The organism is Prosthecobacter sp., from assembly GCF_049294395.1.
Lineage (GTDB): Bacteria > Verrucomicrobiota > Verrucomicrobiia > Verrucomicrobiales > Verrucomicrobiaceae > Prosthecobacter.
Genome location: NZ_JBAQCR010000032.1, coordinates 1 through 41,305, shown reverse-complemented (window position 1 = coordinate 41,305; position 41,305 = coordinate 1). Strand labels below are relative to the sequence as shown.

Below are 41,305 nucleotides of genomic sequence, written 5' to 3'. Positions count from 1 at the left end.
AGCCTACACCTGGCTGCTTTCCAAGATCGCCGATGAACTCGGCATCACCGTCATCGCCCCCAGCTTCGGCATGGGAAATTGGGAAAAGCGCGGAGGCTACGAGGCCATCACACGCGCTATCGCCGATGCCGGAAAGCATGCAGCCGTAGACCCCGATCAGATCCACCTCATGGGCCTCTCCAATGGCGGCAAAGGCTTGTGTCTGGCCGAATCCACCAAAGGGCCGAAGTTCCGCTCCCTGATTTTCCTCTCCGCCGTGCTCCACAATCGCATCAAGCCGGCGGACCTCGCCGCACGTCTGCAACCCCGCCGCGTCCTGGTCCTCTCAGGCGGCAGCAACGAGCGCGTGCCCTGGGAGTATGTCTCCGGTTATGCGGAAAAGCTGAAGGCAGGCGGACTTGAGGTCACCTCAGGCCGCTTTGACGGTGAAGATCATTTCCTGTTTTTCCACCAGCGAGCCGAGGTCATCAATGTCATAGCCGCGTGGATTGCCGCCGAATCGACGGCACGCATTCCGCCATCACGTTGAATTCCCTCTGCCTCAACGCGGCCTGCCCTTCTCAACCACCGCGATCTGAGCCGCTTCAATGAGTTTCTGAAGTTGGGGATCCCCCGGCTGCACCTGTGCGGCAGCTTGATAATGATCAAGAGCCCGGTGTGGCAGGCCGGTTTGAAAATACACCAGCCCCAATGCCTTGTGCGCCTGCGGATCATTGGGCATGGCTCGCAGGATGTCCCGGAAGACGGCCACAGCTTCATCATACCTTCCCACCCCGGCGAGGCTGAGGCCCAGGGTGAATGCCACCGGCGGCTTGGTGGTGGCGGTTTTGTCGATGTTGATGAGCTGCATCGTGGTGTCGAGCGCCTCCTTCGGGCGGTTGAGCCTGAGCAGCGAGTTGGAAAGATTGAGCAGTCCGTTTTGAAAGCGCGGCTCGACTTTCAGCGCCTCGCGGAAGCACTGCACCGCCTTTTCATTCTTCCCGGCGTCGGAATAGGCCGCGCCCAGATTTCCCCAGGTGCGGTACTTGCCCGGACTCTTCGCCACGGTGTCCTCCCAGAGGCTTTCCCGCGTCCGCCAGACATTGTTGCGAAAGCAGGTTTTCCATGAAAGCGCCCCGACACACAGGAGGGTGAACACCGGGATCCCCACCCGCAGCATCCGTGCGCGAAGGCCGCTGCTGCTGCTGCGCAGCCAGTCCAGCAAGCATGCCACCAGAATAAAAATGCCAATCGATGGCAGGTAGGAACGATGCTCCGCCACGAAGTCCGGCAGGGGTGTCAGCGCCGAAGACACGGAGATCGTGATGAAAAACCATCCCACACAGGCAAAAACCAAAACAAACCGCACATCCCCCCGGAACCGGCGGAACAAGCCCCATGCTGTCAGCACCATCCCGCTCAGCACGGCCAGGGCCAGCAGCACCGGCCCCTGCAAGAGCGAGCCATAGAGCGGCCACTCAGGATCGAGATTCATCCCCTTGGGCCAGAACATCTGCCGCAGGTAATGGGTCATGACCGTCAGTTCGGTCACAAAGTAGTGCCAGTGACTCACCGGTTCATCCCGTGAATTGACGATGTTCATGGCGGCATCGAAACTAAAGCCGCCGTGCTGCGCCGCCGCCGTCATGAAAACCAGCACTGGAATGAGCGGCATGCATAGCAGCAGCGGAAGCCCCCTGAATGCAGCCGCCCGCAGCCGCGTGCCGAGCACCCGCCAGTCCAGCAGCACGGCCAGCAAAGGGATCATGAAGGCATCCTCCTTCGTCTGCATGGCCAGCAGCACCGCCACCACCGCGCCTCCACGTAGCAGCCACCTGCCCCACCGGGACTGCACCGAGCATGAGGCAAAATACAGACACAAACTCAGGAGCGAAAAAAGCACCACCAGCGAGGTAAAACGCTGAACGATGTACGTCACTGATTCCGTGGCCAGCGGATGGACCGCAAACAGCAGGGCCGCTGTCGCAGAAATAAACAGCACGGAACCTCGCTGCAAACTGGCGGCCAGCGTCGAACGACGGAGCAGCACCGTCACCAGCGCATAGAGCAGGATCGCATTCACTGCGTGAATCGCCACATTCGCCAGTCGGTACCAGTGCGGGTTGAATTCATCCAAACTGTAGTTCAGGCGAAAACTCGCATAGGCGACCGGGCGCATGACAGCATTGACGGCATAATCAGGGTCAGACCCAATTTTAAAGGGCCGTTTCACAAACTCGTTGAAGTCCTTCAAATGATCAAAGGTGTTTCCTCCACGAAAGAACGGATTGTCTATGAGATAGGTATGGTCGTCGAACGCCATGGGGAAATCGGCCGTCCAGACGTAAAGGCTGGCACATAGACCCATCAGCAAAGCCGCCATGGCTGCGTGGACCCAAAACCCGGAAGCAGGTGGTCTCTGCACTGGCTCTGAAAGACCTTTCTGAGATGCGACGTTGATCGCATCCAGAGATGCGGCGTTGATCACTTGAGTATTCGTGACGGCGCGAGTCACGGCTTTACCGCTGGGATGTTTGCTGCGTCTGTGTTTTGACATGGCTTTGATCAGGTGATTTTTAACTGATGAAAGTTTGCCCTGAACCGGCATTCACCAGCAAAAGACATGCCGTGTCGCGTTGACTGCCACGGAGGCTAAAGCAAATACCAAACCATAAGACCGCTCACGAAAGTTTGGTCATCCCCGAAACGAGCTGGCAGGCATTGAGAAACAATGTTAAAACCTCTCGCTGCGCCAGCATTGCAAAGGATTCAGCTTAGGAACGGCACAACCGCAAGGGGACAAGTGATGTCGGCCGCTCACACTCCATGGCGGAGCCCTGCGGGGCGTTTTCGAACGTCCGCTGTGGAATGACCAGCTCCCTCCGAGCATGCAGATGAACTCGCTCGCCCCCCCTTTTGTGCACCATCTTGAGAGTCAAGATTGGCACCTTATAATTAAACTCAACCCTAGGCTAACAGCCTACCTGAAACCAAAATTCGATACAATCTTCAGAGATTTTTTGAATTCTTTGACGAAAACCTTTATCTTGACTCAGGCTGGCGTAAAGCACAGCCCGGCCAACACACCTCCATTTCCTATCCATTGCGGAGAGGCAGTCGTACCTCAGCTTGGAATTTCGGGATTTAATCCAGCATGCTCGGTCTTGACTGGGTGCCAGTGAGCTCAGGCACCATGGTCGCGCACCCATTGTCCCGCACGCAAATACAGCTCGGCGGCACTGCGCAGCTGAAGCTTTTCTTTGATGCGCGCACGGTAAGTTTCGACCGTCGATTCACCCAGATTGAGGGTCTGGGCGATCTCGCGCGTGCTCTTGCCGCGGCCAAGCATTTGAAACACCTCCAGCTCGCGGTCCGCCAGCGTTTCCATCCCGGCCAGTTCCGAGTTGCTGCGCTTCTGCGTCATTCGCTCCAGCAGCTTGGCCGTCATCTGCCGGCTCGCATACACGTCCCCTTTCATGACACAGCGGATGGCCTCGATCACTTCCGTGGAGGCTTCGTTTTTGGTGATGTAGCCCTTGGCTCCGGCACGCAGGGCGCGCTCGGCGTACAGCTCCTCATCATGCATCGAAAGCACCAGCACATTGATGTCCAGCCCCTGCGCCTTGATGTCCTTGAGCAGTTCCAGGCCGCTGGAGCCATGCAGGGTGATGTCCACAATGGCGATGTCGGGCTTGGTCTCCAGGATCAGCCGCATGGCATCTCGAATGTTGTCTGCTTCACCGCAGATGGACATGCCCAGGTCACGGTCGATCAGCTGTCCCAGATGTTCGCGGAACATGGGATGGTCTTCGACAAGGAGCACCTTGCAGCTGTTCGCTGATTTCAATTCAGTTTTCTTCATGGTCATAGAGATGTTTGAGTTGTTTGAGATCTTTCAGCTGCACACGGCAGCACACCATGGTTCCACCTTGGCTTCGCGGCTCCACGGCCAGCACAGCCCGCAGCGCCTGCGCACGGTAGTGCATCGTCCGCAGCCCCATTCCATCGCTGCGCGCGCGTGAGGACTGGGGCATGCCTTTGCCATTGTCTTCCACCCGCAGTTCCAGCATTTCGTCCTCGAGCTTCATCGCCACCTGAATCTCCGTCGCACCACTGTGCTTGACCGCGTTCGCCACAGCTTCCTGGGCGATGCGGTAGAGATGCATCGAAACCTCCGGGGCATCCAGCGGCACATCCACGCAGTCGTTGACCACGATCGGAATGCCCGTGAGACGACTCATCATTTTCCCCAGATCCGCCAGCGCCGCCGCCAGCCCGCTGCGGTCCACATGCACCGGAAAGATGCCACGTGCGAGATTGCGCGCCTCCATCACCACCTGCTGCAGCGATCCCTCGATCAAGCTGGCGTCATGCGCAGCTTGAATGCCCTGCGCCTGCAGGTCCTCCGCCAGCACCCGCGCCGCACAGCCGATCGCCGCCAGCTGCTGGCAGATCCCGTCATGCAGATCCTGGCCGATGCGCTGCTGCTCATGTTCGCTCACACTGACGATGTCTTTTTCAAGCTGCCGCCGTTCCTCCAGCATCTGGATCCGCGCCTCGTCAGCCTCCTGTTTGTTGCGCAGCGCAGTCACGGCAAATACCACCACGCACAGATAGACCAGCCGGTTGACCAGAGCCCAGGCATAGCCCAGCTGGGTCTCATAAGGATTCGTGTTCATGTTTGCCAGCCACCACACCACGCCTGACAGCACCGCAATGAACAGCCCCGCCCTGGTTCCCGCCCACCACACCGCCAGAAAAATCGGGATGCCGTAAAAGACAAACAACGTCAATTCAAAACCGGTGATGTAGTCCAGCCAGCCGATGCCCAGCGTGACTATCATCATCACCGCAATCGTGAGCCAGACGGACTGGTTGCGCATCGCATTCGTGGTGCCGCCCCACCAGCGCGACAGCCTCGTCTCCATGACCGGCTCACACGCCGCTATGATGGTGCTGGCATTCATGGCTTCGTTTTCCATCCTTTCACCATATTCGTAAACTCACGATAATCACGAATGTAATCCTCCGCCTCATACGGGCGCGAAGCCAGCACCATCAGCACCGAATCCGCTGAATGCAGATGCTCCTGCGCCCACACCATGGGCGGCACCAGCACGCCAAAGGTGGGACGATTCAGGCAGAACTCCTCGCGGTTTTCTCCATCATCCACACTGAGGTGGCACTCGCCATGCACACAGACGAGGAACTGCTCGCACAAACGGTGGGCGTGCTCTCCGCGCGTGCTCAGCGAAGGGATGCCGTAGGTGAGAAAGATGCGCTGCGTGTCAAAGGGCAGGTCATGGCTGAATTCCAGCGCCGTGAGATTGCCCCGCACATGGTCCACCACATGGCGCATCTCAAACAGACGCACACCGCGCACGGAGCAGTTTTCAATGGTGGTTTCGTGGATCATGCGGACGGTGGTTTCACGTGGATTGTTAAAGTACGCACAAGGCTTTGCGGCTTGCCGGAAACGGTCAGAAACGCACGCCCGACATACTCGCCTATGATTCCTAGCATCAGCAACTGCGCACCACTGAAAACGGCCAGCGCCCCCATCAGCGACCCCCAGCCCAGCTGCCGCGGCCCCACAAAAACGGTTTCGAGCACCACAACCGCCAGAATTACCCCCCCCAGCGCACATAGCAGCACCCCCAGCACACTGGCGATGCGCAGCGGCATGACGCTGAAATCAAACAGCAGACTCAGCGCCAGCCGGATCAGCTTGCGCAGTGTGTAACCGCTCCGCCCCTCCTGACGCTCCACATGCTCCACCTCCAGCGTCGCGATGCGGTTGGTCGCGCCCAGGATCAATCCATCCACATAAGGATAAGGACCGCGATACGCCACGATCCTCCCCACCAGCTCATGACGCAGCGCCCGAAAGCTTGAGAGGTAAAGATCCTGCGGCTTGCCTAGCAGAAACGTGGCGCAGCAGTTCGCCAGCCAGCTGGCCACATTGCGTGCCCAGTGATGCTTCTTTTTCGCATAGCGCGAATAGACCACCTCGGCGCATGACTCGCGCAGGTGACGCACCAGTTTGACCGCTTCACTGGGGGGATTTTGCAGGTCATCATCCAGGTTCACCACGAAGTCCCCGCTGGCATGGCGGTAGCCTTCCAGCACGGCGGCATGCTCGCCAAAATTGCGCGCCAGCTCCACCACTCTCACGGCCGCAGGAAAATCCACCACCGCCTGCCGGGCCGCCATCGCGGTGCCATCCGTGCTGCCGTCGTCCACCAGCACCAGTTCCCAGGTTTCCGGCAGCGACAAGGCGCGGAAAGCGTCCAGCAACGGGCGCAGGCCCTCGCCTGTGTTGTAAAGCGGCACCACAAAGCTCAGTTCTGGAGCCGTCTCAGTTGATTCCATGCGGCAGCCCTCCGGTTGATCGTTTCGTTTTCCGCGCGACCGCAAAGACGGAGGAGCCAAACGGCACGCGCAGTTCCCGGCACAGTCCGGCGTCCAGTTTGCCCACGCCTGCCAGCAGCGAGTTCATCCAGCGCGGCGTGAGCTTCAGATCCGACTCACCCGCAGCCGCCGGCTCTTTTTTCAGGCGGCTCAGGTGCCTCCACGCCAGCAGCGGCAAAAACAGCCAGGCATTCCAGTAATGGATTGTTTCCACCGTAAAGCTCGCATGCTCCAGCAGCGCCCGCACTTGGCATGCACCATAGCGCCTGGCACCGCTGACCGCCACATCGTGGGATCCCCGCAGACCTTCAAACGCAGGCAGGTTCAGCACCAGCAGGCCACCCGGACGCAGCACACGGCCCATTTCCTCCAGTGCCCGCTTTTCGATCACCCCGGAATGATACAGCACATCCAGGCTGAGCACGGCATCAAAGGCTGCATCCGCATGCGGGAGCGCCTCCACCGAACCCAGCAGCACCGTGCTCAGACCTCGCTGCTGACAGTGCCGTACCGCCTCTTCCGCAGCATCCACGCCCGCCACATTCAGATCACAAATCCGTCCCTGTAAAAACCCCAGCATCCCCCCCGTGCCGCATCCGGCATCCAGCAGCCGGCCACGTGGCGGAAGTCGCCCTGCCAGGGCATGCAGCACCTGGCTGCGCAGCACCGCATACCACCAGTGGCGGTCCTCCACCGCCCGCATGAGATCGTACTCAGGTGCCCTCATGTTCAAACCTTTCCATGGCTTTCAAGACGGCGCCCACAGCATCCTCGGACAAGTAAGGATGCATGGGCAGTGACAGCACCGCAGCAGCAGCCCGGTCAGACTCCAGCAGTAGCTCGTTGGCACTGCCAAAAGCACGCTGCCGGTGCAGCGGCACGGGATAAAGCGCCGCCACAGGAATCCCGGCTCGTTGCAGGTGCAGCATCAGCGCATCCCGCCGTTCAGACCGCACCACGTACTGGTGGTAGGCATGCTCACACCCGCCCCGCACCATCGGTGCAGTCACCACACGGCTGCCCACCAGCCGGGCATCGTATTCCGCCGCCAGCCTTCTCCTTTGCAGAATGCTCTCATCCAAAGCACCCAGTTTCACCCGCAGCACCGCCGCCTGCAGTTCATCCAGCCGGCTGTTCACCCCGGCTTGCTCGCTGACGTAGCGCTCCTTCCAGCCGTACTGCCGGATCACGCGCAAACGCTCCGCCAGTTCGGTGTCATTCGTCGCCACCGCACCGGCATCTCCCAGAGCCGCAAGATTCTTCGTCGGGTAAAAGCTGAACGCCGCCACTTTGCCCAGCGTTCCGACCGGCCGCCCGTGCCACATCGCACCGTGCGCCTGCGCACAGTCCTCCAGCAGCTCAATGCCACGCTCATCCGCCACACGTTGCAGACTTTCCCAGTCGGCCGGATGTCCGTACAAATGCACCACCACCGCCGCCTTCACTCCACGCCCACGGGGTGAAGTGAGCAGCGCATCCAAAGCTTCAGGACAAAGCGTGAACGTGCCCGGCACAATGTCGACAAACTCAGGTGCCGCCCCGCTGCGCGCCACCCCCGACGCCACCGCTGAGGGGGCAAAGGATGGCACCGCCACCTTGCTCCCGGCTCCGATCCCCAGCGCTCGCAAAATCAGCTCAATCGCATCCGTCCCGCTTGCCACGCCCACGACCTGGCTGAGCCCCAAATAAGTCGCAAATTCAGTTTCAAACGCATCCACCTCGGCGCCCAAAATATAGCTTCCACTCGCACAAACACGCTGCATCGCCCGGGTCAGGGCCACCTCATGTCGGCGCTGATCTGCCTGCGGATACGGCAAGGACCAGTGGTTGATTGAACTTGGCATGCCCTCACCTTCATCCATGACAAATTTGTCGCAAATAACGCCACACATAGCGGTAAGCGCCACATGATGTAAAGCACTGATTTAGAGAAGCCCGCCCGCCTTCACGTCCAGTGAATCATCTGCGCCGCCCCGAACTCTGATTTAGCTCGGTGTCCTGACACTTGTTTTCCATCGCGACGAAATCAGCAACAAAAGCCGCCATTCACATGCTCAGCAGGAGCTTCCCCCCTTCTGCTAGACGTCTTAAATAGCAGCACGTGTGCACAAAATGCCGAGGGGCAACCGAGCCATCCCCCGCTCTCAAACAACCGCCGTTTCCTCATTCGGTCTGCCAGCTCCTCCTGTCATCAACACATGATGATAAGCCAGCACTTCTGATGAAAGATTTTGTGACCATTCCCTTTTGGCCGGAGCCTCTTTTTCAAGGCAGGTGAAGGGGATGATAAAACCCTCATTTTGGAACGCTGTTGCAGCGGCTTTGACATTTTTCTGCCTGACAGCCAGCCATGCTGTCGGCGCGACTTATCTGAGCACAGGCTCAGGTGCCTGGAACGCAAGCGGCACTTGGCAGAGCAATGCCAACCCCAAGACCGCCACCACGGACAGCGTGACGATCCAGTCAGGAAACACCGTCAACTATGCAGGATCCAATGTGGGAACAACCTTGTCCGCAGGCGGCAGCACAAACGACTTCAGCGTGGCCAACGGCAACATGGTCACCATCGACGGTGGCTATCTCACTCAGACCACCGGCGGCTGGGTCCGCATTGGCAACAAAAGCGCCGGCACCTTGGATATTAAAAGCGGCGGGGTTTACCTCAACGGCCCGCTGCAGGTCGGCACCGAAACAGCCGACGGCGCAGGCGTGATCAACGTTGGCGATGGCGTGGGCGCTGCTGGCACTGCGCTGCTGATTTTGAATACCTTGATCGATGGCACCACCGCCACCAGCACCAATGTGGAGGTCAATCTAGGCAACACCGCCGGCTCTTACGGCATCATCAACATTCAGTCAGACGGCCTCATGGAGGGAGACACGACCGGGCCCATCCGCATCGGCAGATATGGTGCCGCCACCGGGCCCACCACCCAGAGCGCCCTCAATGTGTATGCAGGTGGCCAGCTCAAAGTGCATGATGCCTTGGAGGTCGGTTCCCTTGCCGGCTCCATCGGACTGCTGAACCTGAGCGGCACAGGTGCCAAGGTGACGCGGGAGATCGGCCAGTTCACCGTGGGCTACACGGGCAAAGGTACGGTCATCGTGGAAAATGGCGCCACATTCGAGAGCCTCAACGGCACCAGAGCTGACATCTTCTTCGCAAGAAACGCGGGCAGCGAGGGCACGCTCATCATTCGTGACAACGGCACATTCATCCGCAACACCGGGGGCTCAGTAGGCGATTTTAATCTCGGCTATGTCGGCACCGGCACGATGACCGTGCAAAGTGGCGGCCAGTTTACCAACAACTCCAGCAACTTTGACTGGATCGGCACCAAGAACGGCAGCAACGGCTCCGCTTACATCAATACCGGCGGCGTTTACTACTCCAAGAGTGCCTCCGTCGTCGTGGGCAGCGAGGCAGGCGCAACGGGGCTCCTCCAGGTGAATGGTGGTCAGTTCACCATGGCAGGCGGCACCCTGCAGATCGGCCTCGTAGGAAAAGGAACCCTCCAGCAAATTTCAGGCACCACCAGTGTGGTCAAAATCGTCATGTCCGGCAAAGGCGGCGAGTCATACTTCGACATGCAGCTTGGCACCCTGTCCACCAGCAGCACCTTCTACATCGGTGGAGACACGACGGATACGGGCACAGGCACTGCCAAAGCCACTCAAAGCGGCGGCACCGTCAACGTCGGCGGCACGATGTCCGTCGGTGCATCCACCACTCACAAAGGCAGCTACGCCATGACGGGTGGCACGCTCAATTTCACCGCTGCCGCCGCCGATGTCACCGTGGGAGAACGCGGCAACGGCAGCATGGTCATCGGTGCGGGTTCCACCTTCAGCGTGCAGCAGACCACCGGACAGTTCTATGTGGGCCGCGAGAATGGCTCCACCGGATCGCTCATGGTGGACGGCACCATGACAAAGACCGGCACCACCGCCATCCGCGTGGGTCAGGGTAATGCAAGTGGCGTGAACAACACCACCGGCTCAGGCTTGATCGGTGGCACAGGAACCATCACCGCTGCCGCAGGCATCATCGTCGGCAACAACGGCACGATCACCGGCGGCACAACGACCAGCGTGGGTGCCTTGAACATTCAGGGAGATCTCAGCCTGATCTCCAGCGTAGGCTCCAGCACGCACAGCACTCTCTTCGTCAATTTCGACAGCTCCACCACCCTGCAGGCAGACCGCCTCACCATCACGGGCAATTTCAGTCTGGGAAATGCCACCATCGCCGGCACCTGGACCGCAGGCAGCGCCACGGGCGTGGACAGCCGCTATTGGATCGTGGTCAATTCAGGTGGCAACGCCATCCAGGGAGATGCCAGCTTTGCCAACATGACCCTGACTTCCACCAACGACTGGGCCGCGATTTACACGGGCATGGGCGCAGATGGTTTTGTGACCATCGACGGCCAGGACTTCGCCATGTTCTACAGTGCCAACTTCTCCACCGGCGCCCTCACAGGCGGGCACGACCTCATGCTCTCCGCCATGGCCCCGGAACCGTCTCGCGCCCTGCTCTCCCTGCTCGGCCTCTCTTCCCTGCTGCTCAAGCGCCGCCGCACGAGGCTTTTGTAGCCTTACTGGCTCATCACGTCGCCCGGGCACAAAGCTGATCCCCTCTCCCCATCGATAGTAGGGCAACGCCCAAGACGTACTTGGGGGAACCGTAGCGCAGCGAAGATAGACGAAGTCAAAGGTAAGGGTGAGGGGTCATATCACGCCTTCGAAGGACGCCCGTCGTCTCCTCACAGCAGCCCGCCCGCCTTCACATCCAGATACTTGTTCGCCAGCGCCACCGGCAGCATCTGCGCCGACTCATCCACCGTCAGCACCCGGCGCGCACGCAGCGACTCCAGCAGCTGCCGGCGCTCGCCAAAGTAATGCGTCAGCGCTCCGTATTGCAGTGCGTCATGCAGATGGTCGATGGAAGCCGCAGCACGCTGTTCCAGCTCCTGCTCACGCAAGGTCGCCGTCAGCACCAGATGCCGCTTCTGCATCGCACCGACAGCCGCCGCCAGCGTGGCTCCATCCTCGCTGCGCAAATTGGTCAGCATGATCACCAAAGCCCGTCGCTTCTGCAGCGTCATCACGCGCTCCGCCGCTTCGATGAAGTCGCTGGGCTCGCTGCTGGCCTCGTAATTATACAGATGGTTGAGCAGCTTCGGCATGCTGTGCGTACCCTTGACCGGCGGCAGCCAGCGCTGCACCCCGCCAAAGCCCACCACCCCCACTTCATCCCCCTGCCGCAGTGCAATGAAAGCAATGAGCAGCATCGCATTCAGGCAGTGGTCAAACTGGCTCAGTCCCCCGTCCAGCGCACGCATGCGCCGCCCACAATCCGGCACCAGCAGGATCGTCTGGTTGCGCGTCTCCTCGTAGTCACGGCTCACCAGCATGGAGCGGCGCGACGTCGCCTTCCAGTCGATGCGTGAAAGCACATCGCCATCTTGATAGTCGCGCAGCTGGTGGAAATCCAGCGAGGCACCCATGCGCTTCCGCTTGATGATGCCCATCTGCTCCACGCGGTTCGCCATCGCCAGCAGGGCAAAGCGCACCACCGGCTCATAGTTTGGATAGGCGCGCGTCTGGCTCTCGCCCGCGATGAAGTGCAGCCTCCGCCACAGGCCAAAGGCCGAATCCACCAGCACATGCGCCGCTGTGAACGCATGCTGCCCCCGGCGCACAAAGCGCGCCTCATACGAGATCGCCGCAAACTCACCCGATGGGATGCTCACACGATGCGGCAGCCCTTCCGCCTCCGCCGCCGTCGGAATGCCGTCAAACACCTCCAGCCTCAGCGTGCGCCGGGTCGCATGCGTCACCGTCAGCGTCACCGCAGATCCCACCCCCAGCGCAAAACGTCCCGGCAGCGAGCGCTGGCCGGTAATGCGCCCGCGCCGCGGCAGCGTGCAGGCATCCACCACCAGCGCCAGCAGCAGCAATCCGCCCCCGATCTGCCACAGCACGGTGAATCTCTCCCAAACACACGCCACCACCGCCAGGACGAACCAGGCGATGAGAAGTCGGAGCAGCAGAGCGGTGGGGCGCATGAAATCAGACGCGGGGCGCTTCGATGGTCTTGAGCAGCGAATTGAGCATGTCATCCACGCTCTGGCCGCTGATCGCGATTTCCGGTGCCAGTTGCACGCGATGCCTCAGCACCGGCAGCACCGCGCGTTTCACATCCGCCGGCGTGATGAAGCTGCGGCCTTCCAGCAGCGCGTACGATTTCGCAACACGCACGAGGCTGATCGCGCCGCGCGTTCCCGCACCGAGTGAAATGGCGCTGTGCTGGCGCGTGGCCCGCACGATTTTCACCGCATAGTCCACCACCTGCTCCACCGCCTGCACCGCAGCTGCTTCGTCTTGCGCGGCCAGAATGTCCTGCGGCGTGCACACCTGCGGCACCTCCGCCGTGGAGAGCCCCCCGCCCGACGCGCGCGATGAAACCGCCTTCACGATCCACGTCTCATTCGCCACATCCGGGTAGTCGATCAGCACCTTGAGCAGAAAGCGGTCGAGCTGCGCCTCCGGCAGCGGATACGTTCCTTCCTGTTCGATGGGATTCTGCGTCGCAAAGGTCATGAACGGCGGCGCCAGCGCGTGGCTCTCGCCATCAATCGTCACCTGCGTTTCCTGCATCACCTCCAGCAGCGATGACTGCGTCTTGGCCGGCGCACGGTTGATCTCATCCGCCAGCAGCAGATTGGCAAACACCGGACCGCGCCGCACCCGAAACGTGCTGCTGCTCATGTCAAACAGCGTGTGCCCGCAGACGTCAGAGGGCATCAGATCCGGCGTGAACTGAATGCGGCGGAAGGTACCGCCAAAGGTATGGGACAGCGCCAGCACCAGATGCGTTTTGCCCAGTCCCGGCTTCCCTTCCAGCAGCACGTGCCCCCCGGCCAGCAGGGCCGCCAGCACCTGATACAGCACCTCCTCCTGCCCCACAAACACCTGGCTCACCGCCGCATGGATCTTCCGAAAAATCTCCGTGCTCCTCGACATGGAAGGCGGCGCATAACCACCGGACGGCGGCGGCACGTATAGACTGGAGACGTCAGGTTCAGGAAGGATCGGATTCATGGAGGTATGGGTGATGGTTTATTTAAAGAGCACGGCGGATGGTCTGAAGATCGCGCATGAGAATCACAAATTGGTGGGCGCTGTTCGGCGGCGTCACGTCGAACGCATCGGTCACACGCTTGACCGGCAGCCCGCTGCGGCGGGAGATCTCCAGGGCGAGCGCGTCGTTCATCTGCCAGCTGCCGTCATCCAGTGATCGCAGCCGCTCTCGCACACGCTCCCACACCGCATCTCGTGCCGAATTCACCAGCAGCGCCACGCGCCGCATGCGCCAGAAAAACTCCCCCAGCGCACCAATGTGGCTGGCAAAATGGCGGGTCGAATCCAGCTCCACCTCCGCCAGCGGCCCAAAGCGCGGCATCTGCTGCCAGAGCCAGAAGCCCAGACATATCGCCAGCGTGACAACTGCCATCCAGCCATGCTGCCACAGCAGTCCAAAAAAACTACCCGTGGAGGCCGCGACAAACAGCACCTCCTTGGAGCCGTGCTCCCCGACGAGCGCGGACAGCCAGCGCGCGTGATCGTGGTCTCCGAGCCAGTGATTGCGGAATGGGCGTGCATGAGCCAGCAGCGTGACCATGCCCATCCCATGCCTCAAATGCAGCGCCAGCGCATCGTCCTTGGGCCCGGCGGAAAACTCACCCGGCAGAAGCCTGCGTTTAAGGTTCAGGCTCTGGTAGCCACCGAGATCAAGCTGGTAGGTCCTGCCATTCCATGAAACCTCCTGACGTGACACCTCATTCGCTTTTTCCTTCCAGGCCTTTTCCACTTCCCCATCCTTGGCGCTCTCCTGCTCGCCCGCCTTGCTTTTCAGCAGGTCCTTGACCTCCTCCATCGGGAAGCGCTTCTGCACCCCGACGCCAAGCTGCTCCATCACCGGATCTTTCTGCTCTTCCAACAGCATGGCGGAGATGAATTCGCCAAACTGCGTTTCAAAATCGTTGTACGGACGAGTGCCATCAAGGAAGTAAATGAGGTGCCCGCCGCTATAGGTCCAGCGCAGCAGCTGTTTCGCCCGCCCTTCCGGCAGCCCCCCTTCGCCGGAGACAAACATCACCGCATCATGCGGCGGCATTTTCCCCAGCGACTTCTCCGCACGGGCCTTGTGCCCCAGTTCATTGAGCAGGCGTTCCGCCGCCAGGAAAGGATTCACCCGCGCCTTGCCTTTGTAGCCCGTGACTCTCTCCACTTCCTCCCAATGACCGCCGCCGCCATCCCCGCAGGCACAGAGAGCCAACACGCCTGCCAGCATCAGCAATCCACGAATGAAATGCCTCATCACGCCGCGCCTCCTTTCTCCACAAACGGCCACCGGTCGCACAGCGCCCCCATTTCAGCGTCTGACACCGGCATCACCGCATAGGCCACCTGCACCCACGCGCCTGTCAGCTGGCGGAAGTAGTCGGCCTCCGTTTGATCTCCGGCCTGCAGCACCTGCACCAGGCAGTCCTCCTCCGTGTCACTGTCCGTGATCGGCACCCGGCGGCGGATCACCAGCCACGAGAGCGAGCCCCGATACAGCAGACTCAGCGCCTCCTTGAAGTCACCCGCAGCCCATGCCGCACGCGCTGCCGTCACGATGTCCTCCGGCAGGCTCTCGCGCGTGATGTTCATCCCCATGAGCACCTTCGGCGCCCGCACCGGCGCCTTGCTCGCACCACGTGAACTGAACAAATGGCGGTTCTTCACCAGATAAAGGATCAGCCAGCTCACCACCCCAATCACCAGCATCCAAAACAACAGCTGGAACAAGCCAGCGAAAAAATCCATCCCCTGTGCCTTGGCCCTGCCCTCAAGCCCGTCTTGGCTCGTTTCCTTGTTTTTATCCTTCACCCATTCCGGTGTTTTAAGCCTGTGAATTTCAAAGTCAGGATCTTGCAGCACCTCCCGTGCGACGATCGCCGGATCCTTCTCACCAGCCGCCTGCACACCAGACTGAGCACCACCAATCATCAGCACGGCCATGATCACTGCCGCAGTCGCGGAAGTCAGCCGCGCGGCCAGGCGGCGAAACGCCAACTCCACATCCCAGCCTTCAATGCGTGTGCGGCAGTTCAAATACAGCGCAAAACCCGCCCCCACATAGAAGGGCTCCAGCAGCGTGACGATGACCATGTGACAGACCGCCCCCCACCAGAGAAAAGCATCCGGAATCGTGCTCTCGAAATCAAAGGCTTGAAACAGCCCTTCCCAGTCCGGCTGCGCGGATTCCGGCAGCAGGCCATACGTCCCCCACATCAGCCCAAGCCAGGCAGCGAGTTCGATGTTGGAAAACGCCAGCGTCATCGAAAGCCCCGAGCTTCCCCCATCCATCGCCAGAGTCTTGATGCGCCTCTTCACCGCCGCACCACGCAGCCCCTCCAGCATCTGCGCCGGCAGCGCAAAGCTGCGGATCATGGACAGCCGCCGCCACAGCAGCGCAGGCAGAAAATTCGTGAGCCAAAGCCGCGGCCACTGCTTCCAGGTTTCAAGAAAGGTGGGCCGCTCGCCAAAGGCGGCACGGCTCAGAAAGAACAGCGGCACACGATCATACAGCGGCTTCAGCCACCACACGACCAGCGGAATCAGCGCAGGCGATTCACGCAGCAGCACCCCCACCAGCACCCACAGCGGCACTACCGTGCATACCCACAGAAGGAGGATGCGGCCAAAGTCACGCCTCACCATGGCGCAGCCCAGGTCCACAGCCTCCCACGGCTGGCGCGGCCGCAGCGTCACGGTGATGTCCTCAAGCTTCATCCGTCTGCCTCCTTCCGCTGAGCAGGAGAAACGCAGCCACCAGCAGCCAGCACATGCCTCCGGCGGTGAATTTAATCACGAGCGGCAGATCCATCGGCGACCAGAATCCTTCAATCACTGCCGCAATACTCGTCATCACCGCCGCACCCACCAGCAAAGGCAGCGCCTTGCGCCCTGCCAGCACCAGCGCCGTACGCCGCTCCATTCTGCCGGGGCGCAGCACCGACCAGCCCACGCGCATGCCGGCCATCGCCGAAATCACCGCGCCCGTCATCTCTGGCGCACCATGCGCGACCACCCATGAATACAGCGTCAGCGGATTGCCCGAATAATGCACATATCCAGCCGCCGCACCGAAGAAGAGCGAATTAAACAGCAGGACAAACAACGCACCCACACCACCCAAAATGCCACCTGCAAAGATCTTGAAGTCGATGCTGACATTGTTCCAAATGTAGTGACAAAACGCCGCAAAGCCTGAGCCGAAGCTTTCACGCACAAAATCAGACGGCTTGCTCGCCTCCCCATACATGCTTTCGATTTGCACCATGGTGTCCGGCCCCAGAAATGACATCGCCCATTCAGGATGTGACGGCGTGATGACGGCGATCAGCACCGCTGGCAGATAAAACAAAGCCGTGCACCACCAGAACAGCTTCCACTCCGCACGCACCGCCTGCGGAAACTCCACCACCAGCAGCCGCGCAAACGCCTCCCATCCCCCGGAGCTGTGGCGCTCCAGCACTCGGTAACTGCGGATCGCCAGCGCATTGAGGTGCTGCGTCAGGCGCTGCGGGCTCATGCGGTGCTGCGCCACGCTCAGATCATGGCACACCTGCCGGAAAGTGGCGGGCAGTTCCTCCACCGCATCCGAAGGGTGTGGCTTCTCCGCTTCTTTCAGCAGCGTCTCCAGCTTCTGCCAGCGCGGCTCGATCTGCTTTTCAAACTGGGCCGGTGTCATGCGCGAAACATGGCTGCTCCTTTCAGCGGTGGCGGACTGCCGCTTTTGTCTTCCGGAGCCTGCAGCCACAGCGCCATGCCGCACAGCCGGCGCAGTCCTTCCACTCCGGTCGCCTCGGTCAGCGGTTGCACCAGCGTGGCCAGTTCGATCCGGCGCTCATCCGCCCACAGCGGCGCACGCTCCAGAAACTGCAGCAGCGCCGCCTGCTCCTCCCGCGTCAGCACCTGCGATGGAGCACGCCTTTCCGCACGGATTTCCACATGCGGCGCGATTGACTGCGGCACCTCCGCATAGGTCACCACGGTGTTGGCCACCAGGTCACCCAGACGCTGAAACCGCTTCGTAAACAGCATGCACACGACACCCGTGAGATACAGCCCCGGCATGAAATCCACCACACGCAGGAAATTCCTCATCACCGCCTGCGCCACAGACACCGGCCCGCCGGTCACGCTCATCACCCGCAGTTTCATGGATCGCTGTCCCGGCGTCGCACCCTTTGCACCCGCCTCAAAAAACACGTTGTAAAACCACTCCATGAAAAACGCAAACAGCAGGGACAGTCCGCGTGTCATGTCCTCGCCAATCAGTCCTAGCAGCAGCCAGTGCGCACAGATCGCCATCACGATGTCGATGCCGATGCGGATGATGAGGTCGATCAAATAGGCCATGCTGCGCACCGCCGGCCCCGCCACGCGCAGTTGAATCTCCACGCCGTCCGCGAGTTCGACTGTTTGCAAGGTGTCCGCGCGTGCCTCTGCCATGAGCCATCAATGAAGCGGTTCCGTTTGGTTTTGACAACCCGCGAATTATTTTCGTAGAATTTGTAAACGCCGGGTATTGTTCCAGCGCTCATACTTCCACCTTTCGCCCGCCATGGAATCCCCCCTTTCAAATCCCTACTCCTCCCCAGTCGCCAATCTCTTTGGTTCCGCCACCAACAGCGCGGCAGAGGCTGTCTCCCCCAGCACGATCGCCCAGCTCGCTGGCACCAAGCCATGGGTGCGGTTCATGTCCGTGATCTTCTGGCTCGCAGGCCTGTTTCTGGTGCTCCTGAGCGGCTTCTACGCCTTGCTCGCCGCCTCCGGCACGTTCAACAACGATTTCAAAAGCAATCCTGCAATCGCGGGCAATCCCGTGTTCGCAAACAATCCCGCGTTCCTTGCTGGCATTCTGATTGGCACATCGGTCTACCTGGGTGTGTTTGCCTTCCTCACCATCTACCCCGCTCTGAAACTTTGGAAGTACGCCAACAGCATCGGCAAACTGATGGCCTCACGCTCCATTGCGGATCTCGATGCTGCTCTGACCGAGCAGCGCCGCTACTGGAAGTTTCACGGCATCATGACCCTCATTGGCATCTGCATGGTCCTCATCGGCATCATCGCCTTTTTCGCTTTGATCTTTACCGCCATCAGTTCCGGCATGAAATTCCCGCGCTGATCTCAGCCCATCAGCGCCACGGCGATCGGATCCACCAGCGGCTTGCCCACCCGCGTGAGCCGCACATGGCCTGCATCATAGCTCAGCAGCCCCTGCTCACGCAGCGTCTCGAGCATTTTGCGTGACTCGGCATGAACCAATTCAAGCGGCAGTCCACGCGCGGTGCGCAGCTCCAGGCCAAAGCGCTCCGTCCGGCGCTGTTCCGGCGTGAGTTCCTCCACATCCACCGCCGTTTCTTCACCAGCCAGCGTCATCGCCATGTAGCGCGGCGTGTCCTTCACATTGTTCCAGCGCCTCCCGCCCACCGTCGAAAACGCCCCGGGCCCGATGCCGAGATAATCCTCCCCCAGCCAGTAGGCCTCGTTGTGCACGGATCGATGCCCCGGCTTCGCGTAGTTTGAAATCTCGTAGTGCTCAAACCCGCCGCCCTCCAGCGTGTCGATCGCCAGATTGAAAAACTCCGCATCACGCCCTTCGTCCTCGCGGTACTCCCCTGCTTTGAGCCGGCGGAAAAAATCCGTGTCCTCCTCGTAGTTGAGGTTGTAGGCCGAAATGTGGTCCGGCTGCAGCGAGATCGAATGCTCCAGCGTCTTGCGCCAGGTTTCCACACTCTGCCCGGGAATCGAAAACATCAGATCCAGGTTCAAGCTCGGAAACCCCGCCTCTTTCAGCACCTGCCAGGTCGCTTCTGCATCCGCCCGGGCATGGTCTCGCCCCAGCGTTTTCAGCGTCTCATCGTCCCAGGCCTGAATCCCCAGGCTCACCCGCGTCACCTGCATCTCGCGCATGATCGCTGCTTTTGAGGCCGTCACCGTGCGCGGATTCGCCTCCATCGTGAATTCCACCACCTCGGACATGTCCACCCGCTCCTGCAGCCCGCGCAGCAGCCGCTCCAGATGCACATCACTCAGCATCGTCGGTGTGCCACCGCCGAAAAAAATCGTCTGCGGCCGCAGCGGCTGCTTTTCCGCCTCCCTCAGCAGCGCATCCACAAACGCCGTCATGTCCGTCCCGCCCGGCGTGTGCTTGTGAAAGCTGCAGTACGGGCAGATGCGGTGGCAGAAAGGAATATGGACGTAGAGATGCTTCACTGGCTGGAATCTAGATGCTGGGGACTGGATGCCAGATGCTAGCAGAGAAAGCTTGCTCCGACATCCAGCATCCAGCATCTAGGATCTAAAATCCAGCATCCAGAACCATGTCCGACGAAACACATCACGAACGCGAACTCGGCGGCCAGCTGCTGGCCGCAGTCTCCCGTTCGTTCTACCTCACGCTCAAAGCGCTGCCCAAGGAGCTGCGCGAGCCCATTTCCCTCGCCTACCTGCTCGCACGCACTGCAGACACCATCGCCGACACCGCCATCGTCAGCGCCTCCGTGCGGCTCGACTGCCTCGAACGCTATCGAGAACTGGTGCGCGGCACCGGCGAAGCCCAGGGCCTGGCAAGCACTCTCACCACCCAGTTCCGCACCAAGCAGAGCGACGCCGCCGAGCGCCGCCTCATGGAAAAATTCGCCGACGGCATCGCCTGGCTGCGCACCATGCAGCCCGCCCCCCTCGCCACCATCCAGAGCGTCCTGGAGCACATCATCGACGGCCAGATGCTCGACATCCGCCGCTTTCCCGCCGATGGCCGCCTGCGCAGCCTCGCCAGCGCCGAAGAGCTCGACCAGTACGCCTGGCTCGTTGCCGGATGCGTCGGCGAATTCTGGACCCAGCTCTGCGCCACCGAACTCCCCGGCTCGCTCGATCCCACCGTCACCACCGCCCAAATGCAGGAATGGGGCGCACGCATGGGCAAAGGCCTGCAGCTCATCAACATCCTCCGCGACATCGGCGAAGACACCCGCGACGGCCGCTGCTACCTCCCCTGCCAGCCCGAAGACATCCAAACCGAGTGGAGCCTCTGGCTGCAAACCTGCACCGAGCATCTCGAATGCGGCCTGCTCTACGTCCAGCACGTCACCCATGGCAAGCTCCGCTACGCCACCGCCCTGCCCCTGCTCCTCGGCATCCAAACCGTCGCCAAAATGCGCTCCTCCCCCTGGGACAAAGTCCAGCAAGGCATCAAAATCTCCCGCCTCGACGTCGCCAGCATCCTCGCCCAGGCCGCCATCGCCTGCCGCAGCGCCACCGCCATGGAAAAGCTCTACCGCAAGCTCGCGCAGGGTTGATCTGATTTAATTCGGGATGCAGCTGCAGGGCCAGCGGTCACTGCCGTGGTATGCCTGGTAGCTGGACGTCCTTGATGATCAGCTTTTTGTTGAGCGTGACTGTCAGGCGGTCGCCCTTCCTGACGATGTGGAACGTGCTCCTTTCTCCAATCGGTTTGTCAGCCTTCACCTTGGGAGTCACCCCGGCATGAACTTTGGCGTAAAGCTGTCCGTGTTGGAATAAACACGTTCCTGTCGCATGTCGCCAGCAAGCTATCTAGCCGTCTCGCTTCATCGAGGACGACGGCCTCGGAGGCGCGCCGATGGCAGTCCTCGGCTCCGGGCCTGAGCCCCCGCTTTACTGCGCCCCCAAGCCTATCCTTATAGTATTTAGAGGGGAATGAATTAAGGATTGAAATGGCTTGGTCTGTCCTGCTAGCCTCCATTATTCCGGTGAATTTCCCCCATCAAGCTCGCGTTGAAGCCCACTGCATCATGTTGAAATACATATTTTTACTAATCGCAGCCCTCTTGCCATGTGTTTTGCCGTTCCAAGCCATGGCTGCAGGGGTCTGGTCCACGTTGCCCACGGCCCCCTCCGGGGTCGGTTTGATGATGCTTCAGCCGGATGGAACCCTGCTGATTTTTGATGGCGGTGGCACCACGATTGCCAAACTCACGCCGAACGCCCAGGGAAGTTACACCGCAGGGACATGGACTTCCCTGAAGTCCATGTACAATTCCCGGCTTTATTTCTCCTCCCAGGTGCTCAAGGACGGCCGCATTTATGTGGCTGGCGGAGAGTATGGCACCGGCGGATCTGCAGCTGAGGTTTACGATCCACTCACCAACAAGTGGCTCCTGACCCCTTCCCCCGGGGTGCGTTTCAGTGATGCCAATTCCGCCATGATTCCTGACGGGCGAGTGCTGAATGCCGTCGTGTCGGTGTCCCGGACCACCAAAATTTACGATCCGGCCACGAACACCTTTACCGCCGGGCCGACCTGTCTCGGCAGCAACAATGAATCCGCCTGGGTTCGCCTGCCAGACGGGAGCGAACTGATGGTGGACATCAACTCCACCAACTCCGAACGCTACATCCCGGCCTCAAACACCTGGATTGCCGATGCGACGGTGCCTGTGTCGCTTTACGATCCCTATGGCTCGGAAACGGGAGGCGCCATGTTGTTGCCCAATGGCAAGGCCTTTTTCATCGGCTCGCTGGGACATTGTGCCATCTACACACCTTCCGGATCAACCGCGAATGGAACCTGGACGATCGCGGCAGACATCCCCGCCGCACAGGGCGCACCTGATGCGCCCTGCGCCATGCTGCCCAATGGCAAAGTGCTCGCGGCAGTGTCTCCGGTGCCGACTTCAGCTCAGCACTTCCCCTCGCCCACATCCTTTTATGAATACGATTATACGAACAATACGTGGACGGTCGTGCCCACCCCGGGCGGTTCACAAAACCATGCTTCTTATTATGGCACCATGCTCATGCTGCCGGACGGCACCTGCTTGTATTCAAATTTTAGCTCCACCATTTACTGCTACACCCCGGACGGCACACCGATCACGGCGGGCAAACCGGTGATCTCATCCGTCTCGCAAAATGCAGACGGCACCTTCCACATTGTCGGCACCCAGTTGAACGGCTGGTCCGAAGGCTCGAGCTATGGCGATGACAATCAGAATGCGACGAACTACCCCATCGTGCGTCTGACCTCTGGCTCGTCGGTGTACTACGCTCGCAGCTTCAACTGGAACAACAACGGCGTCGTGACCGGGGCGCTGCCAGTGACGACTGAGTTCACCGTGCCGAGTTCCGTGCCAAACGGCACTTACAATCTCGTGGTGGTCGCCAATGGCATCAGCTCAGACCCGGTTTCTTTCACCCTCAATCCCATTGCCATCACACTCCCTGCCAGCGTCACGGAAAATGGTGTGGCTGGTTCCGGCACCGTGACTCTCCCTACGGCCGCAGCCGCAGACACCGTTGTCTCCCTGAGCTCGGCCAACACTGCGAAGGTGACGGTTCCCGCTTCAGTCACGGTGCTGGCCGGACAGACATCAGCGACGTTTGACATCACTCCGGGCAACGATGCGGTCCTTTCCGGCAATCAAGCCATTGGCATCTCCGCCGTGGCTTCGGGGTATCAGTCAGGCTTTGCCAATTTGATTGTCATTGATGACGACACGGCCGTGATCTCAATCTCGCCCTCAGCCACCTTTGCTTCAACGGGCGGCACCGGCGGCCCCTTCACGCCCGCTTCAAACGTCTACACGATCTCCAACACCGGCAACACGAGCGTGACATGGTCGGGAGCCATCACTAAATCGTGGCTGACGCTGTCACCTACCAGCGGCACCATCCCGGGCGGAGGCAATGCCACCGTCACGCTGACGATCAACTCCGCTGCCAATTCGCTCGCCACAGGCAGCTACTCCGACACGATCACTTTCACCAACACCTTGACTGGAGACGGCTCCACCACCCGTGCCGTGTCGCTGTCAGTGGCTGGCACACCGGCCATGTCCGTGACATCAGGGGCTCTGGCCTCCACGGGTGGGGCGGGCGGCGCCTTTGCGCCTTCCAGCGCCCTCTTCACCATTCAGAATCCTGGCACTGCTTCCATGAGCTGGACGGCGGCAAAAACAGCCTCCTGGCTGACCCTTTCGTCCACGAGCGGCACGGTCGCTGCGGGATCAACGGCAAACGTCACCGCATCGATCAACACGACATCGGCCAATGCGCTCTCTGCCGGAGCTTACAGCGACACCATCACCTTCACCAATACCAGCAACGGCAACGGCAACACCACCCGCTCGGCTTCGCTGCTGGTGCAGGCCAAGGTCAGCTCGCAGGCGCTCTCCACCAATCCGGGCTGGAGCACCCAGGGCGAATGGACCTACGGCGTGCCGACGGGCAGCGGTGGGCCGCCCAATGGATTTGCAGATCCCACCGCTGGCAAAACCGGCAGCAATGTCTATGGCGTCAATCTGTCCGGCAATTACTCCACCACTCCGGGCGGCCCGTTTTATCTGACGACGACAGCCTTCAACTGCACCACGTCCACCCAGACCAAGTTGAAATTTCAACGCTGGTTGAACACGGACGTCCAGCCTCTGGCTTACGCAACGGTGGAGGTTTCCAACAACGGCTCCACGTGGACCCAGGTCTATGCCAATGACACGGGCGCGGTGACCGACTCCGCATGGCAGGCGGTGACCTATGACATCTCGGCAGTGGCAGATCATCAGGCCACGGTCTATGTGCGCTGGGGTTACCAGGTGGAGGCTGGCGCGCTCGCCTACTCCGGCTGGAACATTGATGACGTGGATATTTTGGGCAACGCCAATCGATTGGCGCCCACCGCGACCGCGCAGAGCAAGTCCCTCGCATTCGGAGCCACTCAAGCCATCACCCTGGCCGGCACGGACACCAACTCGCCCACCGGCGCGCCGCTCAGCTTCACGGTCTCCACCCCGCCTTCGCACGGCACGCTCTCCGGCATTCCCCCCAGCGTAAGTTACACCCCCGCGCTGGGCTACTCGGGCACGGACAATTTTGCCTTCACCGCCACCAACCTCTATGGCATCCCCAGTTCTCCTGCCACCGTCAGCCTGACGATTGCAGCCGGCGCTCCGGTGGCCACGCCGAAATCGGTCACCGTCGCTCCTGACACACCGACGGCGGTCACGCTGACGGGCACCGATCCCAACATCCCAGCTTTGCCTCTCACTTTCACGACCACCTCTTCTCCCGCTCACGGCACACTCTCCGGCACCGCACCCAATCTGACCTACACGCCTGCCGCCGGCTATACGGGCCCGGATTCATTCACCTTCACCGTGAACAATGGCACCGCCACCAGTCCTGCCGCGACGGTTTCCATCACCGTCGGCATCGTGAACATCGTCGAGACGCTCAGTTCCAAGGCGAACATGATTGGCACCAAACCCCTCTCCACACTCGTCCTCGGTGCCGATGGTGCGCTCTACGGCACCTGCCAGACCGGCGGCATCAACAACCAGGGGTCAGTGTTCAAAATCACCACCGCCGGCGTGGTCACCACCTTGGTGAATTTCTACGGTGTCAACGGTGCCGCACCGCAGGCGGGCCTCTGCCTCGGCAGCGATGGCAATTTCTACGGCACCACCACCGCTGGCGGAGCCAACAATCTGGGCACCATCTTCAAAATGACCCCGGCAGGCGTGCTCACCACCCTGGTCAGCCTCAGCTCGGCAAGTCCAAACATGGGCTCCGTGCCCAAAGCGCCGCTGGTGCAGGCTGCCGACGGCAATTTTTATGGTTCGACCACGGCTTCAGGAGCATCCTCCAATGGCACCCTGTTCCGTGTGACCCCCGCTGGCGTGCTCACCGTCCTCAACAACTTCACCGGTACGACGGGTGCGGTGCTCGGCTCCAACTGTCAGGCGGCGATGATTCAAGGCAGCGATGGCAATCTCTACGGCGTCACCGGCGGTGGCGGTGCGGGTGGCTTTGGAACCTTGTTCAAAATGACCACCAGCGGCACCTTCACCACCCTCGTTGCCTTTACTGGAACCACCGGTGTGGCGATTGGATCCACCCCGCTGGGTGCGCTGGTTCAGGGCTCGGACGGCACGCTCTATGGCACCACATCCACCAGCGGCGCGAATGCCAACGGCACCATCTTCAAATGCACCACCGCAGGCGTGCTGACCACGCTGCAAAGTTTCACCGGGGCCTCCGGCCTCGTGATCGGCGGCACCTGTGTTTCACCGCTCGTGTTCGCGGCCGATGGCGTGACGCTCTACGGCACCGCCTCGGCCGGAACGACGTATGGCTCGCTCTTCACCATCACCACGGCGGGTGTGTTTACCAACCTCAAGTCATTTGCCTCCACGGACGGGCCGTCAACTCCGATGGGCGGCATGACCTTCGTAAGCGCGGACGGCAGCTTCTACGGCACCCTTTCTGGCAACGCCGCCAACGTCGGAGCAACACGCGGAGGTGTGTTCAAGCTGATCCCAAACCCCGGCGTTTTCAGCATCCTGGCATCCTTCCAGTTGATGCCGCCCACCTATCGCAACCTCATCAAACACAGCGACAACAACCTCTACGCCACCACGACGCAGGGAGGCACCAATCAATACGGCAGCGTCGTCAAGTTCGTGACCCCGAGCACGCTGACCACACTGACCAGTTTCTCCGGCTCTTCAGGCGCCACCAATCCCAACACGCTCATTGTCGGCACCGACAACAATTTGTACGGCACCAATCCCACCGGCATCATCAGCACCAACGGTTCAGCGTTCAAGCTCACCACGGCCGGCTCGCTGACCACTCTGGCGACCTTCGGCGGAACCTCCGGCATTCAGGGCTCTGCCCCCAGTGCGCATCTCACTCCAGGCGGGGACGGCAACTACTACGGTGTCACCTCCGGTGGCGGCACCAACAGCTCTGGCGTCGTTTTCAAATTGACTCCCACCGGAACCTATACCGCACTCGGAGTCTTCTCCGGCACCACGGGCGCCCTGCTCGGCTCATCTCCACAAACCCGCCTCGTGCTCGCGCCTGATGGCAATCTCTACGGCACCACTTCGGGTGGGGGCGCCGGAGGGTTTGGCACGATTTTCCGCGTCAATGTCGCAACCGGTGCCGTGACCTCACTCATCGCCTTCACCGGCACGACCGGGGCCGTGCTGGGCAGCAGCCCCAATACCAACCTCGTTCTCGGCAGTGATGGCGTTCTCTACGGCACGACGACCGGCGGCGGCACCGGCAGTTCCGGCACTGTCTATTCATTCACGACGGCTGGCGTTCTGACCACCCTGGTGAACTTCACCGGCACTGCAGGCGCGGCACCTGGCTCCACTCCCGCCTCAAACCTCGTCTTTGGCAGCGATGGCATTTTGTACGGCACCACCACGGGCGGCGGCGTCAGCGGCGCGGGCACCGTTTATTCCTGCACCAAAGCCGGAGTCTTCACCTCGCTCGTCGCCTTTACCGGCGCGACGGGCACGATGCCGGGCAGTTCCCCCTCCTCCATGCTGCTGCAGGCACCCGACGGTTGGTTCTACGGCACCACCGGCTTTTCCGCTGCTTACTCCATGGGAACGGTCTACCGTGTCCATCCCAGCGGCATGGCACAGTCCTTGTATGCTTTTGGTTCAAGTGCGGACGGCGGTGTGGCCACAACATCTGGCAGTTTGTCTCTGGACTACCGCCTCGTGCTCGGTGCGGACGGTTATCTTTATGGCGCCAATGCAGGTGCCATCTACCGCGTGCATCAGCAGCCTGCGGTTCAGGATCTGCCAGATGCCATCGTCAGCTCCAGCACCAGCGCGACCCTCACGGCCAGTGTGATTCCGAACCTCGACTCGGCGACAGCCTATTTCGAGTGGGGTCTCTCCACCAGCTATGGCACGCAGTCGGCCGCGCAGAACCTCGCCGCTGGCACCACCGCCGTGGATGTGAGCGCAAGCCTCAGCGGCCTCATTGGTGGACAAATCTACCACTACCGGCTGGTCACCATCACGGCCCAGGGCACTTATTACTCCCAGGATCAAACCTTTGCCACCCAGGGCCCTCCCATCGTGATCACCGGTTCATGGACCGGCACCGCTCAAAACGGCATCACCGTGGACGGTTACATCAATCCTCTCGGCAGTCTGACCAACTACTGGTTCGAGTACGGCGAAACTACCGCCTACGATGACTTCACCGTGCCACAGGTCATGGAGAGCGTACCCATCACTCTCGATCCCGAGACCGAGCCAGACGGTCCGCAAAACCTCTCCAGCGGCGTCGCGATGCTGCCTGTCTCCGTGACCATTGGTGAAGGCATCACCCCAGGCACGGTCTTCCACATCCGCCTGGTGGCTCAAAACAGTTTTGGCATCACCTATGGGGACGATCAGGTCATCACCACCCTCACCCCTCAGCCCACCGCCATCGTCGAACCCACGTTCCATTATGTCGTGACCGGCACATCGCCACAGAGTGGTCTCACTCTGGCCAATGACGGCTACTTCTACGGCACGACGAGCACAGGTGGCTCGATCAATGTCGGGACCGCCTTCAAGATGTCCCAGGGCGGCACCATGACAAAGCTCACAGACTTCTACGGTACCGCCAACAGTGGCGTCGATGGCAACGGCCCTCAGGGCGCTCTCATTCAAGGCCCCGATGGCAATCTTTACGGCACCACAAACACCGGCGGCACCACAAATTCCGGCACCATTTTCAGGCTGACTCCGGATGGCATACGCACCACCCTGGTGAACTTCACCGGCAGCTCCGGTGTGGCGCTCGGTTCCGGTTCAGTCTCCAAGCTGACCCTCGGTCTCGATGGCAACTTCTACGGCACCACCACCGCCGGCGGCACATCAAGTGGCAACGGCACCGTCTTCATGATGACACCCGCAGGTGTGCTGACCACGCTGGTCAATTTCACCGGCACCTCAGGCGCTAATCTGGGAACAAGTCCGCGCGGACTCTTGCTGGCCAATGACGGCAACTTCTACGGCGTCACCAACTCGGGCGGCTCAGGCGGCGGAAATGGCACCATCTTCAAGATGACGCCTGCAGGGGTGCTGACGACTTTGGTGAACTTAACCGGCGCCACCGGAGCCGCGCTGGGCACCGGCCCCAATTGCACGCTCGTTCAAGGCATCGACGGCAATCTCTACGGCACCACCGCGACCGGGGGCACCTTGAATCTCGGCACAGTCTTTGTCTGCACTCCCACCGGCACCTTCACCACCCTCGTGCAGTTCTCAGGCACAGTGGCTCCGGCCTTGGGATCCAGCCCCAAAGGCGCGCTGGTTCAGCTGAGCGACGGAAATTTTTACGGCACCACGACCGCCGGCGGCACCGCAGGTGGCAATGGCACTTTCTTCCAGATGACTCCAGCCGGGGTGCTCACCACTTTGGTCAATTTCACCGGCACCACCGGCACCGCACCGGGCACCGCACCGCAGGGGTCATTGGTGGCCGGAGTGGATGGCACTCTCTACGGTGCCACCAGCAGTGGCGGCCTGTTCAATCAAGGCACCCTGTTCAAAGTCTCCACCATTGGCTTGCTGACCACCTTGGTGAACTTGAACTCGCCACCCGTTTTCAGCAAACTCGTGCAGGGAAGCGAGGGCACCTTCTTTGGCACCACCACTGGCGGCGGCACGGCTCTTGGCTACGGCACCTTCTTCAATGCTTCCATTGACGGTGCTCCTGCCATCCTTTCCCAGCTCCCTCCGGTCTCCGGCACCAGCGCCATCACATCCCGCGGTGGCTTGCTCCTCGGCAGTGACGGATTCTTCTACGGCACCAGTTCCGCTGGCGGCGCCACCAACTTCGGCTCTGTTTTCAAAGCAAGTCAGTCAGGCGTGGTGACCACGCTGCTCAACTTCACCGGCAGCACCGGCGCGGCCCCGGGCTCCAGCCCGCAGGCGGCGTTGATCCAGGGTTCAGACGGCAAGTACTGGGGGACGACCAATTCGGGGGGCAGCTCGTCCAACTTCGGCCAGGTTTTCACCATCACCTCGGCGGGCCTGATGACTCAGGCGGCGGTTTTCACCGGCACCACCGGCTCAGTGCTTGGCTCCAATCCTCAGGGCCCCCTGCTGCTGGCCAACGACGGCAACCACTACGGCACGACCACCACAGGCGGCACCGGCGGCGGTCTGGGCACCGTCTTCAAGATCACGCCTGCGGGTGCCTTCACCAACCTCGTCAACTTTAACAACGTCATTGGCGGTGTGCTGGGTTCCAGCCCTCTCGGCGCCATGGTTCAGGGACCTGACAACGCACTCTATGGCGTGACCAGCACCGGCGGCACGGCAAACCTGGGAACCGTTTTCAAAGTGACCCTGGCAGGTGGCTTCACCCATCTCGCCAGCTTCACCGGCACCACGGGAGCACTGCTGGGCTCCACACCGAGCAACGGCCTCTTCGTCGGACCCGACGGTCATTTCTACGGCGTGACGTCCAGCGGCGGTCTTTACAACCAGGGCACCCTCTTCCGGGTCGGCGCAGATGGCAGCGTGCAGAGCTTGTATTCGTTCACCGGCCGTCACGACGGCATCGCAGCGGCCAATGGTCTGCTGAATGCAAATGACGGCTATCTCTACGGCCAGACCAGCTCCGGCATTTTCCGCGTCCATCCCACACCTGCCGCACTCGCGCTGCCCGCCACCAATGTGCTCGCCTACAGCGCCACCTTGAACGGCTCGATCGTTGGAGAGGAATACTCTGGCACCACCTGCTTCGAATATGGACTGACCACCAGCTACGGCACCACCACCACACCTCAAGCTTTCAGCGCGGGGAACACCCAGCTTGCCAGGGCGGCAGGCATCGTCGTGCAGCCCTTCCTCACTTATCACTGCCGCATGGTTGCAGTGACCTCGGGCGGTGTGTTCCCAGGTCCGGACCGCTCTTTCTCCACCTCCAATACGGGTACCTTCAACAGCGCAAGTGATGTGCCCGTCACCATCGACAGCTTCAGCGCCAGCGGCCTGCCCCTGACCCTCACTCTCGGCTTCGCTCCGGCAAATGGCACTGTCTTGAAACTCGTCAACAACACCGGCAGCACCCCCATCAGCGGCACCTTCGCCAGCCTGCCGGAAGGCAGCGCCGTCACCGCCACGTTCAATGCCCAGTCCTATCTGTTCCAGATCAGCTACACCGGAGGCGATGGCAATGACATCACCCTCACCGCCACCACCCAGGTCATCGCCTTCCCCAGTGTTGGCCTGAAGCGCACCACGGATGCCGCTTTCGCGCTCGGCGCCACTTCGACCAGCGGTCTCACCGTCAATTATCAAATCGTGGCCGGCTCCGCTTCAGCGACGCTCGCAGGTAGCACCGTCTCCCTCACCGGCACCCCGGGTGTGGTCACCGTCAAAGCCACGCAGACCGGCAACGGCGGGAGTATCGGTGCTGCCCTGCCAGTGTATCAATCCTTCATCGTCCAGACAGCGCCCGGCTTTGTGCAGCTCAGCAGCAGCAAGGCCAATGACTTCACGCTCGGCATCCGCAGTGATGGCACTCTCTGGGCTTGGGGCATCAACTCAAACGGACAGCTCGGCGATACCACCACCTCCTCCCGGCGCACGCCGGTTCAGGTCGGCACTGCCACCAACTGGTCCAGCGTAAGCTGCGGCACCTCCCATGTCGTGGCCCTCCGCAGTGATGGCACGATGTACGCCTGGGGCCTGAACACCAGCGGCCAGGTCGGGGACTCATCATTCACTCAACGCACCAGCCCCGTTCAGATCGGCACCCTGGCACAGCTCGGCGTCACCAAGGTTTGGTCCCTCGTCTCTGCCGGAGCCACCCACACCGTGGCTGTGGCAAACGATGGCACTCTCTGGGCCTGGGGTGGCAACTCCAACGGCCAGGTCGGCCAGAACAGCACCCTCACCACCACCTATTCCACCCCCACTCGCATCGGCACGGCCTCCACCTGGTCCATCAGCGGCCAGACCTTGAGCGCGGGCGGCGACTTCACCTTCGCCATCGACACCCTTGGCAAACTCTGGGCCTGGGGTCTCAATACCAACAACCAGCTCGGCGACGGTTCTGCCACCACACGACTGGCCCCCGTCCAAATCGGTACCGGCACCACCTGGCAAAGCGTCGCCGCCCATTCGAACGGCGGCTTTGCAACGCTGACCACCGGCGCGCTCAATGCGTGGGGACTTAACTCAAATGGACAAGTCGGGGACAACACGCTGACTCAGCGCTCCGCCCCGGTCGTGATCGGCGGCACAACGGACTGGTCTGGAGCCACTCTCGCCGCCGGCAACAGTCACTGCATCGTGAGAAAGACGAATGGAACGCTGTGGACCTGGGGCACCAACACGCTGGGTCAGCTCGGCCAGGGTTTCGCAGACAACGCGGCCCGCGCCAACACTCCCCTCCAGGTTGGTACCGCGTCCAATTGGGCGGCCGTTGCTGGCGGTGTGAGCGTCTCCCACGCCACGACCTCGGATGGTTCGGTTTACAGCTGGGGCACCAACACCAATAACATACACGGCGTGGTCATGCGTTCGCTCCTGCCGCTCTCGCAGCAGCTGGGCGCGGTCTCCAGCGCAGTAGCAAGCAACAGCAACACCTACTTCATCAAACCGGACGGCACCCTCTGGGGCATCGGTGGCAATGCCTCGGGACAGCTGGGTCTCGGCGCCACCGATTTCAGCCAGCATCCGACTCCGGTGCAAATGGGCACGGGCTTCACCTGGCTCAGCGTTTCCTCCGCCAGCAGCTCCATGCATGCCATTCGCAGCGATCACACCCTTTGGGCCTGCGGTAACAATGCCAACGGCCAGCTCGGTGATGGCACCATTACCACCCGCTCGTCGCTGATCCAGATCGGCACGGATGCGGACTGGAACTTCATCTTTGACGCCAACAACTGCACCTATGCCATCAAGACCAACGGTACGCTCTGGGCCTGGGGCGCGAACGGTCTCAGCCAGCTGGGTGACGGCACCACCACTCAGCGCAACTTCCCCATCCAGATCGGCACCGACACCACCTGGCGCATGGTCGCTGGCTCCGCGAGCTCCTCGACCTCCTTCGCCGCAGGTTTGAAAACCGACGGCTCGCTCTTCACCTGGGGCAGCAACTCCAACGGCCAGCTCGGCAACGGCACCACCACCACTGTTGTTAGGCCCACTCAAGTCGGCGTCGCCACGGACTGGGCCATGCTCGCCGTTGGCAACACGCATGTCATCGCATTGAAAACCAATCACTCCCTTTGGGCCTGGGGATTGAACACCAGCGCTCAGCTGGGCGACGGCACCCTCACGCAGCGTACGTCACCACTGCAAATCGGCACTGCCACCAACTGGGCCAGCATTGCCGCCGGGACGGCACACTCGCTGGCCACCACCAGCGACGGCAGCCTGTATGCCTGGGGCAGCAATGCGGTGGGCCAGTTTGGCAATGGCACGATCACCACCAACTTCAGCCCGGCGCGTGTCGGTACCGGCACCCTGTGGAGCACCCTGCCCGTGCAGGCCTTTGCGACCCACAGCCTGATTTTTGCCATCGACCGCACCCTCTGGACCGCCGGCCAGAACTCCTCCGGTCAAAGCGCCTTTGCGGGACGTAATCTCTGGGTGCCGACCCTCGCTGTGCCAGGCCTGAACTCCCCCCAAAGCCTCACCTTCACGCCGCCATCCACGGTGACCGTTGGCAATACCATCACCCTCAGCACCACAACGACCAGCGCCCTGCCCTCCAGCTACATCGTCACCGGGCCCGCCACTCTGGTGGGCGATCAGCTCACCGTAAACTCCGCCGGCACCGTCTGCGTCATCGCCTATCAGCCAGGGGACAGTGCGTGGCAGTCGTCCGACATCAGCCATGTCCTCATCAATGCCACCGCGCCAGATGTCACCACGCTCGCCGCCACCTCAGTCGGCACCACCACCGCCACGCTCAACGCCATTGTCAATCCAGACGGCACCACCAGCACCGCGCAGTTCAAATACGGCACAACCACCAGCTACGGCACCAATGTGGCCTTCGCTCTCAATGGTGATCACGACGTCGTCCCGCAAAACATGACCACAACCCTCACCGGCCTCACCCCTGGCACAACCTACCATTTCCTCGCCGCTGCCACCAGCACACTAGGCACCACCAATGGTGGCGACGTGGTCTTCACCACGCTCAGCACCAACGCCGATCTTGCCTCCCTCTCCTTTGCCGGAGGCACCCTCACGCCGGCCTTCGCCCCAGCCACCACCAGCTATGCTTCGGAAGTTTCCAACGCCACTTCCAGCATCACCCTCACCCCCGTGGTGGCGGAGGCGCATGCCAGCTTCACCGTAAATGGCGCTGCCAGTCCAACCCTCCCTCTGACGGTCGGCACCAACCCTCTGGCCATCCTCGTGACGGCGCAGGATGGAGTCACCACCAAGACCTACACACTCGCGGTCACCCGTCGCACCCCCTATCAAGACTGGGTCCTGACCACAGGGATCGCAAACGGCAGCTCAGGCGCGCAGCAAGACAGCGATGGCGACGGCATTCCCAACCTCCTCGAATGGGCCTTCGGCATCAATCCAACCCAGCGCTCGTCCGGCATCCTCAGCGTCACGGGTGGCGCGCTCTCCAAGCGCGGCACCCCGGGCGTTCTGATCTCCGGCCCCGATCATCTGGCTGTCTTTGGACGTCGGATGGACTACCTCTCCGCCGGACTCGTTTATACCGTCGAGTTCAGCGCCAATCTCACCTTCTGGCAGACTGCCACGGACACCCCCGTGTCCATTGGCAACGATGGAGAAATGGAAGCGGTGACCGTGCCCTATCCAGCGCAGATCAATGGCCAGGACGCACGCTTTTTCCGCGTGAAAGTCATCACTCAATGAACGAGCCTTTCGGCAGCGAATGGCTGCCGCCCGTCCTGCAAATCCCGTAGAACGAATAACGAAGCGATAGCGCGTGCTTCCCAGGAAGTGCTGCCTTATAAACGCGCCAGCCCCATCCGGGAAGTAAACCGTGCCCCCGTTTGCGCACGCGCTGACCAGCTGCGTTGCCCATTCAGGAGGAACTTTCCAGGAGCTTGCGCTCGGTCTTCGTCTGCCGGGCAATGCGTTGAGGAGCCTCTTAAGATAATACCTAGGTTTTCACCTTACTATGTCAAAAGCATCGTCAGGGCATGAACAATCCGCAGCCGCAAGTGTCAAAAACGTTGAATGTGAAGAACTCATGGCATGGCTTCCCAAAATAGGAAGGTTCAAAAACCGAGCTGCGAAGCCCGCCGAAGGAGGAACATGCCCTGATTTTATGGCTCCAGATAGACTGGTACGTCCCGCGCTATGGGTTCGATCGGAGGTGCATTTCATGATTGCAGCTTTCCAAGGTCCCGATAGCATCTAGCTTTTGTGTTAGTCATATGCGATAATGCCCCCTTGAAGCCCCTCCGGACGGTAATGATGACCCAAAATCATCCGTGCGAAAAATCCACCAATCCGCATGCATTATTAAAGCTCAAAACCACAACTCGCAATTGGTGACGTACCATCTTCAAAACCGCCGCACTCCGACAAGCGCCGGCTCGGTCTTGCTGGCTGTGTTGTGCCTGGTGGCAATGCTCTCGTTTTTAATCATCATGGCAGTGTCCGTTTCACAGCAGCATGGCGAAATGCAGCAGGCAAGATACGGCATGATACGCGCCCGCCAGCTTGCGGAAATGGGAGTGGCTGTGGCAGCCCATCCTCAAATCAGGGTTGGGGATCCACTGCTGCGGCGGAGTGTTTCCGGTGTGGAGCGCTTTGAAGTCCTGCTTGGCACCGAAGAATCCCGGTTGAATCTCAATGCATTGCTCACGGACCAGCATCTTCCCGTTCTCGAGCGGATGTTGAAATCTTGGGGTATCTCGGCGGCCGATGCTCAGGGCATCGTGGCAACGCTGATGGACTGGACGGACGCCGACGATTTGAAACGTAGGCCGGACAGTGCGGAAAAGCTGGATTACGATCATCTTGGATATTCAGACCGGCCGTTTAATCGCAAATTCAGCAGCCTCAATGAAGTGGATCTGGTGGCACGTGCAGACGAAATCCAGGCGGCCAGACCAGACTGGCGCTCTTTTTTCACGCTCCGGGGCACCGGCCAGTTGGATGTGAACATGGCCTCTGCCGAAGTGCTGGCTGCGGCGACAGGAGCTTCACTGGAGAATGCCAGCCGGCTGGTGCAGCTGCGCAATGGTCCGGATGGTCTGCAGCAGACCGAGGATGACCAGCCGCTCCAAAATTTGAACGAGGCACTCTCGCTGCTTGGCATTGTCGGACAACAGGGAGCGGAAATCACCCCCTTGCTCACGCTTCAGGGAGCGACACTGCGCATTGAAAGCATCGGCACCGCAGGAGATTCACGCTGCGGCATCGCAGTCATCATGAACAAGAATGGCGGCCTGCCACGCATCACCGAGTGGCGCGAATTTCCCGTGGAAGGAGCACATCGGCTTTGAGATTTATGACCTTTCAACGTCCATCGCAGCAGTCACTCAGCTTTCCGGGAGAGGAATCTCGTGAAGCCTGGCAGTGCGGCGCCGATGGTGTTTGGATGCCTGTAGAGCATGCTGCCCACGACGGTCTGATGGGGATCGAGGCACTCGCCTTTGACAGCGCACCCTTCTGGTCTCTGACTCAGGAGGCCCTCAATGAAACGGTGGATCTTCGCTGGGAAGGTCTGGGGATGAAAAACGAAAGCGGTTCGCGCCTGTGGCTCAACTGGCCGGTGCTGCAAAAGGGCAGGCAGGCTCTGGTGGGCACTCTGGCGCTGGCCGAGGAATTTTCCGACTGGGAACAGTGCGTTCATGGCCGGTTTGAGCCCAGCGTCCGCATGCTCCCGCTGCCTGACAATGGCATAGCCCTGTGGAAGGAGCTGGGCCGCCATGTCGTGGCCTTCACCCATGAAGCTAAACTGCTGCATCTTGGAGTGCTGACGGCTCGCAGTCTGGATGTGGACGCGGCCTTTGAAATTCGTGACATGTGCGCCACGTTGCAAACACACGGCTTCATCAACTTTGCTCAGGTGGACACCATCCACGTGTGGACGCACTGTGAAACCGATTTCGCCCCGCAGCTCGCCTGCCTGTTTGAAGCTGCCGCCATCCTCAAGGAGAAGCGTCCTGACCCGCGTCCTCCGGCGGAGTCCAGCGGCCTGCTGCCAGTACAGGTCGCCGTGCGGCGCCAGCAGCAAAAGCGCCGCCAGAACCAGATGCTCATCCTGGCGGCCGCAGCACTGGTTTACCTCTGCTTTTTCGGTGCCTGGTGGCTGCGCTTGCAATGGCGCACTTCGCAGTTGGATCATGCGGATGTCGTCATGAGCAACGCTCAGCCGGAGATCGATCTCGTGCGCGAGGCGCAGAACCGCTGGCAGGAGATGGAGGCCGCGATCAATCCGGATTTGTATCCGGTGGAGCTGTTTCATCAGATCGTCTCGCTGCTCCCTCCGGAAGGCATCCGGCTGAAGGAATTTCAGATCGACGGCGACAGGCTCATCGTCAGTGGTGAGGCCACGACGGTAAATCAGGCGATCGCCTTCAAAAGCCAGCTGGCCGCGTGCATACCACTCCAGCGCTATACCTGGAATATCCCTTTCCCGACCATTCGTGAAGACAATCGCGCGGAATTTCGCGCCGAAGGAAGATTCAATGGAGGGCTTGTGAATGAAGGCCAGTGAACTCAGGCTGCTCATGATTCTTGGCGTGCTCGCCGCACTGTGCGGTGGTGCGCTCCTCTCACAGCGCCTCCTGCGCAAGCAGCATGCGATTGAACGGCGTGAACAAGCCCTCGAACTGCGGCAGATGGAAATGCAGTCGATGCTCACCGAAGTCGAAATGTGGAGGCAGCGCCTGAACTGGCTGCAGACGACACAGCCGGCGATGACCAGTGAAAACCAGGCCAGTGAACAACTCCTCGAAACGCTGCTGGCCACCGCCGCCGCAAACGGACTGACAGTGCAGAAGAAACAGCTGCATGAGCCGGTAACCGCAGCTTTTTACCGCGAGGTGGGAGTCACGCTCACCATCAGAGGCCCGCTGCCTTCCGTTTTCCGCTGGATGCACGGCCTGCTTGCTCCCGCATCTTTCAGGGTGATCCCCCAGGTGAAGATCACGCCGGATGCCGCCAATCCGGCAGACGTCGTTGCCATCCTGCACATCAGCCAGCTTCTTGCACCCGCCGTGGCGCAGGAACCAACCCCGGAGGGTGCTGGCTCATGAAACATGGCCGCCTGATGATCCTCCTGCTGCTGATGGCCTTCCGGGCATACGCGCAGCAGGAAGCACTGATCTTCCAGCCGCCCGTCCCTCATGGCGTGCAACGCTACGAGGCTGGCTGGAACAAGAATCCGTTCACCTTGAAAACAGTGGCTCCCGTAGCGGAGCAAGCCTCCTTCGCAGCGGATCTCACCATCGGCACCTACTTTGGCGACTCCGCCGATCCCACGATTATCATCGTCAATACGAAAACGAACGAACGCACCAGCCTCAGGCAGGGCCAGCCAGCTTCCAACGGCATGAAGCTCAGCAGTGTCAAATTGGGTGCCAGTCGCAAGGACCTGGTGGCCCAAGTCACGCTCGGCACGGAAACAGCCGCCATCCGTTACAACGACAGCTACGTCAAACAGATGGCCGCCGCCGAGACGACCAAGGCTTCTCCTTCAATGCAGCCGTCCCATCAGCAGCCCGGCACCCAGTTGAAATTTCCGACACCACAAAATCCCTCTCAGCCAGGCAGGGGCTCTGCTCCGGGTGCCGCTCCAACCAACGCACCGGCCACCGCGCAGGCGAATACTCCCGTAAATCTAGGCCGGCCAGGCTTCGTTCCGCCTCCAGGCACACTTCCAGGCACCCTCAATGCGGTAAATCCGCCCCCCTCCTCACCGCTTGTGTCACAATCTGCTGTTATGCAAGGCTCTCCCCCTGTTCCAGTACGCCGCAGGCTGATTAGCCCGTCTCTCAATTCCCCAGTCATCTCGCAGTAATCACTTGCCTCCGCCTCCCCCATGAAATTTTTCTGCAAATTGGTTCTGCTTTGCACTGCCTTGACAGGCATGGTTCCTGGATTCCTGGCGGCGCAAAACGCCCCCATCCCCCCGACGCGCAACCGCCCGCGCTTGGGTGCGCCTGTAAATCCTCCCGCACCCACGCCTCCCCAAATCACCGTGCCGACACCTGGGCGCACATCAGCTCCATTTCCCGCTCCGCTCCCGCCGCCCGCCGCCGTTCCCGCTTCGCCTCCCACCACACCACCTCCGTCCTCCGGCAAAAACATCATCGGCTTCACCGCAACCCCGCTCTCTGAGGTGATTGGAGAGTATTTCCGGGTGACTGGACGCCGCGTTCTCAAGGACCGTGGTCTGGAAAACGCCACTGTCACCATTGAAGTCCCGGGTGAGTTCAGCGACGAAGAATACCGCACCATCATCGAAAAAGGGCTGCTCATGCACGGCTATGTGCTCGTTCCCAGCGGGGACAATCTGTTCAAACTCATCGCTGCCGAACAGGGCACCAGTCCCTCCACCCAGGGCGTGCCGCTCGTGCTGCGCTCAGAAGATCTGCCGACCAACGACCAGGTCGTCACCCATGTCATTCAGCTCAACTACCTCCAGGCGGAGGAGGCCTCCACCGCCTTTCAGCAGCTCATCCCCCTCCATCCGTATGGAAAAATCCTCGCCGTGGCCAACGGCCAGTCGTTGATCATCACCGAGGCTTCGCAGACCATCCGCGCTTATCTGGAACTGGCCCGGCAGGTGGATGCACCACCCATGGAAACCATCCATAAAACAGTCCGGCTTGAGCGTGCGGAAGCGGCAAAAGTGGTGGAGCAGCTCAACAGCCTGCTAGGCTTGGGCGGTGGCGACGGCAATCGTTCTGCCGCACCGAAATCCAGCGGCGCCGCCAGACCCCCGGGCGCACCAGGATCCGTTCCAAACACTCCAAACGCTCCAGTATCCGCCTCCATGGGCGGCGGAGCAGGCGTCACTCCGGAGGCATTTCAGCCGGTCATCGAAGCCATTGAGCGAACCAACAGCCTCATCATCGTCGCTCGCCCCGTCGACATGCGGCGCATCGACAGCTTCATCACGGACTTGGACGCGCAATCGCCCTCCTCCCGTTATTATTCACGTCGGCTCAAATACCTCGACCTCACCGTATTCCTCAGCCTCGCCGAAAAAGCGTTGCAGCGGACTTCGCAAAACATCGGCTCCAGCGGCCTCCCCCAGCAGAACTCATCCTCCACCCCGACAAATCCAGTCAACAACAGCTTTGGCAGTTCCGGTTCCAGCTCTGGATTCGGTGGCAGCTCTGCATTCGGTGGCAGCTCAGGATTGGGCGGCAGCTCAGGATTGGGCAGCGGCGGGATGTCTGCCAGCAACTCCTTTGGCGCGGGCAACATCTCGCCATTGGATGTCACCAAAAAAACCATCAGCATATTGATCGGCAGCACCTTCGTCATCGCCGATTCCGCCAGTTCCAAATTCATCGCCACCGGTCCGCCAGATCAAATCAAGGCGCTGGAGGAGCTCGCGGATGAAATGGACGTTCGTCCACGCCAGATCCTGCTCTCCGCCATCATCGGCGAGTTCACGCTCGGCGATAACTTCAACTTCGGTCTCGACTGGATTCAGTCCCTCAAAAAAGTCGGCGACAACGGCCTGGTTGGCGGCGTGCTCAACACGCAGGGCACCGCCTTTGCCAACCCTGCTAATTTGAAGGACGTCGCCGGCTTTCTCGGTGCTGGCGGCCCTGCGGCGCTCGGCGGGCTCACCGCCTACGGCCAGATCAACAAAAACCTCAACATCTTCCTGCAGACCCTCGAAAGCACGCAGCGCTTCCATGTCCTGCAGCAGCCCACCATCACCGCGCTGAACCACCAGTCCGCCAGCATCTACATCGGCCAGCAGATCGCCATCGCCGGGCAGAGCTACACCAGCGGCGTGGTTGGCGGCGGGTTCACCTCCACCACCCAGTACATTCCCGTGCGTCTTCAGCTCGACATCACCGCGCACATCTTCAACGACAACGAGGTCATGCTCGAATTCAAGCAGCAGAACAACGATGTCTCCGGCTACACCACCATCAGCGGCAACCAGGTCCCCAACATTTCTGAGCAGGGCATGCACAACAGCCTCATCGTTCCCGATCAAGCCACCGCCATGCTCGGCGGCCTCATCACCGAGCGTGACACCAACAACAAAGGCGGCCTGCCGTTTCTTGTTCGCATCCCCGTTCTCAAGCACCTCTTCGGCAACACCAACATCAAAAAAGAGCGGCGTGAGATGATGATCTTTGTGCAGCCTCGGATTCTCTCCGACTCGGCCGACCACATGCTGGAACAGGCAAAAATCGGCGACCACATGAGCACTTATACTCAAACCGAACAGTTCGCCAGCATGCCCGAAGATATCGTCCCACGCGCCTTGCCGGCTCGTGCAGACAAGCCCAACGATCTCCTCCCGCCGCCGCCGAATGCTGCCGCAGAACCCAAACAGGGCCTCTTCGGTAAAATGAAGGGCTGGTTTCAAAAGCCGAAAAAGTGATAGGCGGTGTCTTCTTTCGCCAAACTCGCGTCACGAGGCCATGATCTCCATCCTTCGTCTTTGTCGGTGATTTTTGAGAAGGTCAGACTGATGGCTTGGTCAAGTTTTCGGGTATTCAGCCATCGGCACCGCGCAGCAAGGATTTGGTCTTGCTCCACATCTTCTCGATGGAATTGCGGTCGGCTGCCTAGCCGGGCAGAAAGTGCATCTCAGCTCCCGCTGCCTGCACCAGCCCATTGAATTCGACTTGGGTAAGTCATCGGGGGGGCACTGAATCCATGGGCCGGTTGTCGCCGTCTTTCGTCATCCCACTCCGCTTGACCCCAGTCCCAACGGGACTGCGCACCATAGCGAAGGGTTGCCGAGCCTCAGCGAGGCTACCCTGGTACAGGGTGCAACCCGGTTGGGAAAGCAAACCCAGCGCCTTCGCCACACCCCACGCCCACCAGCAGCG

At 60.9% G+C, this 41,305-nt stretch carries 24 protein-coding genes; 10 read left to right on the top strand and 14 right to left on the bottom strand.

The window, feature by feature from the left end; translation table 11 throughout:
* On the top strand, nt 1–529 hold a 529-nt coding region (locus WAW39_RS02205; protein ID WP_422315318.1), incomplete at its 5' end, for an alpha/beta hydrolase.
* A 12-nt stretch (nt 530–541) separates the two neighbouring features.
* Here the strand turns inward: WAW39_RS02205 and WAW39_RS02200 are convergent.
* The 7 genes from WAW39_RS02200 to WAW39_RS02170 form a co-directional block, all read right to left on the bottom strand.
* Entirely contained in the window at nt 542–2,536 is a 1,995-nt protein-coding gene (locus WAW39_RS02200; protein WP_422315316.1) for a tetratricopeptide repeat protein, read from the bottom strand.
* A gap of 627 nt (nt 2,537–3,163) precedes the next feature.
* Entirely contained in the window at nt 3,164–3,841 is a 678-nt protein-coding gene (locus WAW39_RS02195; RefSeq protein ID WP_422315314.1) for a response regulator transcription factor, read from the bottom strand.
* A complete protein-coding gene (locus WAW39_RS02190) occupies nt 3,828–4,946 on the bottom strand; it encodes a sensor histidine kinase (RefSeq protein ID WP_422315312.1) in 1,119 nt (372 codons plus the stop codon). Before WAW39_RS02190 ends, WAW39_RS02195 begins: the two co-directional genes overlap by 14 nt.
* A complete protein-coding gene (locus WAW39_RS02185; protein WP_422315310.1) occupies nt 4,943–5,395 on the bottom strand; it encodes a sugar 3,4-ketoisomerase in 453 nt (150 codons plus the stop codon). The genes WAW39_RS02190 and WAW39_RS02185 overlap by 4 nt, the downstream gene beginning before the upstream one ends.
* The gene (locus WAW39_RS02180; protein WP_422315308.1) at nt 5,392–6,351 is read right to left on the bottom strand and encodes a glycosyltransferase family 2 protein; all 960 of its coding nucleotides are present in this window, start codon (nt 6,349–6,351) and stop codon (nt 5,392–5,394) included. The genes WAW39_RS02185 and WAW39_RS02180 overlap by 4 nt, the downstream gene beginning before the upstream one ends.
* Complete coding sequence (locus WAW39_RS02175) at nt 6,338–7,117, bottom strand: class I SAM-dependent methyltransferase (protein WP_422315306.1); 780 nt, start codon at nt 7,115–7,117, stop codon at nt 6,338–6,340. The genes WAW39_RS02180 and WAW39_RS02175 overlap by 14 nt, the downstream gene beginning before the upstream one ends.
* Nucleotides 7,104–8,234, bottom strand: a complete 1,131-nt coding sequence (locus WAW39_RS02170; RefSeq protein ID WP_422315304.1) for a DegT/DnrJ/EryC1/StrS family aminotransferase — start codon at nt 8,232–8,234, stop codon at nt 7,104–7,106. The genes WAW39_RS02175 and WAW39_RS02170 overlap by 14 nt, the downstream gene beginning before the upstream one ends.
* A 439-nt stretch (nt 8,235–8,673) precedes the next feature.
* Between WAW39_RS02170 and WAW39_RS02165 the strand changes: the two genes are divergently transcribed.
* On the top strand, nt 8,674–10,986 hold the full coding sequence (locus WAW39_RS02165) for a beta strand repeat-containing protein (protein ID WP_422315302.1): 2,313 nt from the start codon (nt 8,674–8,676) through the stop codon (nt 10,984–10,986).
* Between the two features lie 170 nt (nt 10,987–11,156).
* On the opposite strand, the gene WAW39_RS02160 is transcribed toward WAW39_RS02165, so the two are convergent.
* From WAW39_RS02160 to WAW39_RS02135, 6 genes are all read right to left on the bottom strand, one after another.
* Nucleotides 11,157–12,461 (bottom strand): DUF58 domain-containing protein, encoded by a 1,305-nt coding sequence (locus WAW39_RS02160; protein WP_422315300.1) that lies wholly within the window; start codon nt 12,459–12,461, stop codon nt 11,157–11,159.
* 4 nt (nt 12,462–12,465) lie between these two features.
* Nucleotides 12,466–13,419: an AAA family ATPase gene (locus WAW39_RS02155; protein ID WP_422315320.1), complete on the bottom strand. Its 954-nt coding sequence runs from the start codon at nt 13,417–13,419 to the stop codon at nt 12,466–12,468.
* A 100-nt stretch (nt 13,420–13,519) separates the two neighbouring features.
* The gene (locus WAW39_RS02150; RefSeq protein WP_422315298.1) at nt 13,520–14,776 is read right to left on the bottom strand and encodes a DUF4350 domain-containing protein; all 1,257 of its coding nucleotides are present in this window, start codon (nt 14,774–14,776) and stop codon (nt 13,520–13,522) included.
* A complete protein-coding gene (locus WAW39_RS02145; RefSeq protein WP_422315296.1) occupies nt 14,776–16,236 on the bottom strand; it encodes a DUF4129 domain-containing protein in 1,461 nt (486 codons plus the stop codon). The genes WAW39_RS02150 and WAW39_RS02145 overlap by 1 nt, the downstream gene beginning before the upstream one ends.
* Nucleotides 16,226–17,197, bottom strand: a complete 972-nt coding sequence (locus WAW39_RS02140) for a stage II sporulation protein M (RefSeq protein WP_422315294.1) — start codon at nt 17,195–17,197, stop codon at nt 16,226–16,228. Before WAW39_RS02140 ends, WAW39_RS02145 begins: the two co-directional genes overlap by 11 nt.
* Complete coding sequence (locus WAW39_RS02135) at nt 17,194–17,961, bottom strand: RDD family protein (protein WP_422315292.1); 768 nt, start codon at nt 17,959–17,961, stop codon at nt 17,194–17,196. Before WAW39_RS02135 ends, WAW39_RS02140 begins: the two co-directional genes overlap by 4 nt.
* A gap of 112 nt (nt 17,962–18,073) precedes the next feature.
* On the opposite strand from WAW39_RS02135, the gene WAW39_RS02130 reads away from it, so the two are divergent.
* A complete protein-coding gene (locus WAW39_RS02130; RefSeq protein ID WP_422315290.1) occupies nt 18,074–18,640 on the top strand; it encodes a DUF5362 family protein in 567 nt (188 codons plus the stop codon).
* A gap of 2 nt (nt 18,641–18,642) precedes the next feature.
* Here WAW39_RS02130 and hemW read toward each other — a convergent pair whose 3' ends face one another.
* Complete coding sequence (gene hemW / locus WAW39_RS02125; protein WP_422315288.1) at nt 18,643–19,731, bottom strand: radical SAM family heme chaperone HemW; 1,089 nt, start codon at nt 19,729–19,731, stop codon at nt 18,643–18,645.
* Between the two features lie 107 nt (nt 19,732–19,838).
* Here hemW and WAW39_RS02120 point away from each other — a divergent pair, with 107 nt between their 5' ends.
* The 7 genes from WAW39_RS02120 (at nt 19,839) to WAW39_RS02090 (ending at nt 40,851) form a co-directional block, all read left to right on the top strand.
* Nucleotides 19,839–20,816 carry a squalene/phytoene synthase family protein gene (locus WAW39_RS02120; RefSeq protein WP_422315286.1) on the top strand — a complete coding sequence of 326 codons (978 nt, stop codon included), beginning with the start codon at nt 19,839–19,841 and terminating at the stop codon, nt 20,814–20,816.
* A 537-nt stretch (nt 20,817–21,353) separates the two neighbouring features.
* Nucleotides 21,354–34,166: a choice-of-anchor tandem repeat GloVer-containing protein gene (locus WAW39_RS02115; RefSeq protein WP_422315284.1), complete on the top strand. Its 12,813-nt coding sequence runs from the start codon at nt 21,354–21,356 to the stop codon at nt 34,164–34,166.
* A 743-nt stretch (nt 34,167–34,909) separates the two neighbouring features.
* Nucleotides 34,910–35,770 carry a general secretion pathway protein GspK gene (locus tag WAW39_RS02110; RefSeq protein ID WP_422315282.1) on the top strand — a complete coding sequence of 287 codons (861 nt, stop codon included), beginning with the start codon at nt 34,910–34,912 and terminating at the stop codon, nt 35,768–35,770.
* Between the two features lie 5 nt (nt 35,771–35,775).
* Nucleotides 35,776–36,987 carry a hypothetical protein gene (locus tag WAW39_RS02105; RefSeq protein WP_422315280.1) on the top strand — a complete coding sequence of 404 codons (1,212 nt, stop codon included), beginning with the start codon at nt 35,776–35,778 and terminating at the stop codon, nt 36,985–36,987.
* On the top strand, nt 36,974–37,528 hold the full coding sequence (locus WAW39_RS02100) for a GspMb/PilO family protein (RefSeq protein ID WP_422315278.1): 555 nt from the start codon (nt 36,974–36,976) through the stop codon (nt 37,526–37,528). The genes WAW39_RS02105 and WAW39_RS02100 overlap by 14 nt, the downstream gene beginning before the upstream one ends.
* Nucleotides 37,525–38,292, top strand: coding sequence for a hypothetical protein (locus WAW39_RS02095; protein WP_422315276.1), 768 nt, complete (start codon nt 37,525–37,527; stop codon nt 38,290–38,292). The genes WAW39_RS02100 and WAW39_RS02095 overlap by 4 nt, the downstream gene beginning before the upstream one ends.
* A gap of 69 nt (nt 38,293–38,361) precedes the next feature.
* Nucleotides 38,362–40,851, top strand: coding sequence for a secretin N-terminal domain-containing protein (locus WAW39_RS02090; protein ID WP_422315274.1), 2,490 nt, complete (start codon nt 38,362–38,364; stop codon nt 40,849–40,851).
* Nucleotides 40,852–41,305 lie beyond the last annotated feature (454 nt).

Bases quoted from the DNA above. Each gene is read 5' to 3' on its own strand.
- WAW39_RS02200 (WP_422315316.1), bottom strand. From the start codon at position 2,536: ATGTCAAAACACAGACGCAGCAAACATCCCAGCGGTAAAGCCGTGACT.
- WAW39_RS02195 (WP_422315314.1), bottom strand. From the start codon at position 3,841: ATGAAGAAAACTGAATTGAAATCAGCGAACAGCTGCAAGGTGCTCCTT.
- WAW39_RS02190 (WP_422315312.1), bottom strand. From the start codon at position 4,946: ATGAATGCCAGCACCATCATAGCGGCGTGTGAGCCGGTCATGGAGACG.
- WAW39_RS02185 (WP_422315310.1), bottom strand. From the start codon at position 5,395: ATGATCCACGAAACCACCATTGAAAACTGCTCCGTGCGCGGTGTGCGT.
- WAW39_RS02180 (WP_422315308.1), bottom strand. From the start codon at position 6,351: ATGGAATCAACTGAGACGGCTCCAGAACTGAGCTTTGTGGTGCCGCTT.
- WAW39_RS02175 (WP_422315306.1), bottom strand. From the start codon at position 7,117: ATGAGGGCACCTGAGTACGATCTCATGCGGGCGGTGGAGGACCGCCAC.
- WAW39_RS02170 (WP_422315304.1), bottom strand. From the start codon at position 8,234: ATGCCAAGTTCAATCAACCACTGGTCCTTGCCGTATCCGCAGGCAGAT.
- WAW39_RS02165 (WP_422315302.1), top strand. From the start codon at position 8,674: ATGATAAAACCCTCATTTTGGAACGCTGTTGCAGCGGCTTTGACATTT.
- WAW39_RS02160 (WP_422315300.1), bottom strand. From the start codon at position 12,461: ATGCGCCCCACCGCTCTGCTGCTCCGACTTCTCATCGCCTGGTTCGTC.
- WAW39_RS02155 (WP_422315320.1), bottom strand. From the start codon at position 13,419: ATGTCGAGGAGCACGGAGATTTTTCGGAAGATCCATGCGGCGGTGAGC.
- WAW39_RS02150 (WP_422315298.1), bottom strand. From the start codon at position 14,776: ATGAGGCATTTCATTCGTGGATTGCTGATGCTGGCAGGCGTGTTGGCT.
- WAW39_RS02145 (WP_422315296.1), bottom strand. From the start codon at position 16,236: ATGAAGCTTGAGGACATCACCGTGACGCTGCGGCCGCGCCAGCCGTGG.
- WAW39_RS02140 (WP_422315294.1), bottom strand. From the start codon at position 17,197: ATGACACCGGCCCAGTTTGAAAAGCAGATCGAGCCGCGCTGGCAGAAG.
- WAW39_RS02135 (WP_422315292.1), bottom strand. From the start codon at position 17,961: ATGGCAGAGGCACGCGCGGACACCTTGCAAACAGTCGAACTCGCGGAC.
- WAW39_RS02130 (WP_422315290.1), top strand. From the start codon at position 18,074: ATGGAATCCCCCCTTTCAAATCCCTACTCCTCCCCAGTCGCCAATCTC.
- WAW39_RS02120 (WP_422315286.1), top strand. From the start codon at position 19,839: ATGTCCGACGAAACACATCACGAACGCGAACTCGGCGGCCAGCTGCTG.
- WAW39_RS02115 (WP_422315284.1), top strand. From the start codon at position 21,354: ATGGCTGCAGGGGTCTGGTCCACGTTGCCCACGGCCCCCTCCGGGGTC.
- WAW39_RS02110 (WP_422315282.1), top strand. From the start codon at position 34,910: ATGGCAGTGTCCGTTTCACAGCAGCATGGCGAAATGCAGCAGGCAAGA.
- WAW39_RS02105 (WP_422315280.1), top strand. From the start codon at position 35,776: ATGACCTTTCAACGTCCATCGCAGCAGTCACTCAGCTTTCCGGGAGAG.
- WAW39_RS02100 (WP_422315278.1), top strand. From the start codon at position 36,974: ATGAAGGCCAGTGAACTCAGGCTGCTCATGATTCTTGGCGTGCTCGCC.
- WAW39_RS02095 (WP_422315276.1), top strand. From the start codon at position 37,525: ATGAAACATGGCCGCCTGATGATCCTCCTGCTGCTGATGGCCTTCCGG.
- WAW39_RS02090 (WP_422315274.1), top strand. From the start codon at position 38,362: ATGGTTCCTGGATTCCTGGCGGCGCAAAACGCCCCCATCCCCCCGACG.